Source organism: Streptomyces sp. NPDC030183 (assembly GCF_055573455.1).
The window spans coordinates 1-49,365 of record NZ_JBVIBK010000037.1; the positions used below are offsets into that span (position 1 = coordinate 1).

Consider the following 49,365-nt stretch of genomic DNA (forward strand, 5'->3'; position numbering starts at 1 on the left):
CCCTACACCAGCAACACCGAACGCACCGCAGCCCTCGACACCTTCCTGCACACCTACAACTACCATCGCTGCCACACCGCCCTCGGAGGCCAGCCACCCATCAGCCGCGTCAACAACCCTGCGGGTCAATACACCTAGGTCGTGCACGAACCTCGGGTGCGGGTGGCCGTGATGCGTGAGAATCGGGTCATGCTGAGCATCGGATCCGTGGTGATGGGAGCGTCCGACGTGCGGCGGGCCGCCGCGTTCTGGATGGAGGCCCTCGGGTACGTACCGCGCGAGGAGCCGGAGGACGACTGGGTGGTGCTGGTGCACCCCGACGGCCGTTGGCCCCAGATGTCGCTCGGGCTGAGCGAGACCCCGGTGCAGGAACGGCCGCGGGTGCATCTGGACCTGTACGCCGGGGACGCGGCGGACCAGACGGCGGAGGTCGAGCGGCTGGTGGGCCTCGGGGCGCGCCGCGTCGACTGGGAGTGGTACGACGAGGACTCCGACTTCGTCGTCCTGGAGGACACCGAGGGCAACCGGTTCTGTGTGATCGACACCGGCCGGGGCTGACCCCCGGCCGGGGCCGGCCCGGGGTCACACCGGCAGCAACCGCGTCACCAGTTCCCCGAGCCGTCGCGCGTTGCGGCAGGCGTGCATGTCGACGACCTCGGCGTAGACGTGCGCGGCGGAGTCGCCCGTGGACCACACCTCGGGTGATTCCGGGTTGAGCCAGTGGACGCGGCGGGCACGGCCGGCGATGCGGCGCAGGGCGGCCGTGTTGGGGTCGAACCCGTTCGTACGGGCGTCCCCCAGGACGATCACCGAGGTGCGCGGCCCCACGGCGTCGAGATGGAACTCGGCGAACTCCCCGAGCGCGGTCCCGTAGTCGCTGCTGCCGTGCCAGCCGCTGATCGTGGCCTCGTCGGCGATCCGCCGGCCGAGTTCCGCCGGATCGGCCTCACCGGTGGTGACGAGGTGGGTGACCTCGTCGACCTTGTTGACGAAGGCGAAGACCCGCACCTTGCTGAACTGGTCCCGCATGGCCTGCACCAGCAGCATCGTGAAGTTGGCGAATCCGGCGACCGACCCGGACACATCGCACAGCAGCACGATCTCCGGACGGGCGGGCCGGTGCCGCCGGTAGGCGGGGCGCAGCGGCACTCCCCCGGTGGACAGCGAGCGGCGCAGCGTGCGCCGGATGTCGATCTGCCCCCGGGCCGCCCTGCGCCGCCGGGCGGCAAGGCGGGTCGCGAGTTTGCGGGCCAACGGCTGGACGGTGCGGCGGAGTTCGACGAGTTGTTCGCGGTTGGCGATGAGGAAGTCGACCTGGTCGGCGCTGCGGGCGATGCCGCGCTGGGCGATCAGCGCCGCGCCCCGCCGCTCGGCGACCCGCCGCCGTGCCTCGCGGCGGACCCGGTCGCGGAAGTCCTCGATACGCCGCCGGATCTCATCGGCGTCCAGCCGGTCGGTGAACCCGCCGGAACCGGAACCGCCCGACCCCGACCCCGGCCCCGATCCCGCCCCGGAGCCCGATGCCCACCCCACCCCCGCGCCGCCCGCCCCGGTACCGGCCCCCGGTCCGAAGCCGGAACCGGCGCCGCCCCCGCCGCCTCCGCCCGCCCGCTGCGCCGCGAGGATCCCCGCGAGCAGCGTCTGGGGCCGCAGGCGGTCCAGTGTCTGGTGGGCCGACCAGCCGTCCGACTCGGGCGACGCGCCGTACCGGCCGAGCAGTTCGACCGCCTCGCCGGCGAGCCGGTCGAGGGCGGCGACGTCACCGGCGGCGAGCGCGGCGGCGATCCGTTCGCGCAACTCGTCGCGGTTCGCGGCCGGCGCCTCCCGGGCCCCGGTCAACTCGCCCACGCCGAGCGGGAAGTACAGCTCGAAGGCGGCGTCGAACACGCCCCGCTGACGGTCGGCGCGCAGCAGCGCCGCCGCCAGGCCCTCGCGGACCCGCTCCCGGTCGGCGAGGCCCAGGACCTCCAGGACGGCCGCCGCGTCCACGGTCTCGCCGGGGCCGATCCGGATGCCGTGGCCGCGCAACGCCCGCACGAACCCCGTGAGCCGCTCGGAGAGCGGCGCGCGCGAGGCGGCCGGGAGGTGGTCCACGGCGGTCATGCCAGGGTCAGCTTCCGTGTGGCCTTCTCGATGTCGTCCCGGTGCTTGAGGATCACGCCCAGGCTGTCCCGGACGACGGTCTCGTCGAGGGTGCCCGCGCCGAGCGCCAGCAGGGTGCGGGCCCAGTCGATCGTCTCGGCCACCGAGGGCGCCTTGCGCAGGTCCATCTCCCGCAGCGCTCCGACGACGCGGACCAGGGAGTCGGCGAGCACGGCGTCCAGGCCGGGCACCTTGAGCCGGACGATCCGCTGCTCCAGCTCGGCGTCGGGGAAGTCGAGGTGGAGGAAGAGGCAGCGGCGGCGGAGGGCCTCGGAGAGTTCGCGGGTGGCGTTGGAGGTGAGGACCGTGAAGGGGCGCCGGGTGGCGGCGATGGTGCCCAGTTCGGGGACGGTGACCTGGAAGTCGCTGAGCACTTCGAGGAGCAGCCCCTCGACCTCGACGTCGGCCTTGTCGGTCTCGTCGATGAGCAGCACGGTCGGCTCGTCGCCCCGGATGGCGGTCAGCAGGGGCCGGGTGAGCAGGAACTCGTCGCTGAAGATGTCGTTGCGGGTGTCGTCCCATGCCTCGTCGCGTCCGGCGCTGATGCGCAGGAGCTGTTTGGCGTGGTTCCACTCGTACAGGGCGCGGGACTCGTCGATGCCCTCGTAGCACTGGAGCCGTACCAGGCGGGCGGCGCCGACCCGTGCGACGGCCTTGGCCAGCTCGGTCTTGCCGACGCCCGCGGGGCCCTCGACGAGGAGCGGCTTGCCCAGCCGGTCGGCTAGGAAGACCGTGGTGGCGACGGCCGTGGAGGCCAGGTAGCCCGCTTCGGCGAGCTGGGCGAGGACGTCGTCCACGGAGGAGAAGAACCCCGTCCCCGCGACCTCGGGCCGGGACCCGTTCGTGTCGGCCATCCGCCACTCCCCCTCGCACCGTACGCGATGCCGCGACCGGCACCGCCCTCAAGCTACCAAGCGGTCGCTTTGTCTGCACAGAGGGGACGCGGCCGCGGCACCCACCGCGGCCCACCGGCCGCACACGGCCCGCGCGGACCACCCCAGGGGCCTCACGTCGCCCGCACGAACCGCTCCACCGCGTCCGCCCACCCCATCTCCAGCCGCTCCAGCGGCATCCCCCGCCGGGTGACCAGGTGGTCGACCAGGTGGATGTCCAGAGAGCCGAGGAGGGTCTGCGCCATCAGCTCCACGTCCCCCTTGACCTCGGCCCGGCGCAGCAGCATGCACAGGTGGCCGAGCCGCAGCTGGTTGGCGGGGCTGCTGAAGCGGCGGGAGGCGTCCGCACCGGCGGCGAGGTAGAGGTCGCGGTGGGCGTACTCGTGCCGCAGGACGGCCGCGCCGAACGCCCGGAGCCGCTCCACGGGCGGCGCGTCCGGCCCGAGGGGCGGCGGCCCGGTCAGGAACGCGGCCTGGAGCTCCCGCTCATGGTGGTCGAGGAGGGCGACCAGCAGTCCCGTCCGGTCGCCGAAGCGCCGGAAGACGGTGCCCTTGCCGACCTCCGCGGCGGTCGCCACGGCCTCCATGGTCAGGTTGCCCGCTCCGCACTCCCCGGCCAGACGGGCGGCGACCTCCAGCAGCCGGGCGCGGTTGCGTGCGGCGTCCGCCCGCAGTCGCGGCTGGTCACCGGCGGGCGAAACGAAGTCGATCAACCCGTCGAGGGGTTCGTCGCCCGAGGGCCTGACCAACGACGGCAGCGGCTCGTTCATGAAAAGAGCGTAACGCTCACCACAGAGAAGTGGACCGCGGTCCGGATAGCTGATACAAATTTGAACGGACCCCGGTCCGTTTATCCCGGATCCCTGTCCCTTCAGCTTCCGCCTTGCTAGGAGTCAGCTCATGTCCGTACGCATCCTCGCGCTCGTCGGCAGCCTTCGCGCCGGTTCGCACAACCGTCAGCTCGCCGAGGCGGCGGTGAAGCACGCCCCGGAGGGCGTCGAGATCGAGCTGTACGAAGGTCTGGCCGACGTCCCGTTCTACAACGAGGACATCGACAACGCGGAGGCCCTCCCGGCCACCGCCGCGCGCCTGCGTGAGGCGGCCGGCCAGGCCGACGGCTTCCTGCTCTTCTCCCCCGAGTACAACGGCACCATCCCGGCCGTCCTGAAGAACGCCATCGACTGGCTGTCCCGCCCGTACGGCGCCGGTTCGTTCACGGGCAAGCCGGTCGCCGTGGTCGGCACGGCCTTCGGCCAGTTCGGCGGCGTGTGGGCGCAGGACGAGACCCGCAAGGCGGTCGGCATCGCCGGCGCCACGGTCCTGGAGGACGCCAAGCTCTCCATCCCCGGCTCGGTCGTCCGCTTCGCCGAGACCCACCCGGCCGACGACGCCGAGGTCGTCACCGGTCTGACCGCCGTCATCGAGCAGCTGACCGCCCGGGCGGGCACCGCGGCCGCCTGAGCCGCACACGGTCGCACGCCGCCGGGTTCCGGGCCGCGAGGCCCGGGGCCCGGCGCCGGTCGTTCCCCGATCCGCGCGGGTCCCCCCAGGGCGCGGTCACGCCGCTCGACGGGCCACCGCGCCCGATGCCGCTCGACGGACCACCGCCCGATCCACACAGGCCGTCAGGCGACGCCCAGCCCTTCCAGGACGACCGCGCCGGGCAGCTCGGCGAACGCCTTGCCGGGCACCAGCAGCTTGCCGCGCCGCCGGCCGCTGCCGACCAGGACGTACGGCAGGTCGACCACGGCCGAGTCCACCAGGACGGGCCACCCGTTCGGCAGCCCCACGGGCGTGATGCCGCCGTACTCCATCCCCGTCTCCCCGGTGGCGGTCTCCATCGGCGCGAACGACGCCTTGCGGGCACCCATCTGCCGCCGGACCACGCCGTTGACGTCGACGCGGGTCGTGGAGAGCACCACACAGGCCGCGAGGCTCGACTCGCCGCCCCGCCTGCCCGCGACGACCACGCAGTTCGCGGACCGCTCCAGCAGGTCCCGCCCGTAGTGCTCGACGAACACGGCTGTGTCGGCCCACCGCGGGTCGGTGTCCACGTACAGGATCTGCTCGGCGGGGCACGCCTCCCGCCCAGTCGCGTACGGCGTCGGCGACCGGCCCGACCAGTTCGTCGAGGCATGCGGGGGCGGGGGTGGCGTGGTCGAACTCTCCGATGGGTGCGCGCATGACCGGCACGCTAACAAAGCGCCGGCGCGGGGAAGTCGACGTCTCAGCGGACGGCCGGCACCGACACCGTCAGCACCATCTCCGTCGGTACGTCGCCCTCGTTGGCGTACCGGTGCGTCGCGTTGGCCTCGAAGGTGACGCTCGCCCCGGCCGGCACGCGGTACTCGGTGCCCTCGACGGTGAGCGTCAACTCGCCCGCGGTGACGTGCGCGATCTCGACGGTGCCGGCGGGGTGCGGGTCCGATCCGCTGCCCTCGCCCGGCATCAGCCGCCAGTCCCACATCTCCAGGGGGCCGGGCGCCTCCGTGCCGGCGAGGAGCCTGCTGTAGCTGCCCGCGTCGGTGTGCCACAGCCGGACCACCTGCTCGGCGGGGACGACCCGGACCTTGGGGCCCTGCTCGTAGTCGAGCAGGGTGGTGATGCTGATGCCCAGGGCGTCGCCGATCTTGACGACGGTGCCGAGGCTGGGGTTGGTGCGGGCCTGCTCTATCTGGATGAGCATGCCCCGGCTGACTCCGGCACGGGCGGCGAGGGCGTCCAGGGTGAAGCCGCGTTCGGTACGCCAGCGTTTGACGTTCCGGGCCAGGGACTGGGTCAGCAGGTCGAGGTCCGACACATTCCGTCCAATATTTTGAATGGCAGAGTCCAGTGAAATGAACTACGGTGGAGTGAACTCTTCGTTCACCGAACTGTACTGCGAGGCCGCTCGATGACCGCACTGTTCGCCCTGGCCACCAGCCTGCTCTGGGGCCTGGCCGACTTCGGCGGCGGGCTGCTGAGCCGACGCGTCCCGGCGCTCACGGTGGTCGTCGTCTCCCAGACGATCGCGGCCGTCGTGCTGGGCGCGATCGTGGTCGCGACCGGCGGCTGGAGCGAGGCCGGCCCGCGGCTGTGGTTCGCCGTGGCCGCCGGTGTGGTGGGCCCGGTCGCCATGCTCGCCTTCTACAAGGCGCTCGCCCTCGGCCCGATGGGTGTCGTCTCACCGCTCGGTTCACTGAGCGTGGCCGTCCCGGTGGGCGTCGGGCTCTTCCTCGGCGAGCGCCCCGCACTGCTGCAGGCCGCCGGCATCCTGGTGGCCGTCGTGGGGGTCGTCCTCGCGGGCGGCCCGCAGCTCAAGGGAGCCCCCGTCCAGCGCCAGGCCATCCTTCTCACCCTGGTCGCGGCGTTCGGCTTCGGCGCGGTGATGGCCCTGATCGCGGAGGCGTCGACGACGCTCACCGGCCTGTTCCTGGCCCTGTTCGTCCAACGCGTCACCAACGCCGTCGCGGGCGGCGCCGCCCTCTGCGTCTCGGTGCGGCGCGGCACCCCGGCCCTTCCGCCGGAGGGCTTCCCCTACGCCTCGCTCCCGGCCCTCGCCTTCGTCGGCCTCGCGGACGTGGCCGCCAACGGCACCTACGCGCTCGCCGCCCAGCACGGCCCGGTCACCATCGCCGCCGTCCTGGCCTCGCTGTACCCCGTGATCACCGCCCTGGCCGCCCGCATCCTGCTCGGCGAACGCCTCCGCGCCATCCAGGCGGCCGGCGCGGGCCTGGCCCTGGCAGGCACCCTCCTCCTGGCGACGGGCTGAGCACTCCACCACCGGCGCTCAAGGGGCGCGGGGAACTGCGCGACCAGCCACCACGAACCCGCAGCCGCCGACGCACCCGAATGGACCGAGCCCTCAGGCGGACTCCCCCGCCCCTTCCGCCTCCCACTCGGCCAACGCCAGCAACTGCTCCGGTGTGACCCCGTCGGGAATCGGCACGGGCGCGGGCGTCCGGATCGGCGGCTGCCATCCCTCCACCGGATCCCACCGCCGTACGACCTTCGCGGGCGCCCCCGCCACCACCGAGCGGTCCGGCACCTCGCCCCGCACGACCGCCCCGGCCGCCACCACCACGTTCCGCCCTATGCGCGCCCCCGGCAGGATCACCGCACCGGTGCCGATCCAGCAGCCGGGGCCGATCGACACCGGGTCCATCCGCGGCCACTGCCTGCCGATCGGCTCGTGGGGGTCGTCGTACGAGTGGTTCGTGGACGTCACGTACACATACGGCCCGAAGTAGCAGTCGCTGCCGATGGTCACGCTGGTGTCGGCGATGACATGGCTGCCCCGGCCGAGGACGACGCCGTCACCGATGCGGAGGATCGGGTCCGCGCCGAGGTCGAGGTCGGGCATCAGCCCGGCGGTCAGGGTGACCTGCTCGCCGATGATGCAGTGGGAACCCAGATGGATCCACGGCTCGCCGAACACCGTGCCGAGCGGGAAGGCCAGTCTGGTACCGGTTCCCATCGCGCCGAACCGGAAGCGGCCGGGACGCTCGGCCGTCACCGCACCCGTGCGCTGCACCCACTCCCAGCCCGCGTGGACGGCGCGCTGCACGGCGCGTCGCCGCCATGACGAGAACGTGTTCCTGCTTCTGGGCACCCGCTCACCGTACTCACCGGTCGCCTTCCGGACGGTGCCGTCGGGCTGTGATCTTCACCCCACGCGACGCCGTGCCCATGGCTTACGGTGCCAAGGCAGACTGATCCACCACCAGGAGGCGGCAATGAATCGGCAGCGGGCCCTGATCACGGTGTTCGGCGGCAGGAAGCCGGATGTGGAGGATGCCGCGTTCGTCTCCCCCACGTCGACGGTGATCGGCGACGTGACGCTGCGCCCCGGGTCCAGCGTCTGGTACGGCGCGGTGCTGCGCGCCGAGTTCGAGCCGATCGTGGTGGGGGCCGGGAGCAATGTGCAGGACAACTGCACGCTCCACGTCGACCCCGGTTTCCCGATCTCCATCGGCGAGCGCGTCTCGATCGGGCACAACGCGGTCGTGCACGGGGCGACCATCGAGGACGACTGCCTGATCGGGATGGGCGCCACGGTGCTGAACGGCGCGGTGATCGGGGCCGGCTCCCTGGTGGCGGCGCAGGCGCTGGTGCCGCAGGGGATGCGGGTGCCGCCCGGTTCGCTGGTCGCGGGCGTCCCCGCGAAGGTGAAGCGCCCCCTGACCGACGAGGAGCGCGAGGGCGTCACCCTGAACGGCACCCACTACACCGAGCTGGCGCAGGCCCACCGGGCGGCGCAGGAGGAGTACGGCGCTTGAGACGACCGACGGGGGCCTGAGACGACCGGCGGGACTGAGACGACCGGCGGGACCGGAAAGGGGCACCGGAGACGACCGGCGGGACCGGAAAGGGGCACCGGAGACGACCGAGAGGCCGCGCCGCCGGTCGGCGGCGCGGCCTCTGTGGCGGTGGGGGTTTCAGTCCGCGGCCGGGACCAGCGCCGCGTCGCCCTCGGCCTCGGCCTTCTCCGCGGCCTTCTTCGCCTTGCGCTTGACCACCAGCATCGACGTCGCGCCGATCACCACCGCCAGCACCAGGCCCAGCCACGAGAAGCGCTTGAGCCACGCCTCGGCCACCACGCCGACGTAGTAGATGACGGCGGTGGTGCCGCCGGCCCAGAGGATGCCGCCGAGGACGTTTGCGGTGAGGAAGCGCCAGTACGGCATCTGCAGCACGCCGGCGAGGGGGCCGGCGAAGATCCGCAGCAGGGCGATGAAACGGCCGAAGAAGACCGCCCACATGCCCCAGCGGTCGAAGGACCGCTCGGCGACCGCGATGTTGCTCTCGCTGAAGTGCTTGGGGAATCTCCGGCCCAGCTTGGCCAGCAACGGACGTCCGCCCTTGCGGCCGATGGCGTAGCCGATCGAGTCGCCGATGATCGCGCCGGCCGTGGCGCAGGCGCCGAGGACGACCGGGTTGATCTCACCGTGCTGGGAGGCGAGCAGCGCGGAGGAGACCAGGATGATCTCGCCCGGCAGCGGGATGCCCAGGCTCTCCAGACCGATGACCAGCCCCACCAGCAGATAGATGCTGAGCGGTGGCACCGTTTCGAGCCACTCCTGGACGTGCAAAGCCGCTTCCTCCCATGCGTCCGGTTCTCGGCCCCCGGCGCGCGCTCAGGTGGAGCACGCGCCGGGGCAGCCTACCCGCTTACTCTGACGGCGGCGGAGCCCCGCAGGTTGCCCCAGAGGTCGCACGCGTGCTCCCCGTACACGGTCCCGCTCAGCCCGTTCCCGCCCTGCGCGGCGACCCTGAGGGTCAGCACCTGCTCGCCCCCGGCCGGGACGGCGGGCTGACCGGCGGCCCTCGGCACCCCGTCGCGGATGAAGGAGCCCCAGTAGTCGGTCATCTGGCGCGCCAGGGCCCGCTGCCCGGCGTCCAGCGGGCTGTCCAGACCGAAGTGCCGGAAGAGGTACTGCACCTCGTTGACGTGCGTCGCGCCGAAGTCGAAGTCGGTGCCGAGGTCGCGCAGCGAGGCGAAGGGCGGGGAGGTGCGGTCGGCGAACTCGTACGCGTACACCGGGCCGCGCCCGGCGAGGACCTCGGTCAGCCGCAGCGCGGGGCAGGCGAAGCCCTGGTCGCCCTGTGCGGTCGCGTAGGCGATGGTCGGCGAGGGGTGGTCCGTGAGCGGGTAGCGGGCGAGGACACGGTCGCCGAAGGCGGCGCGCATCACGGTCGGGTACCGCTCCGCTGTGAGCGGGGTGCCGGCCCCGTCGAAGCGGGCGAACGCGAACAGGCGGCCCTCGTCCTGGTTGGCGCCGTTGAGGACGGGCACACGGGCGGCCGCCCCCTTCCGGAACGCCTCGAAGGGCTGGACGGGCAGGAAGGCGCCGCCGGTCACGGGCCCCCAGTCCAGTCCGGCCTGGGCGGCGAGGACCTCGGCGGCGGTCTTCCCGCGCAGGCACGCCGTGTCCGCGCAACCGAGTCTCGTCATGAAGGTCCGGCCCTGGGCCACCGCCGACTGGTGCGTCCGGGCCGAGCAGTCGCCGTACGCGCCGCTCTGGACGATCCCGGCGCGGAACAGGCCCCGGGAGGTCGGCGAGGCGAGCTGGGTGCAGACGGAGCGGCCCCCGGCGGACTCGCCCGCGATGGTGACCCGGCCCGGATCGCCGCCGAAGCGGCCGATGTTGGCCCGTACCCAGCGGAGCGCGGCCTGCTGGTCGAGCATGCCGAAGTTGCCCGAGACGCCGTCGCGCACCTCCTTGTCGAGGTCGTCGGCGGCGAGGAAGCCCATGGCGCCGAGGCGGTAGTTGACGGTCACGACGACCGTGCCCGTGCGCCGTGCGAAGGCGTCCGGTACGACGTCCTCGCCGGCGCCCGCGGTGAGGCCGCCGCCGTGGAGCCAGACCATGACCGGGCGGCGGGTGGTGCCGGGCGGCGTGTACACGTTGAGGTCCAGGCAGTCCTCGGTGTGACTGGGCCGTTCGTAGCCGGGGTCCCAACTGGACGTCTGCACGCATCTGTTGCCGAACCCGTCGGCCTCCCGCACCCCTTGCCAGGGGCGGACCGGCCGGGGTTCGGTCCAGCGGAGGTCCCCCACGGGCTGCCGGGCGTAGGGGATGCCGAGGAACTGCCGTCCCTCGGCGGTGGTCTGCCCGCGTACCCAGCCGGCGTCGGTGCGGACGAGGGCCGGCTGTCCGGGCGCCGCGGCCTGGGCCGGGGCGGGTGCCAGCAGGGTGGCGGCGAGGGCGGTCGCTCCCACCGCCAGCCGCCGTAAGCGGGTGGAACTCCGGGACACGGTGCCTTTCATGAGCCTCACTCCTTCGTGCAGGCGTCGTGGTGGACCACGTGTGCGCGTGTCGGCGGGGAACCTAGGGGCGCCGGTGACTCGTGTCAATGAGCTGCGCGAAGGAGCCCTCGCCGGTCGGCCGGGACGGCGGACGGCGAGGGTGACGGAAGCGGACCGGGTCAGCCGTTGGGGCGCAGGGTCCAGACGACGGTCATCTCGCCGGTGACGGCGCCGTCCGCACGCCGGATGGCGACGGAGACGGGGAACTCGGGACGCTGCCCGGCGTCGAGCTCGGCGACGACCTCGGCGGCGGGGCGGCCGAGGGTGGCGGTGGCCGTGACCTCGCCCATCGCGAGCTTCTTGTACGCGATCTCGGCGCTGACCGCGAGGGGCACGGCCCGCGAGAGCTGGTCGCCGAAGGCGGCGAGCACGATCGCCCCGCTCGCCGACTCGCCCAGCGTGAACATCGCTCCCGCGTGCGGCCCGCCGACGTGGTTGTGGAAGTCGCTCCGGTCGGGCAGCGCCACCACGGCCTTCTCCGGCGTGGTCTCCAGGAATTCCAGGTTCAGCGTCCTGGCCATCGGCACCGTGGCGGCGAGCATCTCGCCGATCGACATCTGGTCTGCGCTCATGCCGCGATGTTACCCACGAGTAGGAACGCCTGACCAGGGGTACCGCCGTGTGGTCAGCGCAACAGCGGGGGTCCGGGTGGGCGGCCGCCGGGCGGACAGCAGGCGCGCGCCGGAGTCCCTCACGAACTCTCCACCTGACCAGTACATGCCTGAGGGCGCACGGTGACGGAACCGTGGCACGCGCTCACTACTGTTGACCGGCATGTGGCCAGGACAGCAGCAGCCGCCCGGGGGCGAGCCGAATCCGCAGCACAACCCGTACCAGCAGCCGGGTTACCAGCAGCCGAACCCCTATCAGCAGCCCGGCTACCAGCAGCCGGCGCCGCAGGGACCGTACGGGCGGCAGTGGGGTGCGCCGGCGCCCGCGGGCGCGCCGGAACCGCCACCCGGGAAGAGCGGCGGCGCCCGGACCAGGCTGATCGCGATCGTGACGGCAGCGGCCGTCGTCGTGGCGGCCGGGGTGACCGGGTTCCTCGTCCTCGGCGGCGACAAGGACGAGGAGGCGAAGGGCGGCGAGGGCACGAAGGCGTCGGCGAGCGCGTCGCAGGATCCGAGCGCCTCGGCCTCGGCCGACGAGGGCCGCGGCGCGGACGGCCCGAAGCCGACCGTCGAGGGCTGGAAGGTCGTCGTCAACCCCAAGTGGGGCACGGCCTTCGACGTCCCCGCCGACTGGGAGGTCGCCTCACCGACCACCATCACCGGTTTCGAGGACGTCAAGGGCGAGGTCGGCGACCCGCCCCTCATCACCATGTCGGCCCCGGCGTTCTACAAGTCCGAGTGGTGCACCTCGGACGACGACAAGGACGGCCGCAAGGACGACACCGAGTTGGCCGGGGCGGGCACGAAGGGCGCGAGCGGCGCCAAGAACACCGACGAGGTCGCCCTCAACCAGGTGCCCTGGTACGTGTACGGCGGCTACACCCAGCCCGACCGCAAGAGCCTCGTCGTCGACGAGAAGGCGCGGCCGTACAGGACGGCCTCCGGAGTGGAGGGCAGTGTCGCCTGGGCCCGCTCCAAGGACACTCCGCAGAAGGGCAAGTGCGCCACCGACGGCAAGGCCGTGACGTTCGGTTTCAAGAACTCCGCGGGCGACTTCGTGGCGTGGAGCCTGTACGGGGCGACCGGCGTCGACGACGAGGTCCCGGACGCGACCATCGAGAAGATCCTGAGCACGGTACGGCTGTACGGCGAACCGACGGGCGGCTGACGACCCTACGGCGGGGGCTCCGTGGCACCCCCGCCCGCCGCACATCTATGGTTACGAGCCATGTGGCCAGGACAGCAGCAGCCGCCCGGGGGCGAGCAGAACCCGCAGCAGCCCAACCCGTACCAGCAACCCGGGTACGGCCGGCCGGGACAGACGGGACACCACCAGCCGGGGTACCAGCAGCCGAACCCGTACCAGCAGCCCGGGTACCAGTCGACGGGGCAGCAACCGCAGTACGGGCACCAGCCCCAGTGGGGTGCCCCGGCTCCCGTGGGCGCGCCGGAACCGCCGGGCGGAGGCGGCGGCAACCGGACCAGGCTCATCGCGATCGTGGCGGCCACAGCGGTCGTCGTCGCTGCCGGTGTGACCGGGTTCCTGGTCCTCGGCGGTGACGGGGACGGCAAGGTGGAGGCGAAGGACGACCCCAAGCCGTCGGTGTCGCCCACGCCGACCGCCTCGGAGAGCCAGGACAACCCGCGCGGTGAGGACGCCGGCGCGCAGCCGACCGTCGAGGGCTGGAAGGTCGTCGTCAACCCCAAGTGGGGTACGGCCTTCGACGTGCCCCCGGACTGGGACGTCAAGACGCCCGGCACCTTCATCGGCTTCGACGACAACTCGAAGGACGACACCTCCGTCATCATCGGCATGTCGGCGCCCGCCATCCTCAAGGAGAAGTGGTGCGTCTCCGACGCCGACAAGGACGGCTACAAGGAGGAGACCTCCCTCGCCGCCGCCGGCACCAAGGGGCAGCAGGGCGCGAAGGACACCGACGACATCGCCCGCAACGACTCGGCGTGGTGGGTCTTCGGCGGTTACACCGACCAGAAGGACTCCTCGAAGAAGCTGATGAAGGTCGGCAAGCCGGAGCCGTACACGACGGCGTCGGGCGTCGAGGGAAGTGTCGCGACCACCTCCTCGACCGGTGTCCCCAAGAAGGGCAAGTGCGACACCGACGGCAAGGCGACCACCTTCGCCTTCAAGAACTCCAAGGGCGACTTCGTCTCCTGGACGTTCCACGGTGCGAAGGGCGTCGACGACGAGGTCCCGGACACGACAGTGCAGAAGATCCTCAGCACGGTACGGCTGTACGGCGATCCCACCGGCGGCTGAGCACGACATCGGTACGGGGGCCGGCGGGTGCCGGCCCCCGAGACGGCCGAATCACCCTCCTCGGTGGCCTGATCTGGCCATACGCCATGCGGAAACGGTTTGGCAAGCGCTGCCGGCGGCAGCGATAGTCGGCCGGTGACCACTCCCGCCGCCTCCCGCCGCCGCCCCGCCTGGGCCGGCCGCAACTACACGATGCTGACGGCCGCCGCGGTCGTCACCAACCTGGGCAGCCACGGCGCCCTCATCGCGGCCGCCTTCGCGGTCCTGGAGTCGGGCGGTGACGGCGGGGACGTGGGTCTCGTCGCCGCGGCGCGCACGCTGCCGCTCGTGCTGTTCCTGCTGATCGGCGGCGCGGTCGCGGACCGGCTGCCCCGGCACCGGGTGATGGTCGCCGCGAACACCCTCAACTGCCTCTCCCAGGCCGTGTTCGCGGTGCTGGTGCTCACCGGCGAGGCGCGGCTGTGGCAGATGATGCTGCTGTCCGCCCTCGGCGGCACCGGACAGGCGTTCTTCAACCCGGCGGCCGAGGGCATGCTGCTGTCCTCGGTCACCCCAGAGCAGGCGGGGCGGGCCTTCGCGTTGTTCCGGTTCGCCTCACAGGGCGCGACCATGACCGGCGCGGCCCTCGGCGGCGCGCTCGTCGCGGTGATCGGCCCCGGCTGGGTGCTCGCCCTCGACGCGGTCGCGTTCGCGGTCGCCGGTGCGATGCGCGCCTTCCTCGACGTCAGTCACATACCGGAGCGCGAGCCGGGCCACGGCATGCTCGCCGATCTGCGCGACGGCTGGCGGGAGTTCACCGGCCGGCCCTGGCTGTGGGCGATCGTCGTCCAGTTCTCCCTCGTCAACGCGGTCATCGTCGCCGCCGACGCGGTCTACGGGCCCCAAGTGGCCCGTGAGCACCTGGGAGGAGCGGGCCCCTGGGGTCTGGCACTGGCGCTGTTCGGGGCCGGCAACGCCGTGGGGGCCCTGCTGATGACCCGTTGGAAGCCGCGTCGGCTGCTCCTGGTGGGCGTGCTGTGCGTCTTCCCGTTCGCCCTGCCGTCCGCGGCGCTCGCCGTGCCGACGCCGGTCGCGGTGCTGTGCGTGGCGATGTTCGTCAGCGGTCTGGCGATCGAGGTGTTCGGCGTCTCCTGGATGACGGCGCTGCACCAGGAGATCCCCGAGGAGAAGCTGTCGCGCGTCTCGGCGTACGACTGGTTCGGCTCGGTCTCGATCGTGCCGCTGGCCGCCGCGCTGGCGGGGCCCGCGGAGAGCGCCTTCGGACGTCCGGCGGCCCTGTGGGGCTGCGCGGGGCTGTGTGTCGTGGCCACGGCGGCCGTGCTCTGCATCCGGGACGTGCGGACCCTCACCCGGCGCGACGGCAAGCCGGTCGCCGTGGGCGGGCCGGACGCCGAGACCGGCTCAGCCGATGCCGAAGGCCCCGTCGGGCGGCTCGGGTGACGGAACCGCGTCCTCCTCGCCGACGGGCGCCGCACGGCCGATGAAGTCACGCAGCGCCGCCCCGTGTTCGACCCGCGCGGGGAAGGCGTCACCGGCGGTGCGCCGGGCGAGGGCGGCGACGTCGAGCGGCCGGTGGGCGGCGAGCAGCACGGCGTTGCCGAACCGCCGGCCCCGCAGCACCCCCGGCTCGGCGATCAGCACCAGTTCCTCGAACGCCGTGCCCAGGGTCGCCAGTTGGGACCGCAGGAAGGCGAACGGCGCGGCGTCGGCCAGGTTCGCGAGATAGACGCCGTCGGCCCGCAGCACCCGTGCGGCGGCCCGCGCGTACCCCTCGGTCGTCAGGTGCGCCGGCACCCGCGAGCCGCCGAACACATCCGCGACGAGCACGTCGGCGGAGTCGGCGGGAGCGCCTTCGAGCCATTCCCGGGCGTCCGCGCCGTGCAGCGCGATCCCCGCGTCCGGCGGCAGCGGCAGCCACTCCACGACGAGGTCCAGCAGCCCACGGTCGTACTCGACGACCTCCTGCCGTGACCCCGGACGGGTGGCGGCCACGTACCGGGGCAGCGTGAGCGCGCCCCCGCCGAGGTGCAGCACGTCGAGCGCCCGCCCCGGCTCCGCCACCGTGTCCAGCGCGTGCCCGAGCCGCCGCGCGTACTCGAACTCCAGGTGCGTGGGCTCGTCCAGGTCGACGTACGACTGCGGGGCCCCGTCCACCGTCAACAGCCAGGCCCGCTCACGGTCGACGTCGGGCATGAGCTTGGCGGTGCCCCGGTCGACGGCCCGGGAGACGGGTATGGCTTCGTTCACGGCACCCATTCTGCCGGGCGCGAGGCCGCCCCGCGGACCGTCGGAGCGCCGCCGGACACGGGTGCGGGAACCGCGCGACCGGCCACGACGGCCCCACGGTCCCCCCACGCTCCGTGCCTGACTAGCGGACCGCTGTGACGGTGCCCGCGCCCACCGTCCGACCGCCCTCGCGGATCGCGAAGCCGAGACCCGGCTCCAACGGAACCTCCCGTCCCAGTTCCACGCTCATCGTGACCCGGTCGCCCGGCCGGGCGACGGCCGCCTCCCCGAGGTCGACGTCACCGACCACGTCCGCCGTGCGGATGTAGAACTGCGGGCGGTAACCGCTGGAGACCGGTGTCGTACGGCCACCCTCCTTCGCCGACAGCACGTACACCTGCGCGGTGAAGTGCCGGCTCGGCACGACACTCCCCGGTGCGGCCACCACGTGTCCGCGCCGGACGGTGTCCCGCGCCACTCCGCGCAGCAGCAGCGCCACGTTGTCCCCGGCCTGCGCCTCCGCCATGGGCCTGCCGAAGGTCTCCAGCCCGGTGACGACCGTCTCGACGTCCGCGCCGAGCACCTCGACGCGGTCCCCCACCCGGATCGTGCCGCGCTCGACGGCGCCGGTGACGACGGTCCCCCGACCGGTGATGGTCAGGACGTTCTCCACGGACAGCAGGAACGGCGCGTCCAGATACCGCTCGGGCATCGGGACGTAGGTGTCCACCGCGTCCAGCAGCGCCTCGATCGACGCCGTCCAGCGCGGGTCCCCTTCGAGGGCCTTGAGCCCGGAGACCCGTACGACGGGTACGGCGTCGCCGCCGTAGCCGTGGGCGGTGAGCAGTTCGCGGACCTCCAGCTCGACGAGGTCCGTCAGTTCCTCGTCACCCGCGTCGGCCTTGTTGAGCGCCACCACGATGTGGTTGACGCCCACCTGCCGGGCGAGCAGGACGTGCTCGGCGGTCTGGGGCATGATCCCGTCGAGCGCGGAGACGACGAGGATCGCCCCGTCGAGCTGTGCGGCGCCGGTGACCATGTTCTTGACGTAGTCGGCGTGGCCGGGCATGTCGACGTGCGCGTAGTGCCGGGTGTCGGTCTCGTACTCGACGTGCGCGATGTTGATGGTGATGCCGCGCGCCGCCTCCTCGGGGGCGCGGTCGATGCGGTCGAACGGCACGAACGTGCCGGCCCCGCGCTCGGCGAGGGCCTTGGTGATGGCGGCGGTCAGGGTGGTCTTGCCGTGGTCGACGTGGCCCATCGTGCCGATGTTGAGGTGCGGTTTCGTGCGGACGTAAGCGGTCTTGGACATGGCGGTACCTCGAAGCCTGTTCAGTGGTACTGAGTGATGGCCCCGGCGCCGCGCGGGCGTGGCCGGGACGGGGACCCCGAGGTTCGGCCGACCCTCCCCCTGCGGGGTCCGCCGGAATCTCCGGGAAGGGTCAGCTTCGGGCGCCGTCTGCGGCGGCCACGACGATCGGAAGGGCAGCCTTCGGCGCATCCGCGACGACCGCGGATGCTGCGAGAACGAAGGCGTACCGGAACATGGGGTCGATCCTCGCCGACGCGTCGGCCCGCGTCGAATGGTTTTCCACGCGGGCGAGTTCGGGCGGGGGCGAGTCCGGGCGGGGGCGAGTCCGGGCGAGTTCGGGCGCGGGCGAGTTCGGGCGCGGGCGAGTTCGGGCGCGGGCGAGTTCGGGCGCGGGCGAGTTCGGGCGGGGCGGAAGAGAGATGCTTCACAGGCCGGTGTGCGGCTGAACGGTGGCCCGGCGGTGTGCGTGTTCCCGAAGGCGCAGGCCGCGCGGTGTGCGGTGCCCGGCCGGATGCCCGGTGGCGGATGCCCGAGGGGGCTGTCGTTCAGGTTCCTGTGACGGCGGTGAGACGTTCCGTAGGGCATACACACACATCGGTCGGTTACCGTCGACGAATGCTCGATGCCACCACCCGCTCTGGGGGCACCGCCTCGGTCCTTCCCCGGACCGCCGCCACGGAGCTCGCCGTCGCCGCACCCGCAACCGTCCCTGCCGCTCCCCCGAACGGCGCCGCCCGCTGGGGCAGAGCGCTGCTCTCGCCGTGGGCGCGGTTCTCGCTGCTGGTCGCGCTGCTCGCGGGCGCCGTGGTGACGGTGCTGCTCTTCGAACCGCAGCGGCTGCTGGCCGACGGCTGGCCGCCCCAGTTGAGCGGCGGCGCCGCGGCCGTGGTGTTCGCGGTGGCGTACGGGTTGTGCACGGTGGCGTTCGTGCCCCGGCCGATCCTCAACATCGCCGCTGGCGCGCTCTTCGGCTCGCAGCTGGGGCTGGCCTCCGCGCTCGCGGGGACGGTCCTCGGGGCGGGCATCGCGTTCGCCCTGGGCCGGATGCTCGGGCAGGACGCCCTGCGGCCGCTGCTGCGGCACCGCTGGCTGAAGTCGGCGGACGGTCAGCTCAGCCGCCACGGTTTCCGTTCGATGCTGGCGGCCCGGCTCTTCCCCGGGGTGCCGTTCTGGGCGGCGAACTACTGCGCCTCCGTCTCCCGCATGGGCTGTCTGCCGTTCCTCCTCGCGACGGCCCTGGGTTCCATCCCCAACACGGCCGCCTACGCCGTGGCCGGCGCCCGCGCCTCGACCCCCACCTCACCGGCGTTCCTGCTCGCTATGGCGTGCATCGCGATCCCGGCCCTGATCGGCGCGGCCGTGGCCTGGCGCAAGCGCCACCACCTGCGGGCCCGCTGAGCGCTGACGGTTCAGGGGCGGCGCGGGGAACTGCGCGAACAGCCCCCCACCCACCCGAACCCGACCACGAACCTCCCCGGCCCCCTCACACCGCTTCGAGCACCATCGCGTTGGCCAGCCCCCCCGCCTCGCACATGGTCTGCAGCCCGAAGCGAGCGCCGCGCTGCCGCATGGCGTGCACCAGCGTGGTGGTGAGCCGGGTGCCGCTCGCGCCGAGCGGGTGTCCGAGGGCTATGGCCCCGCCGTGGACGTTCACCTTGGCGAGGTCGGCCCCGGTCTCCTGCTGCCAGGCGAGCACGACACTGGCGAACGCCTCGTTGACCTCGAAGAGGTCGATGTCGTCGATCGTCAGCCCGGCCCTGCGCAGCACCTTCTCGGTGGCCGGGACGACGCCGGTGAGCATGAGCAGCGGATCGGAGCCGGTGACCGCGAAGCTGTGCAGCCGGGCGAGCGGGCGCAGCCCCAGCCGGTCCGCCGTCTCACCGGAGGTGATGAGCACGGCCGAGGCACCGTCGTTGATCGGGCTCGCGTTGCCCGCCGTGACGTTCCACTCGATCTGCGGGAAGCGCTCCGCGAAGGCGGGGTCGTGGTAGGCGGGCCTGAGCCCGGCGAGGATCTCTGGAGTGCTGCCGGGCCGTACGCACTCGTCGCGCGTCACACCGTCCAGGGGCACGACCTCGGCGTCGAAGAGGCCGGCTTCCCAGGCGCTTGCGGCCTTGTGGTGGGAGGAGACGGCGAAGGCGTCCATCCGGTCGCGCGAGAGGGACCACTTGGCGGCGATCAGCTCGGCGCTGATGCCCTGCGGGACGAGCCCCTCGGGGTAGCGGGCGGCGACGCCGGGGCCGAACGGGTCCGCGCCGGGCGGCACGTTGGACCACATCGGGACGCGGCTCATCGACTCGACGCCGCAGGCGACGACCATGTCGTACGCCCCCGACATGACGCCCTGGGCGGCGAAGTGCACGGCCTGCTGGGAGGAACCGCACTGTCGGTCGACCGTGGTCGCGGGCACGGTCTCCGGGAAACCCGCCGAGAGGACGGCGTAGCGGGTGGTGTTCATGGCCTGCTCGCCGACCTGGTCGACGGTGCCGCCGATGACGTCGTCGACGAGCGCGGGGTCGACGCCGGCGCGGTCCACGAGGGCGCGCAGGGTGTGGGCGAGGAGTTCGACGGGGTGCACATGGGCCAGGGTTCCGTTCGGCTTGCCCTTGCCGATCGGTGTGCGTACGGCTTCGACGATCACGGCGTCACGCATGGACGGGCCTCCGCTACCAGTGAGTAGGAAATCCGAACTCACCATAGCTCTGTGAGTTGGAAAAACAAACCCTCCCCTAGACTGGGCGCATGCCCGCTTCCGGAGATCCACGCCCCTGCTCCATCGCCGACGCCCTGGCGATCGTCGGCGAGAAGTACTCCCTGCTGGTCCTGCGCGAGGTCTGCCTCGGCAACGGCCGCTTCGACCAGCTCGTCCGGAACATCGGAGCCCCGCGTGATGTGCTGGCGACGCGTCTGCGGCGCCTCGTGGACGCGGGCGTCCTGCGCAAGGACGCCTACAGCGAGCGCCCGCAGCGCTTCGAGTACCGGCCGACACAGGCGGGCCTCGAACTGGAGCCGGTCCTGGTGACGCTCATGGCGTGGGGCGACCGCCATCTCCGCAAGGACGACGATCGCCCCATGGTGATCGAGCACATCTGCGGCCACGAGCTGGTCCCGGCGGTCACCTGCACGGCCTGCGGCACGGAGGTCCACCACGAGGACCTCACGGCGCATCCCCAGACCCCGGGCTGGGCGGTGACAGGACCCAAGGCCCCGTAGGCCCGTAGGCCCCGTAGGCCCCGGGCACCGTCGCACCGTGGGCCCCCGGCGGGTCAGGTCCCCTGGTAGACGTCCAGCCGTCCGCACATCCCGAACCTGCCGTGCTCCGAGGGCTCCTGGGCCCGCACCACGGCGTCGGCCAGGTGGGACACGTCCCCCCGCTCCAGCCGGTCCAGTTGCTCTCCCGTGGCCGCGGCGGCAGCTCGCGCGCCCCGCTCCCAGCGGGCCCGCCACTCGGCGAGGCGGGGCCGGACCAGCGCGGCGGCGGCCCGGTGGAAGGCGGCGAGCGGCTCGGGGCCGTCCGCGTCACGCAGCGCCCGGTAGCCCTCCAGGGCGAGGTCGCGGCGGGCCCGGGCGGCGCGTTCCCGCTCCTCCTCCGGCGCGTCCACCGGGATACGGGTCGCGGCGGCGTACGTCTCCGGGTCGGTCAGGTACTGGGGCGGCAGGGTGAGCACGGCGTCGCCCGCCTCCGGCAGGCCGCTGTTCTGCATCAGGACGGTGATGCGCAGCCCGTCCTGGTTGACCAGCCGGTGGATGGTGCCGGGTGTGAACCAGGCGACCGTCCCCGGTGCCAGCGGGGTGACCTCGTACCCGGAAGCCGTCAGCGTCTGCACGGCGCCGCGTCCGCCGGTGACGACGTACCCCTCCGAACAGGTCAGGTGCATATGGGGCGTTCCGCCGCACACCCCGTCCGGCGCGGGCCAGTCGTAGACGGACAGGTGCGAGACGGCGACCCCGCCGGGCAGTCCTTCGTAGCCGTTCACCACGGGTGTGCCTCCAGGTACTTGGCGATCTCCTCCCGCTCCCAGGCCCCGTCCGCCACCACGACCCGGTAGCGACGGGTGAGCGTGTCGCCGGGGGCCAGCTCCAGTTCGTCGAAGAACGCCCAGGAGGGCGCGACGGCCGCGAACGGCTCGTTGCGGACGAACCAGTGGGCGGGGTGGGCGCCCTCGGCACCCGAGTGGTCGTTCTCGGGGGCGTGGACGAAGACGAGCGTGGCGTGCCCGTCGGTGCCGTCGTGCTCACCCGAGTACGCCAGCCACGGCGCCTGCCCGCCCATCAGCTCCGGCCCCTCGGAGTCGGGGCCGATGATCCGCCCCTCCCGGAAGGCGCGCGGGCCGCGCCAGAACAGGCCGGTGTAGCCGGCCAGCTCGCGCCCGGCGGTGGTGGGGCTGCCGAACAGCAGCGGCTCGTCACGGCGGTTGGTGATCGCGCTGGTCCAGGTGAGCGCCCACGACCCGGCCTCGGTGTCGACGTCGTGCACCTCGATCCGGCGCTCCTCGTCGGCCCATAGTTCGCCCGTGTACGGATGCCAGGTCAGCCGTTCGGCGATCACCACCCGGTCGCCGTGCGAGACGACCTCGTCGAAGCCGGCGTGCGCCATCGAACCGACCCGCTCCGGGATCGGCAGGTACCCCTCGCCGTGGACGTAGGAGTTGCCGCCCCACAGGTTCTGCCCCGACAGGTGCGAGGCCGTCAGCTGGAGGCCCTTGTGCCAGCGGTGGTCGTTCGGCCGGTAGTCGGTGACGACGTCGCCCGCGAGGGTCCGGACCGGGTGCAGATACGGCTTGGGAGCCTCCCAGGCCGCCTCCGGCCGGTACACGTAGCTGAACAGCTCGACGCCGGTGGCCGGCTCGGTGACCGTGACGCGGTCACCGTGGGCGTGGACGACGCGCAGCCCGTCGTGGAAGGTCATGCGGGGATCTCCTCACTCGTGGCGGGCTCCAGGGCGGGCGCGGGCGCCCAGCCGGGGGCTCCGCCGTGCATGGCCGTGTAGTACGGGTCCCCCGGGCCGATCTCGCCACGCCGTACGGTCGTGTCGGTGAACGCCGACTTGTACAGCGCGGTGATCAGCTCCAGGCTCGCGCGCCCGTCGGCGCCGCTGCTGCGCGGCCGCTCACCGGCCCGCATGCTCGCGACGAGCGCGCGCAGCTGGGCCAGGTGGGAGCTGGGCACGTCCGCGCCGAAGTCCCGCCAGGCCGCCACGTCCGCCTCGGGGACGCCGGGGGCGGGGGTGATGGACCAGTCGGCGTTGGAGTAGCCGTACAGATGGGTCAGTTCGATCGTGGCGCGCTCGCAGTCGACGCGGATCCGGCTGACCTCGTCGGGGCTGAGGACGCTGTTGACGACGGTGGCCAGGGCGCCGTTCTCGAAGCGCACCAGGGCGGTCGAGACGTCCTCGGTCTCCACGTCGTGGACCAGGCGCCCGGCCATGGCGCGGACCTCGCTCCACGGGCCGAGCAGGTCGAGCAGCAGGTCCATCTGGTGGATGCCGTGGCCCATGGACGGGCCGCCGCCCTCGGACGCCCAGCGGCCGCGCCAGGGCACGGCGTAGTAGGCGGTGTTCCGGTACCAGGTGGTCTGGCAGTGCGCGACGAGGGGGCGCCCGACCGCCTGCTCGGCGATCAGTCTCCGGACGTGCCGCGCGCCCGAGCCGAAGCGGTGCTGGAAGACGATCGAGGCGAAGGGGCCGCCGGTGTCCGCGCCCTCCTCCGCCTCCACGGCGTCGAAGTCGGCGAGTGTCGGCACCGGCGGCTTCTCGCACCACACCCAGGCGCCGGCCCGCAGCGCCGCCACGGTCTGGTCGCGGTGCAGGGTCGGCGGGGTGCACACGGAGACCAGGTCGGGGCGCTGTTCGGCGAGCATCCGGTCCAGATCCGTGTAGCCGTGCGGAATGCCGTGCTCCGCGCAGAACCTCCGCACCGCCTCGGCATCGATGTCGACGGCCGCGACGACCTCGGCCTCGCCCTCCTCGGCGAGCCGCTGGAGCGCGGGCAGATGGGAGCCGCCGCCGATGGCGCCGATACCGATGATCGCGGCGCGGACACGGCGGTGTCCGAGCGGGGCGGGCGACCGGTGTGGAGTCGGGCTCGGGTCGTTGCTGGGTGTGGGCATGGACGTGATCAGCACTCCATCGAACGGGACGTCGGACGGTGGCCAACGCCTGGTGGCCAGGGCTCCGGGGGAACGGCGACCCTCGCAACGGCAAGCGCTTTCTCCAGCCAGCAACGTATGTGCGGACATAGTGACCGGTCAACACCACGGATCCGGCCGTTCCACCCCTCGGAGCACCGGCTCCGGCTGCTCCCCCGCACGGCCCGGCCAAACCCCTGTGGCAGCCCTGTCACCGAGGGGCGCTAGGCTGCCCCCCGTACCTGTGATCACCCGCCCCGCTCGGCCGCCCGGCGGCCGGGTCGGCGGTATGTCACGTCTCCCGTCGGCCCCTCACGATCAGCGCTTGGACCACGTAACTTCATGTCTTGGTTTGAATCCCTCATCCTCGGACTCGTCCAGGGGCTGACCGAGTTCCTCCCCATCTCCTCCAGCGCGCATCTGCGCCTGACGGCGGCCTTCTCCGGCTGGGAGGACCCGGGAGCGGCCTTCACGGCGATCACCCAGATCGGCACCGAGGCCGCGGTGCTGATCTACTTCCGCAAGGACATCGTCAACATCATCTCGGCGTGGTCGCGCTCCCTGTTCGACAAGGAGATGCGCAGTGACCGCGACGCCCAGATGGGCTGGCTGGTCATCGTCGGGTCCATCCCGATCGGTGTCCTCGGCGTGACCCTCAAGGACCAGATCGAGGGCCCGTTCCGTGATCTGCGCATCACCGCGACCATGCTGATCGTCATGGGCATCGTCCTCGGCGTCGCGGACCGCCTCGCCGCCCGTGACGAGACGGGCGGCAAGCACCGGGCCATCAAGGAACGGAAGACCCTGGAGCAGTTGAGCGTCAAGGACGGCCTCATCTTCGGCCTCTGCCAGGCCATGGCCCTCGTCCCGGGCGTCTCCCGCTCCGGCGCCACCATCAGCGGTGGCCTCCTCATGGGGTACAAGCGCGAGGCCGCGGCCCGCTACTCCTTCCTCCTCGCCATCCCGGCGGTCCTCGCCTCCGGCGGCTACGAACTGAAGGACGCCCTTGAGGGCGGTCATGTCTCCTGGGGCCCGACGATCTTCGCCACGGTCATCGCGTTCGTGGTCGGCTACGCCGTGATCGCGTGGTTCATGAAGTTCATCTCCACCAAGAGCTTCATGCCCTTCGTCTGGTACCGCATCGCCCTCGGCATCGTCATCATCGTCCTCGTCTCGATGGGCACGCTCAGCCCGCACGCCGGCGAGTCGGGGGGCTGACGGCGGGGCATCCTCGGCGGCCGGTCACGGGCCGCCACGACACGTCAGTTGGGGCGTCCGCGGTGGAGCGGGCGCCCCAACTCCCTTCAGTGACCAAGTACATACGTGATCCGTAGCCGGGCTGTAGCGCACTGTCAGCTCTTGCGCCTACGCTTGTCCGCATGTCCCCCGATTCCCTTGCCTGTGGTTCCGTGCGGTCCGCTGCCGATGTGAACGACCAGATCCGCGCCCTGTGGCGGCGTGCTGGAGGCTCGTTGTCGGCCCAGGAGCGCGCCGAGTACGAGCTGTTGGTGGTGGAGTGGGCCGCGGCGATACGCGGAGAGGTCATCGAGGCCGCGTGAGAGCCACGGAGCAGAGCGCCGCCGAGTTGGACGGCGGCGGCCCGGGCGGGCTGATCATCTTCCTGAACGGCACGTCCAGTTCGGGCAAGTCGAGCATCGCCGCCGAACTCCTGCGCATCCTGGACGAGCCGTTCTTCCACATGCCGGTCGACGCGTTCCACGCCATGCGGACCCGCCAGGAGATGGACTCCGAGCGGCTGACCACCGTCCTCCACCGCACCTGGCGGGGCTACCACCGCGCGGTCGCGGGCATGGCCGCCGCCGGCAACAACGTCGTGGTCGACCATGTCCTCAGCGAGGAGTGGCGGCTGCGGGACTGCCTCGACCTGTTCGTGCCGCAGGACGTCGTATTCGTCGGCGTCCACTGCGCCCGGGCCGAACTCGAACGACGGGAGCGCGCACGGGGCGACCGGCCCCCGGGCCTCGCGGCACGGCAGTTGGCGCAGGTGCACACCCACGGCATCTACGACGTCGAGTGCGACACGTCCATGGCGGACCCGCTGCTCTGTGCGCAGCGCGTCAAGGAGTTCCTGCCCCACCGCCCCGCCCCGACCGCCTTCCAGCGACTGCGCGAGAAGCGGGGCGGCCGGTAGCGCGGTGGCGGTCGCGGGGCGCGGCCCCGGCCGCCTTCAGGGGCGCGGGGACTGCGTGACCAACCCCCACCCACCCGCACCCGCACCCGCCAACACCCCCACGGGCTCCACATGCCCCGCGGTCGGCGCCCGCCCCCTCAGCGTCCGCCCGCCACCCTCAGTACCGCGCCCGTCGTGTACGAGGCATCCGGTGACATGAGCCAGGCGATGGCGGACGCGATCTCGTCGGCGCGGCCCGGGCGCCGTAGCGGGATGGACGCGGCGATCCGCTCGGGCCGCTCCGGATCACCGTTCCTGGCGTGGATCTCGGTGTCGATCACGCCCGGGGCCACCGCGTTGACCCGGATGTTGTCGGGTCCGAGTTCCTTCGCCAGCCCGGTCGTGAGCGCGTCGACCGCGGCCTTGGTCGCCGCGTAGTGGACGTACTCACCGGGGCTGCCGAGCGTGGCCGCCGCCGACGACACGTTCACGATGGCCCCACCGCCCCTGGCGGTCATGGCGCGCGCGGCCCTGCGTGAGCAGAGCAGCACACCCAGGAGGTTGACCTCCACGACCTGGCGCAGCACAGCCGGGTCGGTGTCGGCCAGCCTGCCGAACGGGCCCGTCACACCGGCGTTGTTGACCAGCCCGGTGACAGGACCGAGCCGTTCCGCCGCCGTATCGAAGAGCCGCTCGACATCGGCCTCGACGGAGGTGTCCGCCTTGACGGTGACGCACCGGGCGCCGTTCGCCCGCACCCCCGTCGCGATCCACTCGGCGGCGGCGCCGTCGTTCACGTAGCCGACGACGACGTCATGGCCGTCCGCCGCGAGCCGCAGACAGGTCGCGGCGCCGATGCCGCGGCTTCCTCCCGTGACCACCGTGACCGGACGTGACATTGGGACCTCCCTGTACCGGCGGCTCCGCGGCTCCGCTTCTCTGCGGCTCCGCCCTTCCCGCCCGATGATCGATCATCCTATGAACGCCGGTCCGTGACCAGGGCATACGCCGTTTCGATCGTTCCCGCCCCCGGCGTTCCGCAGCGCTGCGAAAGTGACGGCAACCTTTCCGCACCCGGCGGCCACTGATGAGGTGTGCGCTCCACCAACAGGAGCCCCACACGCACCATTCGTTCGCCCCAGCCAGGCAAGGACTCATCCGTGGCATCCCGTTCACACCGCTCACCGCGCCGCTCCGGCCGCCCCCGCCGACGCGCCACCCTCGTCTCCGCGGTCGCCGTGGCCGCTGTCGCGCTCGTCGCGTCCCTCGTCGTGGCGTTCGGCTCCGGCGGCGGGGCCGACGGCGGTCAGGCCAGGAAGGTCACCGCCACGGCCGCCGCCGACGCCCCGTTGCGTGAGCGGCCGACGCCCTCCGGGCGGACCTCCTCTCCGTCGCCGTCCCCGAGCCCGTCGGCCTCGACGAGCGCGTCCTCCAGCCCCTCGTCCACCCCGACCGCGAAGTCCCCCAAGCCCAAGGCCACGAGTGCCCGGCAGCCGGGGTCGGGGTCGGCGACCCTGGCGGGACGCATCCGCCCCCACGCCACCTACCAGGGGATCGGCACCCTCTACGACGCCGCGGACGGCAACGGCGCCTGCTCCTTCGGCCCGAGCCCCGACATGATGATCGCGGCGATGAACACCACCGACTACGAGACGTCGAAGGCGTGCGGGGCGTACGTCCTGGTCCGTTCGGGCAGCGCCTCCGTCACGGTCCGGATCACCAACGAGTGCCCCTCCCCGTGCAAGCCCGGTCAGATCGACCTCAGCACCCAGGCATTCGCCAAGCTCGCCGATCCCAAGCGCGGCCAGATACCGATCACCTGGAGCCTGCTGAGCCCCGCCTCGCCCGACACCCTCTCCATCCGGTACAAGACCGGCTCCAGCCGCTACTGGTGCGGCATCCAGGCCCTCGGCCACCGCAACCCTGTGGCCCGGCTGGAAGTGCGCACCGGCGCCGGCTGGACCGCGCTGCCCCGCACCGACTACAACTACTTCCTCTCCGAGCACGGCGCCGGCTGCGGCGGCTCGATCCGGATCACCGACATCTACGGAGAACGGCTCACCGTCGACGGGATCGCCCTGCGGCCCAACACCGTCCAGCCGACCCGGGTCCAGTTCGCCCGGCACTGACACACCCCGGCGGGCCCCCTCGACGGGGACAGGGGCCCGCCGATCCGCCGGACAGAGCAAGCTCGCGCGCGCACGCCGCCGGTCCTGCGCATGCTGAGGGGGTCCACCCCCTACGTTCCCGGGACCACCATGCCGCTCACACCCCGCCCCCGCCCCCGCGTCCGTGTCCGTCTGGCACTCGTCGCCCTGCTCGGCTCCTCCTGCCTAGGCGGCCTCCTCGCCGCTCCGGCGGCGGACGCCGCTCCCGGCGGTGGGGACGAACGCGCCCTGCGCCGGCAACTCGAACAGCTGGTGCACGCGCCTGGAGGGCCGCCCGGCGTCATCGTCGTCCTCCAGCGCGAGGACAGGGCCCAGGTCCTGCGGGCCGGTGTCGCCGACCTGGCGACCGACCGCCCGATCCAGCCCACCGACCACATGCGCATCGCCAGTACGGCCAAGGCGTTCAGCGGTGCTGTCGCCCTCCGCCTGGTGCAGCAGGGCGCCCTCGGCCTCGACGACACGATCGGCCGCCGGCTGCCGCGACTCCCCCGCGCATGGCACAAGGTGACCCTGCGCCAGTTGCTCCACCACACCAGCGGCCTGCCCGACTACAGCGAGGACCCGGAGTTCCTGGAACTGCTCCTCGCGGATCCACGCCGCACCTTCGACCCCCGACGGCTGCTGGACTTCGTCGCCGACGAACCGCTGCGCTTCCGCCCGGGCTCCCGGTACCAGTACTCCAACTCCGACAACATCGCCGTGGCGCTCATGGCGGAGGCGGCAACCCGGAGGACGTACGAGGATCTGCTGCACCGCCTGGTCATCCGGCCGCTCGGCCTGCGCGACACGAGTCTCCCGCTGGGCTACGAGCTGCCGGAGCCGTACATGCACGGCTACGACGTGCGCCCGCCGGGGCCGCCGGAGGACGTCAGCGAGCTGCTCAGCGCCTCAGGGGTGTGGGCCTCGGGCGGCATCGTCTCCACCCCGCGCGACCTCACGCGGTTCATCCGTGCCTACGCCGCCGGAGAACTGACGTCCCCGGCCGTACGGGACGAGCAGCGCCGCTGGATCGAGGGCTCCTCCGAACCGGCCGGGCCCGGCCGCAACTCGGCGGGCCTGGCCATCTTCCGCTACAGCACCCGCTGCGGGGTGGTGCTCGGGCACACCGGGAACTTCCCCGGCTACACGCAGCTGATGGCCGCTACGCCCGACGGGCGGAAATCGATCACCTTCTCGATCACGACGCAGGTGAACAGGACCTCGGACCCCGCCCTGCTGGAGCGGCTCCGCACGGTCCAGGAGAACGCGGTCTGCGTCCTCCTCGGGCGGCGCCAGCGCTGACCCCGCCTCGCTCATCCGCGCAGGTGGGCCGGCATGGTGTCGTCGAGCGGGTACGGCCGTTCCTCGGGCAGCAGCCCCGCCGCCCGCCCCAGCTCACCGGCCCGGACGAAGCCGTGCACCTGCCGGGCGAGCGGGGTCACGTCCTCGATCCCGACGATCCACTCGTCGGCGTACCGGGCCGCCGCCTCACCGGCCAGCCCCAGCTGCAACGAGCGGTACGGCAGCGGGTTCAGCCGCAGATCGCGCTCGGGGTCCCACTGCACCCGGGCGGGCGACCCGCGCAGCGCCCGCCGCCAGACCTCCGGGCTCTCGTGCAGATCCTGGACGTAGTGCGACAGGCAGGAGCGGCGCAGCGCCCACTCGAAGCCGTCGCGGCTGATCTCGACGGCCAAAACCGTCTCCTGACCCTCCTTCAGGCCCCAGCCGCAGCGGTACATCATCCAGAGGAACGAGGGCTTGATCCACGTCATGCGGTCCCGCTTCCAGGCGGCCGGGAACCGGCCGTCGCGGGCTGCCGGGCCACCGATCTCTGGTCGGTAGGCCTGGTACACCGTGATCGTGTCGGCCGTATGGCGGGCCCGGACACGGTAGCGGGGCTCGTCCGTGCGTTCTGTGCGTTCTCGTGCTCTTTCCGTCATGGGGCCAAGATTCGATCAAGGCGGGGTTTTCGAGCCACCGAATATCGGCCGGTGGTATGTCGTCACCGCATGCCCCTTGGCGTGTCGCGCCCCCTGCCCCAAGACTGAACCGATGACGCAGCGTGTGGAGCTCGCGACCGTGATGGACCGGCTCGCCGTCGACGGCCTGATCACCGAGTACGCGGTGGCGGTGGACGACGGCGACTGGACGGCGTACCGGGGGCTGTTCGCTCCGGGCGGCCGCGCCGACTACCGCTCGGCGGGCGGTATCGAGGGGGACGCCGCGCAGGTCGCCGGGTGGCTGGCCCGCAGCATGGAGCTGTTCCCCATGCGCCAGCACCTGATCGTGAACCGGCGGGTGCGGTTCGGGTACCTGGAGCACGACACCGGTGACACCGCCGAGGTGCAGGCGGACTACATCAACCCCATGCGGTTCGCCGGCCACGACGGGCAGTCCACCGCCCCCGACTTCGTCTGCGGGGGCCGCTACGCGTTCGGCCTGCTCCGCACGGACGACGGCTGGCGGCTCCGCGAGGTCGTGGTCCGGGAGAAATGGCGCCGCGCCCCCGAGGGCCTCCCCACCGACCAGCACCCCCATCCGGTCTGACCCCACGCCACGCACCGCCCCCACCCGGCCTGCCCCTGCGCCCCCTCAACCGGCCTGTCCCCGCGCCACGCACCGCCCCCACTCGACCTGCCCCCGCCCTACCGACGCCCCGCCACGGCCCCGGCCCCGGCGTCCCCCTCGCCCGCCCCGTCACCGCTCCGCCACCGCCCCCACCGCCCCCACCGCCCCCACCGCCCCCACCGCCCCGGCGTACCCTCGCGCCACCTCCGTCCCTCCCCATGCCCTCTGTCGGAGATCGTCTGGGAGGAGCACACTGGAAGTCAGCCATCACCGGGGAGGGAGGCGCTGGATGACGACGCCCGAATGGCCGGCCTCCCCATGGCGGCGCGGTCTCAGCGCCGCGGCGGCCGGTGCGCTGCCCGTGCTGGCGTTCCCCGGACCGGCCCTGTGGTGGTTCGCGTACGTGGCCCTGGTGCCCTGGCTCCTGCTGGTCCGCGCGGCCCCGACCGGGCGGCGGGCGGCGTACGACGGCTGGCTCGGCGGCTTCGGGTACATGCTGGCCCTGCACCACTGGCTCCTGCCGAACCTGCATGTCTTCACCTTCGTCATAGCGGCCCTGCTCGGCGCGCTCTGGGCGCCCTGGGGCCTGCTGGTGCACCACCTCCTGGCGGGCGCACCGCCGCCCCGCCGGGTCGCGGCCGCGCTGCTGGTGGTGCCGTCGGGCTGGCTGATGATCGAACTCGTCCGTTCCTGGCAGGGGCTCGGCGGGCCCTGGGGGATGCTGGGCTCCAGCCAGTGGCAGGTGGAGGCCGCTCTGCGGCTGGCCTCGGTCGGCGGGGTCTGGCTGCTCAGCTTCCTGGTGGTGGCCGTGAACGTGGCGGTCGCCGTCCTCGTCGCGGTACGGCGGGCCCGGGTCCCCGCTGTCGCCGGCCTCGTCGCGACGGCCACCGCGACCTCCGCCGCATGGATGTGGTCACCCCGCCCGGACATGGACGGCACGGTACGGATCGCTGTCGTCCAGCCCGGTGTCACCGAGGGCCCCGACGCCCGGTTCGCGAGGGAGGAGGCGCTGACCCGCCGTCTCGCGGATCAGGACCTCGATCTCGTCGTGTGGGGCGAGAGCAGTGTCGGCTACGACCTCGTCGAGCGCCCCGACCTCGCCGACCGCATCGCCGCGCTGTCCCGTGAGACCGGCGCGGACATCCTGGTCAACGTGGACGCCCGCCGCTCGGACCGCCCCGGCATCTACAAGAGTTCGGTGCTCGTCGGCCCCGACGGCCCGACCGGCGACCGCTACGACAAGATGCGCCTGGTGCCCTTCGGCGAGTACGTCCCGGCGCGCTCCCTGCTCGGCTGGGCGACCTCCGTCGGCGACGCCGCCGGCGAGGACCGCAGGCGCGGCACGGAGCAGGTGGTGATGGACGTCGGCAAGGGGCTGCGTGTCGGGCCGATGGTCTGCTTCGAGAGCGCGTTCCCCGACATGAGCCGCCATCTCGTCGAGGACGGAGCCCAGTTGCTGCTCGCCCAGTCGGCCACCTCCACGTTCCAGGAGAGCTGGGCCCCGGAGCAGCACGCCTCGCTGGCCGCGCTGCGGGCCGCCGAGACGGGCCGCCCGATGGCGCACGCGACCCTCACCGGCGTGTCCGCCGTCTACGGCCCGAGCGGCGAGCGCGTCGGCTCCTGGCTCGGCACGGACGAGAGCACCTCGGCGGTGTACGACGTGCCGACGGCGAGCGGTACGACACCGTACGTCCGCTTCGGCGACTGGCCGGTGCACGCGGCGCTGCTGGTCCTGGTGGTGTGGGGCGCCCTCGGGGGCGTGCGGACCGTGCGGCTCAGGAACGGCCGGGACGGGAGCGGTCCTCCACCTCTCGTACGACCCGCTCGCACAACTCGTGGGTCGCCAGCGCGTCCCGTGCGCTGAGCACCTTGCCCGCGCGCACCGCGTCGAGGAAGGCGAGCACCGCCTGTTCGATGCCGCGCTGCCGGGCCACGGGCACCCAGTCCCCGCGCCGCCGCAGGGACGGCTGGCCCTTGTGGTCGATGACCTCGGCGAGGTTCAGCACCTGGCGCTTGGTGTCCTGCCCGGAGACCTCCAGGATCTCCTCGGCGGAGCCGCTGAGCCGGTTCATGACGCCGAGCGCGGTGAAGCCGTCCCCGGAGAGCTGAAGGACGACGTGGTGCAGCAGCCCGTTCTCGGTCCGGGCGCGCACGGTCGTGTCCTCGACGGCCCCCGGGACCAGGAACCGCAGGGTGTCCACGACATGGATGAAGTCGTCCAGGATCATCGTGCGGGGCTGCTCGGGCAGGCCGATGCGGTTCTTCTGCATGAGGATCAGCTCGCGCGGATGGTCCGCGCACTGGGTGTATCCGGGCGCGTACCGCCGGTTGAAGCCGACGGCGAGACCCACGTTCCGCTCTTCCGCGAGCCGCACCAGCCGCTCGGACTCGCCGAGTTCGTAGGCGAGGGGTTTGTCGACGTACGTGGGGACGCCCGCTTCCAGCAGCCGGGTCACGATCTCGGGGTGGGCGCCGGTCGGTGCGTGCACGAAGGCGGCGTCGAGATCCTGGGCGAGCAGTGCGTCGAGGTCGGCATGGCGTTGTCCCGGCGGGAGATGGAGGCTGTCGGCGACACGGGTGAGCGTGGCGGGCGTCCGCGTCTGCAGATGCAGTTCGACACCCGGCTGGGTGCCGAGCACCGGCAGATACGCCTTCCGCGCGATGTCTCCCAGCCCGATGCAGCCGACCTTCACAGGGGTCTCCCGTCCACGGTGTGCCGAGGCCCCAGCATATGGCGTGGCCGAGCGGGGCCCGGGTGGGCAAGGATGCGGGCATGACATCACAGCGCACCGAACCCTCCGTCACCGCCGGCGAACGGGCGATGCTGGAAGGGTGGCTCGACCACCACCGGGAGACGCTTGCGTTCAAGTGCCAGGGCCTGGACGACGCCCAGTTGCGAACCGCCTCCGTGCCGCCCTCCGAGCTGTCCCTCATGGGGCTCGTCCGCCACATGGCGGAGGTGGAGCGCATCTGGTTCCGCAAGGTGTTCGCCGGTGACGACCAGGGGCCGATCTACTTCAGCGACGACGACCCGGACGGCGAGTTCCACCTCACCGAGCGTGACACCTGGGAGGAGGCGTACCGGGTGTGGCAGGACGAGATCGCGGTCGCCCGCCGCAACGCCGGCCGGGCTGCCCTGGACGACATCGCCGAGTCGACGCACGGGCGCAGGGGCGAGGCGCCGAGCCTGCGGTGGATCTACACCCACATGATCGAGGAGTACGCCCGGCACAACGGCCACGCCGACCTCCTCCGGGAGCGGATCGACGGGGCGACGGGGCACTGAGGGGTCGGGCGGCCCGTACGTACCGGGGCGGGCGGGGAGCGTCCCGGGAGCCCGGCGGTCCCCCGCACAAGGGAGGCAGGCGTCGCACGTGGGCCCGGGGGTCACCCGTGTGGGGCATCCTCTGCCTGCTCCCTCCCCAAAGGGGCGCGGACACAGCAGAGTTGCGGCGTGCATCGACCGACCACCACCGCAACGCTCCTGGTCACCGTGGCCGTCTCGGCTCTGTCCGGCTGCGTGACCGCGCACCGCCCGCCCCAGCCCGCACCACCGCCCACTCCGTCCCAGTCCTCGGAGCCCCGGCCCGACGGCACCACCGCGACCCGGATCGTCCAGGCCCCGGCGCGCGAGGCGCTGGAACTGATCGGCCCCCCGCGCCGCTCCACACCGAGCGCGTCCTCGGCGCCGCCCCAGCCCGCCGTCTCCTCGGCGTCCGCCGCCGCGTCCACGCCCACCGCGCCGGCTCCCCGCCGGGAACGGCCCGATCCGCCACGGCGGCCCGGCCCACCGCCGCAGTCCCGGCCGCGTGTCGAGGTGCCGCCGATCCCCGAGACGATCCCGACGGATCCCCCGAGGAACGGGGATGTGTGCGCCCTGGGCCACAAGTACGGCGGCTGGGGCAAGGACACCCCGCAGGCCGTCATCTGCAAGGACGTCTACGGTCGTTGACAGGGCCCCGGGGCAGCCGTCCCGGCGTCACCGCGTGCGCGGACGCGCCGGCAACGTCACCGGCGCCCCGGCCGGCCCCTAGGGCCGCTGCCTCGGTGGCCCGGGGGTCTCCCCTCGGGAGGACGGGGCCTCCTCGTCGAGGCGGGACTCCAGCCGTGCGAGGGCGGCCCGGATGCCGTCGCCGTAGCCGTCGTCCGCCAGCGCGCCGAGGGTGCCCTTGGCGAGGGCCAGATGGCTGCGGGCGGCCTCGTGACGGCCGAGCTTGGCGTAGTCGGCGGCGAGGTTCAGGTGCAGCGAGGGGTAGAAGCCGCGCACCGCGAGGCCCTCGTGGTGCTCCGCCACCCGCTCGTCGGTCAGCTCGTCCGCCGCCGACAGGGCCCTGAGGTCCCACGCGAGTTCGTCGACCGGATCGTCCTGGGCGTCCGCCATGTAGTGCGCCAGTGTGCAGCGGTGGAAGGGATCGCCGTCCTCACCGATCTCCTCCCACAGCTTCTGGAAACGGTCCCGGGCCTCCTCGCGGTCCCCGGCGTGGTGCAGCATCACCGTCTGCCCGATGCGGGTCATCATGGCGTCCGGCGCCGCCTGCTCCTGTCGCTCCACCGCGTCCTCCACGCTCCTCGCCCCGGTCCCGCCTGTCCCCGCCGACGCTAACGGCAGGCACTGACAATCCCCGTCAGGCGGCTCCGTACGGCCGAGGGGGCGCTCCGACGGCCGTACGGAGGAGGCGCGGGCGGCCACCGGGGCGGGCGGCCACCGGGTCGGCCACCACGGGTCAGCCGAGGTTCGGGATGGTCCAGTCGATCGGCTCGTGGCCCTGTCGGGCGATGGCCTCGTTGATCTGGGTGAACGGGCGGGAGCCGAAGAACTTCCTGGCCGAGAGCGGTGAGGGGTGCGCGCCCTTCACCACGATGTGCCGCTCCTCGTCGATCAGCGGGAGCTTCTTCTGGGCGTAGGCGCCCCAGAGGACGAAGACGGCCGGGTCGGGCCGGTCGGCGACGGCGCGGATCACGGCGTCGGTGAACTTCTCCCAGCCCTTGCCCTTGTGGGAGTTCGCCTCACCGGCGCGGACCGTGAGCACCGCGTTGAGCAGGAGCACGCCCTGCTCGGCCCACGGCATCAGATAGCCGTTGTCCGGGATCGGGGTGCCCAGTTCGGCCTGCATCTCCTTGTAGATGTTCCGCAGGGAGGGCGGGGTCTTCACCCCGGGCCGCACGGAGAAGCACAGGCCGTGGCCCTGGCCCTCGCCGTGGTAGGGGTCCTGACCGAGGACGAGCACCTTCACCCGCTCGTAAGGGGTGGCGTCGAGGGCGGCGAAGACCTCCTCGCGCGGGGGGTAGACGGGACCCTTGGCTCGCTCCTCCTCGACGAACTCGGTGAGTTCCTTGAAGTAGGGCTGCTGCAGCTCGTCCCCCAGGACCCCGCGCCAGGACTCGGGCAGCATGGCGATGTCGGTCACGTCAACTTCCTCCGGTGTGCGCTCACTTCACGACCGCGATACGCGCGGCCATGGACGGCCGCGCGAGGCGCGGCCGCCGTCAGAGCACAGAACCTACAGGCGCCCACTGACAATCGGGTCCGCCCACCGGAAGTACCGGCCGGGCCCCCGGAAGGACTCGCACCGGTCGACGGGCCCGCCTCAGGCGGGCCAGGCCCGGTCCGGGGGTCTACCAGCTGGTCTTCCAGGAGAGTTCCCACATGGTCATCATCGTCGCCGGGTCGATGAGCTTCTCCAGACCGGCGATCTCCTCATCCGCGGCCACGTACAGCTTGCCCTGCCACAGGGGGATCAGCCGGGCGTCGTCGAGGAGGATCTGCTGGGCCTCCTCGAACTCCTCGCCGACGGCTCCGCGGTCGCTCTCCGCGCGGGACTCGGGCAGCAGCTCGTCGGTGATCTCCGGCGACTCGTAGGGCGTGCCGAGCGCGTTCTGCCGGCCCACGAAGGGCGCGATGAAGTTGTCGGCGTCGTTGAAGTCGGGGTTCCAGCCGCGGCCGAAGACCGGGTACTCGCCCTTCTGGTACCCCTGGACGTAGTCCTTCCAGGGGCGGCTCTTCAGCGTGACCTCGAAAAGGCCCGAGTCTTCGAGCTGGCGCTTGAGCTCCTCGAAGGCGGGCTTGGTCTGGGAGCCGTAGCGGTCGGTGGTGTACCACAGCGTCAGCGGGACGCGCTCGGTGATGCCCGCGTCCTGGAGCATCTTCCTGGCCTTGGCGGGGCTGGGGGTGCCGTAGTCGTCGAAGAAGCCCGTGGTGTGGCCGACCAGACCCCTCGGGATCATGGAGTACAGCGGCTCGACGGTGTCCTTGTAGATGTTGTGCGCCAGCGCCGGCCGGTCCAGGACCTGGGCGACCGCCTTGCGGACGGCCGGGTTCTTGGCCCAGGGGTCCTTGGGGTTGAACACCAGGTAGCTGATCTCGGTGGTGGCGTTCTCGACGATCTGCAGGCCCTCGGTCTCGTGGTTGGCCTGGATGTCCACGACGTCGCCGGCGCTGAGACCCCGGTAGACGACGCCGATCTTCTTGTCCTTGAGGGCCTTGACCAGTTCGTCCGACTGCTGGAAGTACCGGATGGTGACCGCCGAGTTCTTGCGGTCGGCGATGCCCTTGTAGTGGGAGTTGCTGACCAGCTCGGCCGTCTTGCCCTCGTCGTAGGACTCCAGGTTGTACGGCCCGGAACCGGTGATCTCGCCGTCCTCGCGGAGCTTGTCCGCGGGGTACTCCGCGGGGTCCACGATCGACATGGCGGGCGTGGTGAGCACGAGCGGGAAGGTCGCGTCGGGCTGGTTCAGGTGGAAGACGACCTCGCGGTCGCCCTTGGTCTGCACCCGGGACAGGGTGGTCAGCAGACCCGCGGGGCCGCCGTTGACGTTGATCTTCTTGATCCGGTCGAAGGAGTACTTGACCGCCTTGGCGTCCAGGGTGTTCCCGTTGGAGAACTTCAGGCCCTCGCGCAGCGTGCAGGCGTACACCGTGCTGGAGCTGTCGGTGAACTCGCAGCTCTCGGCGGCGTCCGGCTCGGGCTCGGACCCGCCGGGGGTGTAGTTCAGCAGGGGCTGGAAGACGTTGCGCATCAGCTCCCAGGAGCTGTCCCAGGCGGCCGCGGGGTCCAGCGTGCTCGGCGCGCTGGTCGTGCCCACGATGATGGGCGCCTGCTCCTCCGAGGCGTCCGAGGAGAACACACCACACCCGGCCACCATGGATATGGACGCGACCGCCGCGAGGGGCGGCAAGTATCGGTTCCGGTTGAACACGTGCATGCTCCTCGAAATGCCGTACCAAGAGTGGCCGAACGATACCGCAGGCCCCGCCGACCGCCACCGCCCGGCTGGCAGAACCCTTGATCAGCTCCCTGTGACGGCTTCGCCGAGGTCCTGTGAAGGCCCGCGGCGGGCACCGGGGACGTTCGGCGAAGGCTCGACGGGAGCCCTCCGAACGCCACCGGTGCCCGCCCGCGGAGCACGGCCCGGTCCCGGGTCAGCCGACCCCGGCGTTGAGGAAGATCCCGCCGTCGACCACGAGCGTCTGGCCGGTGATCCAGTCCGACTGCTCGGACGTGAGGAACGCGGCGGCGCCGCCGATGTCCGAGGGCACACCGAGCCGGCCGAGCGGGTAGGCGGAGGCGGCCTCGGCCTCCCGGCCCTCGTACAGGGCCTGGGCGAACTTGGTCTTCACCACGGCGGGCGCGATCGCGTTGGCCCGTACCTTCGGCGAGAACTCGTGCGCCAGCTGGAGGGTCAGGTTGATCATGGCGGCCTTGCTGATGCCGTACGCGCCGATGAACGGCGAGGCGGAGACGCCGGCGACGGAGGCGATGTTCACGATCGCGCCGCCGTTGTCCTTCTGCCAGGCGTGCCAGGTCCGCTGGGCGAAGCCGAGCGCCGAGACGACATTGGTCTCGAACACCTTGCGCGCCACGTTCAGGTCGAGGTCGGCGATCGGCCCGAACACCGGGTTCGTACCGGCGTTGTTGACCAGGAAGTCGACGCGCCCGAACGCCTCCATCGTGCGCTCGACGGCCTGGGCCTGGTGGGCCTCGTCGTGGGCCTTGCCCGCGACGCCGATGACGCGGTCGGCGCCGAGCGTGTCGACCGCCTCCTTGAGGGCGTCCTCGTTGCGGCCCGTGATGCACACCCGGTCGCCGCGCGCCACAAGGGCCTCGGCGATGCCGTAGCCGATGCCGCGGCTGCCGCCGGTGATGAGGGCGACCTTGCCCGAAAGCTCGGGGAGTTCCACCGAAGTCATGTTCCCGGTCCTCTAGTTGAGCGGTCCGCCGGCGACGTACAGCACCTGGCCGGAGACGAAGCCGGCGTCCTCGCCCGTGAAGTAGGCGATGGCGCCCGCGATGTCCTCCGGCCTGCCGACGCGCTGGACCGGGATCTGGGTGGCGGCCGCGGCCTGGAACTCCTCGAAGCCCATGCCGACACGGGCGGCGGTGGCGGCGGTCATGTCGGTGACGATGAAGCCGGGCGCGACGGCGTTGGCGGTGACGCCGAACTTGCCGAGCTCGATGGCGAGGGTCTTGGTGAAGCCCTGGAGACCGGCCTTGGCGGCGGAGTAGTTGGCCTGGCCGCGGTTGCCGAGCGCGGAGGACGAGGACAGGTTGACGATCCGCCCGAACTTGGCCTCGACCATGTACTTCTGAACGGCCTTCGCCATCAGGAAGGCGCCGCGCAGGTGCACGTTCATGACCGTGTCCCAGTCGGAGGCGCTCATCTTGAACAGCAGGTTGTCGCGGAGCACGCCCGCGTTGTTCACCAGGATCGTCGGGGCGCCCAGCTCCTCGGCGATGCGGGTGACGGCGGCCTCGACCTGGGCCTCGTCGGAGACGTCGCAGCCGACCGCGAGCGCCTTGCCGCCGGCGGCGGTGATCTTCTCCACGGTGTCCTTGCACGCGGCCTCGTCGAGGTCGATCACCGCGACGGCCCGGCCCTCGGCGGCCAGTCGTACGGCGGTCGCGGCGCCGATGCCGCGCGCGCCACCCGTGACCACGGCGACACGCTGCTCAATGGTGGACATTGCTGGTTCTCCTCGCCCTTGGATGCGGCTCCTGCGGCTCGCCCAACCCGGTGAGCGACCGCTTAGTACCTTCAGCACACGTGACGCTAGAAGTCCTGGCACCCGGTGTCAACGCCCCACCAGGTGTGATCCCTTACGCCCGGCCGATCGGCGGTGCGTCACCGCCCGGCCGCCGGGGTGCCGTCCGCCCCGGCCGCCGGGGTGTCATCTGACCAGGAGGTCCAGCAGCCGCGCGGCCTCGGCCACCGGGTCCGAGGTGAGTCCCGTGTGCACGGGTCCGGCCTGCACGACCGTGGAACGCGGCGCGACCAGCCACCGGAACCGCCGTCCGGCGTCGTCGCGAGCGGCCTGGCCCGCCGCCTCCCCGCCGGCGCAGACACCCTCCACGGCACGCAGCGCGGCCCGTACGCCCGCGACGTCCGCCTCGGGGTCCAGGGCGAGCAGCTTGGCCTCGTCCAGATGGGTGCGGGCGGCGACGACGGCCCGGGAGCGGCTGTAGACGAGGACACCGGCGTTGAAGCACTCGCCGCGCTCGATCCGCGGGACGACGCGCAGCAACGCGTACTCGTAGACGTCCTGCCCGGTCGCCCCGGTGGCCAGGAAGCGGTCGCTCACGTGATCCCCTCGATGCGTTCGTGGATGCCGGCGGCCCGGGCGAGCAGCGGTTCCGCGTACGCCCTCCGGAGCGCGTCCGGTGTGTCGAAGCCGGGTTCGTCCGCGAGCCACACGTCCGGGATCTCGGCGGTCACCTCGGCGAGCAGTTCCTCGGTGATCAGGGGCGCGAGGGCGGCGGCGGCCTTGGCGACATCGGGGCCGAAGCGCGCGAGGGCGTGGTCGGAGGCGTCGTACGGCTTGGCCGCGGAGGCGCGGGCGCCGGGCCAGTGGTGGTGCCAGATCATGGTGGCGCCGTGGTCGATGAGCCATGGTTCGCCGTGCCACATGAGCATGTTCGGGTTGCGCCAGGACCGGTCGACGTTGTTGATCAGCGCGTCGAACCAGACGATTTGCCCGGCCTCCTCGGGGCTCACCTCGAACGCGAGCGGGTCGAAGCCGATCGCCCGGGTCAGGAAGTCCATGCCGAGGTTGGTGCCGCCGCTGGACTTCAGCAGCTCCTGCACCTGCTCGTCCGGCTCGCCGAGCCCGAGCACGGGGTCTAGATCGACGGCCACCAGCCCGGGGACGCGCAGTCCGAGCCGCCGGGCCAGTTCACCGCAGACGACCTCCGCGACAAGGGTCTTGCGGCCCTGCCCGGCACCGGTGAACTTCAGGACGTACATCCCCCGGTCGTCGGCCTCGACGAGACCGGGCAGCGAGCCCCCCTCACGGAGGGCTGCGACATAGCGGGTTGCAGCGACCTTCCTCAGCATTCCCTCAGGCCACCCACTTCGTCCGCCTCGCGATCGGTCCGCCCCTGGCCGTGCGCCCTTGCTCCCGGGCTCCGGCTTCCGGCCTCCGGCATGAAGTGAGCATAGTAACCAAGGGTGATCACCGACGAAGGCGCGTCGACGCGCTGCCGGTTCCACGGCCGACGCGGGCTCTGACCACCGACGGCCGGGGCACCGTTCCCGGCCTCGTTCGATGCCCGGCCCTGCCCTCGGCCGGCCTCCGTCGACGCCCGGCCCCCTGCTCGGCCGGCCTCCGTCCCGTGCTCGGCCGGCCTCCGTCCCGTGCGCGGCCGGCCTCCGTCCCGTGCGCGGCAGGAGCCGCCGCTTCCTGGGCCCTTCAGGTCGCCCTGCGAACGGTGACGACGGGGCAGTGCGCGCGGGTCATCACGTCCTGACTGACCGAGCCCAGGAGCAGTCCGGCGAGGTTGCCGCGCCCGCGGGCCCCGACCACCACCAGCTGAGCCCCCTTGCTCGCCTCGATGAGGGCCTCACTCGCCTTTCCGCTTACCGCGTCGCGCCGGACGGTGACATCCGGATACGTCTCCCCGGGCCCGACGAGCACCCGGCCCAGCAACCGCTCAGCGGACTCAGCGGCCGTGTTGACCGGGGTCTTGTCCGGCTGCCACGCATGCAGGGCCACGAGCTCGGCCCGACGTCGCGCGGCTTCGGCGAAGGCGACGTCGACGGCCGCCTCGCCGTCCGGGGAGCCGTCGACCCCCAGAACCACGGGCCCCCCGGCAGCGGTCGCCCCGTGTTCCTCGCGGACCGTCATCACCGGACAGTGGCCGCGGGCCGCCAACGACACCGGTGTGGATCCCAGCAACCTGCCCGCGATGCTCCCCGTACCGCTGGATCCGACCACGATCAGGCTCGCGACTAGGGACTCGGCCTCCAGCACGTGCACCATGTCCCCCATCACCACGGCCGAGGTCACCTCGACCTCGGGCGCCGCGTGCGGGGCGTGAGCCATCGCCTGGAGGACCAGCGGCCTCACGGCCGGGTCCGGCACCACCAGGCGGGGCTTGATCGCACCTCGGCATGCACCACACGCAGCGCCGCCCCGCGCCGCACCGCGGCCGAGGCGGCTGCTTCCACGGCGGCCGGAGCCGTTGCCGAGCCGTCCACCCCGACAACGACCGGATCGCCCATGATCAGCTGCTCCACTTCAGGCTGTGGACTCTCAGCGTCACCCCGCCGCCAGGTCACCGCAATCCACCCGCCACCGTGTTGTCCGCCCAGGAGCAGGTGGACAGGTTCTCGACAGCTTCGCTTGACGCGATCGTGATGTCGGGCAGGCCAAGATGTGCCCCTGTCTGAACGTTCAAGCAGCCCGTCGCCGTATCCATGGGCGAAAGTGCAAAGCGATCTCGGAGGGATTCGTCCGCATGAGCAGCGAAACGATCAAACCCGCTTCGGAACCGGCCCGTCGCACGATGATGGCGGCGGCCGGTGTGGCGGGGCTCGCCGTCGCGCTGACCGCGTGCGGGTCGGGCGACGACTCGTCCGGCTCGTCGGGCTCCGGCGGCGACGCGAGCGGTGGCGCGAGTGGCGGCAGCACGAGCGGCGGCGACACCGGCGGCGACGCGGGATCGGGTGGCGCCGAGCTGGCCAAGACCACCGACATCCCGGAGGGCGGCGGCAAGATTTTCGAGGACAAGAACGTCGTCGTCACACAGCCGGAGGCGGGCACCTACAAGGCGTTCTCCTCCACCTGCACCCACCGTGGCTGCGCCGTGAAGACGGTCGCCGACGGACTGATCAACTGTCCCTGCCACCAGAGCAACTTCTCGATCGTCGACGGCAGCGTGAAGAGCGGCCCGGCGACGGAGGCCCTTCCGGCGAAGGAGATCAAGGTCAGCGGGACGTCGATCACCCTGGCCTGACGTCCGGCGCCCGGCCCGTCCGCCGGACGGGCAGGTCCGCCGGATGCTCACGTCCGCGGCCCGGCCCGCTCGACGCAGGCCAGCACCTCGTCCGTGGTGGCGACCGTGGCGACCAACGCGAGGGTGTGGCGGATCATCGCGGGGGTGTAGTCGGCAGGCACCCCCGCGATGGCGTCCCCGGGCACGACGACGCGGTACCCGAGGTTCACCGCGTCGAAGACGGCGTTGGGCACGGCCACGTTGGCCGAGACGCCGGTGACGATCAGGGTGCGGCAGCCGAGGTTGCGCAGCAGCGCGTCGACGTCGGTGCCGGCCAGCGGGGACAGCCCGTGCAGCCGCCGGACGACCAGGTCCTCCCGGGCGACCTCGATGGGCGGTGCGACCTGCACGGCCCCGGTTCCCGTGAGCTGCTGTACGGGAAGCCGCGCGGCGGCGTGGAAGAGACGGGCGTTGTGGCTGGCGCCCCGCCCGTCGGGCCGCCGCTCGGCGACGGCGTGCAGGACCTGGATCCCGCTCGCGTGCGCGGCGGCGACCAGCCGGGCCACGTTGGCGAGCGCCCCCGAGCAACGGGCCGCCTCGGCGAGCTCGGGCAGCGCGCTGTCCGGCCCCACGACGCCCTGCTGGCATTCGACGGTGAGCAGGGCGGTGGAGGCGGGAGCGAGGAGTCCCCCCAGCTCCCGCTGTCTCTTCGACTCACTCGCGTACGACGGCATGACGCCCCCTGAAGTCTGTGCGGTCCGGAGCACGCCGGCCCGGGGGCGGCGTGTCGGGCTGCCGGTGAGCGGGGCGGGCGAGCGTAACGCCTCTTGCGTGGGGACGGAAGACGACCGATGCTCATCTGACGTCACGTCAGCGGAGGGGTGGACCATGGCTGTCACTCAGCGCCGGGGCCGGAAGATCATGATGGAGCCCGGCGAGTTGGACGAGTTCCTGGGCGCGCAGCGGACCTGCCGGGTCGCGACGGTCTCGGCCGACGGCGCGCCGCACGTCAGCCCGCTCTGGTTCGTCTGGGACGGCACCTCACTCTGGCTGTACTCGATCACCCGCAGCCGACGCTGGGCGGAGCTGCGCCGCGAACCGCGCGTCGCCGTCGTCGTCGACGCGGGCGAGGACTACGGCGAGTTGCGGGGCGTCGAGTTGTCCGGCACCGTCGAGGTGGTCGGCGAGGTACCGCGCACCGGTGAGCCGCTCGCCGAACTCGTCGAGGTGGAGCGCCTGTTCGCCCGCAAGAACTTCGGCATCGACGACATGCCGCACGACGGCAGACACGCCTGGCTGCGCCTGACCCCGGCCGCGATCACTTCCTGGGACTTCCGCAAACTGGGTTCCCCGTGACCGGAACACGAGCGGCCGACCGACTGTCGCTCGGCAGCACGCGCATACGGCGTCCCCGCGCACCCGGCCCTACGCCACCCCTCCCCCGGCCCCGGCTGTCCTCAGCGCCTCCACCGCCGCCCTGATCGACGGCCTGCGGTCCGCGTCGGCGCGCCACACCGCGTAGACGCTGCGATGGACCCGGTGCCGTACGGGCACGGTCCGTACCCCGGCCGGCATCGGGTCGCGTCCCAGCCGGGGCGCGATGCACACCCCCAACCCCGCTGCCACCAGGGCGAGTTGGGTGTGGTGTTCACCGGCCCGGTGGGCGATGTGGGGCTCGATCCCGTTCGCCCGCAGCGTGTAGAGCAGCCATTCGTGGCAGAACTCGCCCTCGGGCCACGCCACCCACGCCTCGTCCGCCAGTTCCTCCAGGTCGATGTCGTCCCGCCCGGCGAGCGCGTGGTCCTCGGGCAGCGCGACCTCCACGGGGTCGTCGAGGATCGACGCCCGGGCGAGCCCCTCGGGCACGGGCAGCGGCTTGTTGTACCAGTCGAGGACGACGGCGAGGTCGACGTCCCCCCGCATCACCGCGTTGATCGCGAGCTCCGGCTCCAGCTCCCGCGACCGCACCCGCAGCGCCGGATGGTCGGCCTTGAGCGTGCGGAAGACGGCGGGAAACAGCCCCCGTACGGCCGTCGGGAACGCGGCGAGCCGCAGCTCCCCGACGACCTGCCCCCGCTGGGCCTCCAGGTCGGACTGGGCCAGTTCGACCTGGGAGAGGATCCGCGCGGCGTGGTCGGCGAGGAGCCGTCCCGCGTCGGTGAGCCGCACCCCGCGCCCGTTCTTGGCGAGCAGTTGCTGCCCCACTTCCCGCTCCAGCTTCGCCATCTGCTGGGAGACGGCCGATGTGGTCACGTGCAGGCCGTCCGCCGCGCCGCTGACCGAGCCGTGCCGGGCCAGGGCGTCGAGCGTGCGCAGGCGCTCCAGATTCAACATGTAAGAGATACTACGAGAATCGACTCACTAAATCTCGCTTGTGCTACGAGATCATGGCGGAGCATCGTGTCAGGCATGACCACGGCCACGCCCACCAGAGCCCCTGCCCCCACGTCCGCCCGGCGCCGACCCACCGTCGACTGGCGACTGCGTTTCGGCTTCCTCTCCCTCATCTGGGGCTTCAGCTTCCTGCTGATCAAGGTGGGCACGGAGTCCTACGCCCCGTTCCAGGTGACCTTCGGGCGGCTGGTCTTCGGCACGCTGGTCCTGGCGGCGGCGATGGCCGTGAAGCGTGAGCGGCTGCCGCGCGGCGCCCGCACCTGGGGGCATCTGGCGGTGGCGGCGCTCCTCCTCAACGCGCTGCCGTTCTCGCTCTTCGCGTACGCGGAGCTGACCATCCCCTCCACGCTGGCCGGCATCTGCAACGCGACCTCACCCCTGTGGGGGATGGCCCTCTCCCTGGTCGCGCTCTCCGAGGACCGGCCGACCCGGGTCCGGGTCGCCGGTCTCGGCCTCGGCTTCCTCGGTGTGCTCACCGTCCTCGGCGCCTGGCAGGGCTTCGACGGCCTCGACCCGAGGGGCACCGCGATGGCCCTGCTGGCCTCCCTCAGCTACCCGATCGGCTGGATCTACGTCCGCCGCACCCTGGCCGGCACGGACCACTCCCCGCTGTCGCTCACCGGCGCCCAGCTCCTCCTGGCGACCGCCCAACTGGCCTTTGTCACACCGCTGTTCACCACGGTGCCGGACCACTTCCCGATTGTTCCCCTGCTGGCCGTGATCGCCCTCGGCGCCCTCGGCACGGGGGTCGCCATGCTCGTCCAGTACGGCCTCGTCTCCGAGGTCGGCCCGACCACCGCCCAGATGGTCACCTACTTCATCCCGGTCATCGCCACGGCCGCGGGCGTGGCGCTCCTGGGCGAATCCCTGACCTGGTCGACTCCGGTGGGCGCCGCGATAGTCCTGGCGGGCGCGGCCCTGACCCAGGCGAAGCCACGCGGCTGACGGGTCACCCCCGAACCGACCCAGCCTCACCCGGACCCACCCGGCCTCACCCGACCCTCCTGACCGACCCCCACCCCGCCCCGCCCCGCCCCGCCCCGCGCAGACGCGGTGCCACGGAAGGCCGTCATACGACCCCGTCCACGCCCCCCGGCCCGATCGCCGCCGCCACGGCCTCGGCCACGTGCTCGATCTCCTCCTCCGCGAGCGTGGAGACGGTGATCCTGATCCCTTGCGGGGCGCTCATCCGGAAGCGCGCGCCGGGCGCCACGGCCCAGCCGGCGTGCAGCAGACGGGCGACCGCGCCGGTCTCGTCCGGGACGCGGATCCACACGTTCATCCCGCTGACGCCCCGCGCCTGCACCCCACGCCCGGCCAGCGCACGGATCAGCGCGTTCCGCCGTCGCCCGTACGACGCCGCGACGGCCGTCGCGTCCACCGCGCCGTCGGCCCACAGCCGCACGACGGCCCGCTGCACCAACCGGCTCACCCACCCGGGCCCGAGCCGCTGGCGGCCCCGCACCCGGTCGACGGTGACGGCGTCGCCGGTGAGGACCGCGAGCCGCAGGTCGGGGCCGTACGCCTTGGCGACCGACCGCACGAAGGCCCAGTGGTGCGTGACCCCGGCCAGCGGGCGCAGCGGCAAGTCGACGATCCGGTGGCCGTGGTCGTCCTCGACGAGCAGGGTCTCCGGGTACTCCTCCAGCACGGTTCGCAGGGCACGCGCGCGTGCGGCGCTCACCGCCGCCCCGGTCGGGTTCTGCGCCCGGTCGGTGACGATGAGGGCACGCGCTCCGGCCTCCAGCACCTGCCGTACGTCGTCGGGGAGCGGCCCCTCGTCGTCGACGCCGACCGGCGCGATCCGCAGCCCCAGCGCCGGAACCAGATCGAGGACGCTCCCCCACCCGGGGTCCTCGACGGCGACGGTGTCCCCGGGTTTGAGATGCACGGCGAGCACCCGCTCGATGGCGTCCAGCGAACCGGAGGTCACGGCGACGGGCCCGTCCGGGACCCCGTCGGCGTCCAGGTCGGCCCGGGCGATCCGGGCCAGCTCGGGCTCCACCGGCCCGGCCCCGTAGAGGACGGGCTCGCGGTCGCTCTGCTCGGCGGCCGCCGCGAACGCCCCCGCCAGGCGCGGCAGCAGCGCGGGGTCGGGATTGCCGTCGGCGAGGTCCCGCACCCCTTCCGGCACCTCGACCCGGATGCACTCACGCCCGGTGGTGGCGGGCCTGGGCCGCACCCGGCTCCCGCGCCGCCCGGCGGTCTCGATGACCCCCCGCTCGCGCAGGGTGCGGTAGGCCGCCGCGACCGTATTCGGATTCACCCCGAGTCGGACCGCCAACTCACGCATCGGAGGCAGGAGTTGGCCCGGCTCCAGCTCCCCGGCCGCCACCGCGCGCTCCACGCTGGCCGCGATCTCGGCTGCGCGCCGACCGGTGACTGTGTATTCTCCTAGCACAAAGCAAAGTATGCACTAGTGCAATGGAGAGCGCAATGACGGGGACCCCGCAGTCGACGACACCGACACCGGCCGCCTACGCCGCCACGGACCGCACCGTCCCCACCCGGTCCTCGGACCGGGCCTCGTACGACAAGGACGCGGTGCACGCGATACTCGACGAGGGGTACGTCTGCCACCTGGGCTTCGTCCGCGACGGCGCCCCGGTGGTGCTGCCGACGCTGTACGGCCGGGTCGGCGAGACGCTGTACGTGCACGGTTCGACCGGGTCGCGTCCGCTGCGGATGACGGGGCAGGCCGACCCGGGTCTCCCGGTGTGCCTGACGGTCACGCACGTGGACGCGCTGATCCTGGCCCGCTCCGGCTTCCACCACTCGATCAACTACCGCTCCGTGGTCGTGCACGGCATCGCCCACCAGGTCACCGACCCCGAGGAGCGGCGGATCGCCCTGGACGCCCTCGTGGACCACGTCGTCCCCGGTCGCTCGCGGGACTCCCGGCCCGCCAACGCCAAGGAGTTCGCCGCCACCGCCGTGATCAGGCTGGACCTGAACGAGGTCTCCGCCAAGGCGCGCACCGGCGGCGTCAACGACGAGCCCGAGGACCTCACGCTCCCCCACTGGGCCGGCGTGGTCCCCCTCCGGAAGGGCTACGAGGCCCCGATCCCGTCGCCCGACCTGGCGCCCGGCATCGAACTCCCCGAGTACCTCAAGGGCCTGTGATGCTGATCCACCCCTGGGACGCCCCACGCGACGACAGCGAATGGCGCCAGTGGCTCGCCGCCCACGACTTCGGCCAGCTCGCCGTCAACGGCCTGCCCGGCGACCCGCCCCACGTCCAGCCGATGCACTTCTCCTACGACCCCGACGAGGGCGAACACGGTGTCGCCCTCGCCCACCTGGCCCGCCCGAACCCCCTGTGGCCGGCTCTGGAGGCCCACCCCGATGTGCTCCTGAGCGTCGTGGACGACTACGTCTACGTCCCCGGCCCCTGGCAGGCCCCACCGGGCGCCCCGTCGGAACACGGCACGCCGACCAGCTTCTACGCGGCCGTCCAGCTCCGCTGCACGGCGCACATCATCGACGGCCCGGCGGCGAAGGCCGCTCTCCTCAACCGCCAGTTGGCCCACTTCCAGCCGGAGGGCGGCTCCGCCACCGCGACCCCCGACGGGGCGCCCTACGGCCGCCTCCTCCCCGGCATCCGCGGCCTGCGCCTCGAGGTGACCGCCGTACGTGCCAAGTTCAAGTACGCGGCCCACCGCCCGGAGGAGGTCCAGGACCGCATCGTCGAGGGCCTCACGACCCGGGGCGGTCCCGGCGACGCGGCTGCCCGCCGCCATCAGCTGAACCGCAGAGGCATCTGGCCACCGGCCGGCTGACCGCCCCGCCCTCCACCGTCAACGGCGTCGTCCGGCGGCCACCTCACGCCGGTCGGCACCCTCATCGCCGGACGCCACCACGTCGGCCGCCGCGGCCGCCTTGCCCGGAGTGGACCGCTGTGCGACGAACGCCCCCACCAGCACGACCGCCCCGCCGACGCCCTGCGGTGCCGACAGGTGCTCGCCGAGCAGCACCCAGGCCAGCACGGTGGCGACGACCGCCTCCAGGCACGCGACAACGCCCGCCACCTGCGGGGACAGCCGACGTACGGCCACCACCCCGGTGACATAGGCGAGAACCGTGGCGATCAGCACGACCCACCCGAGCAGCAGCCAGGCCGGCACGGGCGTGCCGTCCATCCGCGCGGTGCCCGCGAGCACCGCCCAGTCCATGCCCCAGGGCCGGGCCACGACGGTGAGCACCGCCGCGCCGACGAGCAGCCCGTAGGCGATGACGCCGAGGGGATCCGGCGCCTCGTCCCCCGCGTCGCTCCCCTGGTCGGAGAGGACGAAGTACCCGACCTGACAGCAGGCGGCCCCGAGCGCGAGCAGCAGGCCCAGCGCGTCGAAACTCAGCCCCGCCCACACCTCGACGACGCAGGCGAGTCCCCCGACCGCGAGGACGACCCCCGCGGCGGGGGGGGGGGGGGGGGGGGGGGGGGGGGAGGAAATGACACAGCACCAGACAAGGGGGTGAGAAAGGGGGGGGGGAGGGGGGGGGGGACGCAAGGGGGGGGGGGGGGGGGGAGTGGGGGGGGAA

General features: G+C 72.6%; 52 protein-coding genes and 3 pseudogenes. 24 read left to right on the top strand and 31 right to left on the bottom strand.

The window, feature by feature from the left end; translation table 11 throughout:
• Both ACZ4Z2_RS33275 and ACZ4Z2_RS33280 read left to right on the top strand, forming a co-directional pair.
• Positions 1-138, top strand: a pseudogene (locus tag ACZ4Z2_RS33275) (IS481 family transposase); the annotation flags it as partial.
• Positions 139-189: 51 nt separating this feature from the next.
• On the top strand, positions 190-558 hold the full coding sequence (locus ACZ4Z2_RS33280; protein ID WP_468081154.1) for a VOC family protein: 369 nt from the start codon (positions 190-192) through the stop codon (positions 556-558).
• 24 nt (positions 559-582) lie between these two features.
• Here ACZ4Z2_RS33280 and ACZ4Z2_RS33285 read toward each other — a convergent pair whose 3' ends face one another.
• The 3 genes from ACZ4Z2_RS33285 to ACZ4Z2_RS33295 all read right to left on the bottom strand — a co-directional run bounded on the left by ACZ4Z2_RS33285 (position 583) and on the right by ACZ4Z2_RS33295 (position 3,805).
• Positions 583-2,103 carry a VWA domain-containing protein gene (locus ACZ4Z2_RS33285; protein WP_468081156.1) on the bottom strand — a complete coding sequence of 507 codons (1,521 nt, stop codon included), beginning with the start codon at positions 2,101-2,103 and terminating at the stop codon, positions 583-585.
• Positions 2,100-2,996 carry an AAA family ATPase gene (locus tag ACZ4Z2_RS33290; protein ID WP_468081157.1) on the bottom strand — a complete coding sequence of 299 codons (897 nt, stop codon included), beginning with the start codon at positions 2,994-2,996 and terminating at the stop codon, positions 2,100-2,102. The genes ACZ4Z2_RS33285 and ACZ4Z2_RS33290 overlap by 4 nt, the downstream gene beginning before the upstream one ends.
• Before the next feature lie 152 nt (positions 2,997-3,148).
• Positions 3,149-3,805 carry a TetR/AcrR family transcriptional regulator gene (locus tag ACZ4Z2_RS33295; protein WP_468081158.1) on the bottom strand — a complete coding sequence of 219 codons (657 nt, stop codon included), beginning with the start codon at positions 3,803-3,805 and terminating at the stop codon, positions 3,149-3,151.
• Between the two features lie 130 nt (positions 3,806-3,935).
• Here ACZ4Z2_RS33295 and ACZ4Z2_RS33300 point away from each other — a divergent pair, with 130 nt between their 5' ends.
• Positions 3,936-4,496: an NAD(P)H-dependent oxidoreductase gene (locus ACZ4Z2_RS33300; RefSeq protein ID WP_468081159.1), complete on the top strand. Its 561-nt coding sequence runs from the start codon at positions 3,936-3,938 to the stop codon at positions 4,494-4,496.
• 164 nt (positions 4,497-4,660) lie between these two features.
• Here the strand turns inward: ACZ4Z2_RS33300 and ACZ4Z2_RS33305 are convergent.
• Positions 4,661-5,219 (bottom strand): annotated as a pseudogene (locus ACZ4Z2_RS33305) (YbaK/EbsC family protein).
• Between the two features lie 43 nt (positions 5,220-5,262).
• The gene (locus tag ACZ4Z2_RS33310) at positions 5,263-5,835 is read right to left on the bottom strand and encodes a helix-turn-helix domain-containing protein (protein WP_468081160.1); all 573 of its coding nucleotides are present in this window, start codon (positions 5,833-5,835) and stop codon (positions 5,263-5,265) included.
• A gap of 93 nt (positions 5,836-5,928) precedes the next feature.
• Between ACZ4Z2_RS33310 and ACZ4Z2_RS33315 the strand changes: the two genes are divergently transcribed.
• Positions 5,929-6,786 carry an EamA family transporter gene (locus ACZ4Z2_RS33315; RefSeq protein WP_468081162.1) on the top strand — a complete coding sequence of 286 codons (858 nt, stop codon included), beginning with the start codon at positions 5,929-5,931 and terminating at the stop codon, positions 6,784-6,786.
• Between the two features lie 93 nt (positions 6,787-6,879).
• On the opposite strand, the gene ACZ4Z2_RS33320 is transcribed toward ACZ4Z2_RS33315, so the two are convergent.
• On the bottom strand, positions 6,880-7,626 hold the full coding sequence (locus ACZ4Z2_RS33320) for an acyltransferase (protein ID WP_468081164.1): 747 nt from the start codon (positions 7,624-7,626) through the stop codon (positions 6,880-6,882).
• A gap of 124 nt (positions 7,627-7,750) precedes the next feature.
• Here ACZ4Z2_RS33320 and ACZ4Z2_RS33325 point away from each other — a divergent pair, with 124 nt between their 5' ends.
• Positions 7,751-8,293 (top strand): gamma carbonic anhydrase family protein, encoded by a 543-nt coding sequence (locus ACZ4Z2_RS33325; protein WP_468081166.1) that lies wholly within the window; start codon positions 7,751-7,753, stop codon positions 8,291-8,293.
• A 159-nt stretch (positions 8,294-8,452) separates the two neighbouring features.
• Here the strand turns inward: ACZ4Z2_RS33325 and ACZ4Z2_RS33330 are convergent, their stop codons facing one another.
• From ACZ4Z2_RS33330 to ACZ4Z2_RS33340, 3 genes are all read right to left on the bottom strand, one after another.
• Positions 8,453-9,106 carry a DedA family protein gene (locus ACZ4Z2_RS33330; protein WP_468081168.1) on the bottom strand — a complete coding sequence of 218 codons (654 nt, stop codon included), beginning with the start codon at positions 9,104-9,106 and terminating at the stop codon, positions 8,453-8,455.
• A 71-nt stretch (positions 9,107-9,177) separates the two neighbouring features.
• Positions 9,178-10,785: a carboxylesterase/lipase family protein gene (locus ACZ4Z2_RS33335; protein ID WP_468081169.1), complete on the bottom strand. Its 1,608-nt coding sequence runs from the start codon at positions 10,783-10,785 to the stop codon at positions 9,178-9,180.
• 158 nt (positions 10,786-10,943) lie between these two features.
• Positions 10,944-11,396, bottom strand: coding sequence for a DUF4442 domain-containing protein (locus ACZ4Z2_RS33340; protein ID WP_468081170.1), 453 nt, complete (start codon positions 11,394-11,396; stop codon positions 10,944-10,946).
• Between the two features lie 202 nt (positions 11,397-11,598).
• On the opposite strand from ACZ4Z2_RS33340, the gene ACZ4Z2_RS33345 reads away from it, so the two are divergent.
• The 3 genes from ACZ4Z2_RS33345 to ACZ4Z2_RS33355 all read left to right on the top strand — a co-directional run bounded on the left by ACZ4Z2_RS33345 (position 11,599) and on the right by ACZ4Z2_RS33355 (position 15,153).
• Positions 11,599-12,603, top strand: coding sequence for a DUF8017 domain-containing protein (locus ACZ4Z2_RS33345; RefSeq protein WP_468081172.1), 1,005 nt, complete (start codon positions 11,599-11,601; stop codon positions 12,601-12,603).
• Between the two features lie 60 nt (positions 12,604-12,663).
• Positions 12,664-13,713 (top strand): DUF8017 domain-containing protein, encoded by a 1,050-nt coding sequence (locus ACZ4Z2_RS33350; protein ID WP_468081174.1) that lies wholly within the window; start codon positions 12,664-12,666, stop codon positions 13,711-13,713.
• 135 nt (positions 13,714-13,848) lie between these two features.
• Positions 13,849-15,153, top strand: coding sequence for an MFS transporter (locus ACZ4Z2_RS33355; RefSeq protein ID WP_468081175.1), 1,305 nt, complete (start codon positions 13,849-13,851; stop codon positions 15,151-15,153).
• Here ACZ4Z2_RS33355 and ACZ4Z2_RS33360 read toward each other — a convergent pair.
• The gene (locus tag ACZ4Z2_RS33360; protein ID WP_468081177.1) at positions 15,115-15,960 is read right to left on the bottom strand and encodes a spermidine synthase; all 846 of its coding nucleotides are present in this window, start codon (positions 15,958-15,960) and stop codon (positions 15,115-15,117) included. The two genes, ACZ4Z2_RS33355 and ACZ4Z2_RS33360, sit on opposite strands and share 39 nt — an antisense overlap.
• 121 nt (positions 15,961-16,081) lie before the next feature.
• Positions 16,082-17,251, bottom strand: coding sequence for an elongation factor Tu (gene tuf, locus ACZ4Z2_RS33365; RefSeq protein ID WP_468081178.1), 1,170 nt, complete (start codon positions 17,249-17,251; stop codon positions 16,082-16,084).
• A 615-nt stretch (positions 17,252-17,866) separates the two neighbouring features.
• On the opposite strand from tuf, the gene ACZ4Z2_RS33370 reads away from it, so the two are divergent.
• Positions 17,867-18,649 carry a TVP38/TMEM64 family protein gene (locus ACZ4Z2_RS33370; protein WP_468081180.1) on the top strand — a complete coding sequence of 261 codons (783 nt, stop codon included), beginning with the start codon at positions 17,867-17,869 and terminating at the stop codon, positions 18,647-18,649.
• 85 nt (positions 18,650-18,734) lie between these two features.
• On the opposite strand, the gene ACZ4Z2_RS33375 is transcribed toward ACZ4Z2_RS33370, so the two are convergent.
• Complete coding sequence (locus tag ACZ4Z2_RS33375) at positions 18,735-19,904, bottom strand: thiolase family protein (RefSeq protein ID WP_468081182.1); 1,170 nt, start codon at positions 19,902-19,904, stop codon at positions 18,735-18,737.
• A gap of 89 nt (positions 19,905-19,993) precedes the next feature.
• Between ACZ4Z2_RS33375 and ACZ4Z2_RS33380 the strand changes: the two genes are divergently transcribed.
• Positions 19,994-20,464 carry a winged helix-turn-helix transcriptional regulator gene (locus tag ACZ4Z2_RS33380; RefSeq protein WP_468081183.1) on the top strand — a complete coding sequence of 157 codons (471 nt, stop codon included), beginning with the start codon at positions 19,994-19,996 and terminating at the stop codon, positions 20,462-20,464.
• 53 nt (positions 20,465-20,517) lie between these two features.
• Here the strand turns inward: ACZ4Z2_RS33380 and ACZ4Z2_RS33385 are convergent, their stop codons facing one another.
• From ACZ4Z2_RS33385 to ACZ4Z2_RS33395, 3 genes are read right to left on the bottom strand one after another with little or no spacing between them, the layout of a single operon-like run.
• Complete coding sequence (locus tag ACZ4Z2_RS33385) at positions 20,518-21,231, bottom strand: cupin domain-containing protein (protein ID WP_468081185.1); 714 nt, start codon at positions 21,229-21,231, stop codon at positions 20,518-20,520.
• Positions 21,225-22,160, bottom strand: a complete 936-nt coding sequence (locus ACZ4Z2_RS33390) for a DUF6807 domain-containing protein (RefSeq protein ID WP_468081187.1) — start codon at positions 22,158-22,160, stop codon at positions 21,225-21,227. The genes ACZ4Z2_RS33385 and ACZ4Z2_RS33390 overlap by 7 nt, the downstream gene beginning before the upstream one ends.
• Entirely contained in the window at positions 22,157-23,359 is a 1,203-nt protein-coding gene (locus ACZ4Z2_RS33395) for a Gfo/Idh/MocA family protein (RefSeq protein ID WP_468081188.1), read from the bottom strand. Before ACZ4Z2_RS33395 ends, ACZ4Z2_RS33390 begins: the two co-directional genes overlap by 4 nt.
• 360 nt (positions 23,360-23,719) lie before the next feature.
• Between ACZ4Z2_RS33395 and ACZ4Z2_RS33400 the strand changes: the two genes are divergently transcribed.
• The 3 genes from ACZ4Z2_RS33400 to ACZ4Z2_RS33410 all read left to right on the top strand — a co-directional run bounded on the left by ACZ4Z2_RS33400 (position 23,720) and on the right by ACZ4Z2_RS33410 (position 25,529).
• Positions 23,720-24,595: an undecaprenyl-diphosphate phosphatase gene (locus ACZ4Z2_RS33400; RefSeq protein WP_468081189.1), complete on the top strand. Its 876-nt coding sequence runs from the start codon at positions 23,720-23,722 to the stop codon at positions 24,593-24,595.
• 161 nt (positions 24,596-24,756) lie between these two features.
• Positions 24,757-24,936: a hypothetical protein gene (locus tag ACZ4Z2_RS33405; RefSeq protein ID WP_079054655.1), complete on the top strand. Its 180-nt coding sequence runs from the start codon at positions 24,757-24,759 to the stop codon at positions 24,934-24,936.
• A complete protein-coding gene (locus ACZ4Z2_RS33410) occupies positions 24,933-25,529 on the top strand; it encodes a chloramphenicol phosphotransferase CPT family protein (RefSeq protein WP_468081191.1) in 597 nt (198 codons plus the stop codon). Before ACZ4Z2_RS33405 ends, ACZ4Z2_RS33410 begins: the two co-directional genes overlap by 4 nt.
• Before the next feature lie 137 nt (positions 25,530-25,666).
• On the opposite strand, the gene ACZ4Z2_RS33415 is transcribed toward ACZ4Z2_RS33410, so the two are convergent.
• Positions 25,667-26,407: an SDR family NAD(P)-dependent oxidoreductase gene (locus tag ACZ4Z2_RS33415; RefSeq protein WP_468081192.1), complete on the bottom strand. Its 741-nt coding sequence runs from the start codon at positions 26,405-26,407 to the stop codon at positions 25,667-25,669.
• Positions 26,408-26,668: 261 nt separating this feature from the next.
• On the opposite strand from ACZ4Z2_RS33415, the gene ACZ4Z2_RS33420 reads away from it, so the two are divergent.
• The gene (locus ACZ4Z2_RS33420; protein ID WP_468081193.1) at positions 26,669-27,637 is read left to right on the top strand and encodes an expansin EXLX1 family cellulose-binding protein; all 969 of its coding nucleotides are present in this window, start codon (positions 26,669-26,671) and stop codon (positions 27,635-27,637) included.
• Between the two features lie 129 nt (positions 27,638-27,766).
• Entirely contained in the window at positions 27,767-28,957 is a 1,191-nt protein-coding gene (locus ACZ4Z2_RS33425) for a serine hydrolase domain-containing protein (RefSeq protein ID WP_468081194.1), read from the top strand.
• A gap of 11 nt (positions 28,958-28,968) precedes the next feature.
• Here ACZ4Z2_RS33425 and ACZ4Z2_RS33430 read toward each other — a convergent pair whose 3' ends face one another.
• Positions 28,969-29,595 carry a DUF4291 domain-containing protein gene (locus ACZ4Z2_RS33430; protein ID WP_468081196.1) on the bottom strand — a complete coding sequence of 209 codons (627 nt, stop codon included), beginning with the start codon at positions 29,593-29,595 and terminating at the stop codon, positions 28,969-28,971.
• 112 nt (positions 29,596-29,707) lie between these two features.
• Here ACZ4Z2_RS33430 and ACZ4Z2_RS33435 point away from each other — a divergent pair, with 112 nt between their 5' ends.
• Both ACZ4Z2_RS33435 and lnt read left to right on the top strand, forming a co-directional pair.
• Positions 29,708-30,202 carry a nuclear transport factor 2 family protein gene (locus ACZ4Z2_RS33435; protein ID WP_468081198.1) on the top strand — a complete coding sequence of 165 codons (495 nt, stop codon included), beginning with the start codon at positions 29,708-29,710 and terminating at the stop codon, positions 30,200-30,202.
• A gap of 310 nt (positions 30,203-30,512) precedes the next feature.
• Positions 30,513-32,087, top strand: coding sequence for an apolipoprotein N-acyltransferase (gene lnt, locus ACZ4Z2_RS33440; protein ID WP_468081200.1), 1,575 nt, complete (start codon positions 30,513-30,515; stop codon positions 32,085-32,087).
• Here the strand turns inward: lnt and ACZ4Z2_RS33445 are convergent.
• The gene (locus tag ACZ4Z2_RS33445) at positions 31,999-32,916 is read right to left on the bottom strand and encodes a Gfo/Idh/MocA family protein (RefSeq protein ID WP_468081201.1); all 918 of its coding nucleotides are present in this window, start codon (positions 32,914-32,916) and stop codon (positions 31,999-32,001) included. The genes lnt and ACZ4Z2_RS33445 overlap by 89 nt on opposite strands.
• An 80-nt stretch (positions 32,917-32,996) precedes the next feature.
• Between ACZ4Z2_RS33445 and ACZ4Z2_RS33450 the strand changes: the two genes are divergently transcribed.
• Together ACZ4Z2_RS33450 and ACZ4Z2_RS33455 are read left to right on the top strand one after the other, a co-directional pair.
• A complete protein-coding gene (locus ACZ4Z2_RS33450) occupies positions 32,997-33,509 on the top strand; it encodes a DinB family protein (protein WP_468081203.1) in 513 nt (170 codons plus the stop codon).
• 168 nt (positions 33,510-33,677) lie between these two features.
• A complete protein-coding gene (locus ACZ4Z2_RS33455; RefSeq protein WP_468081205.1) occupies positions 33,678-34,175 on the top strand; it encodes a hypothetical protein in 498 nt (165 codons plus the stop codon).
• Between the two features lie 78 nt (positions 34,176-34,253).
• Here ACZ4Z2_RS33455 and ACZ4Z2_RS33460 read toward each other — a convergent pair whose 3' ends face one another.
• The 9 genes from ACZ4Z2_RS33460 to ACZ4Z2_RS33500 all read right to left on the bottom strand — a co-directional run bounded on the left by ACZ4Z2_RS33460 (position 34,254) and on the right by ACZ4Z2_RS33500 (position 41,734).
• Entirely contained in the window at positions 34,254-34,742 is a 489-nt protein-coding gene (locus ACZ4Z2_RS33460) for a hypothetical protein (protein WP_468081247.1), read from the bottom strand.
• Between the two features lie 205 nt (positions 34,743-34,947).
• Positions 34,948-35,631: a uracil-DNA glycosylase gene (ung, locus tag ACZ4Z2_RS33465; RefSeq protein ID WP_468081206.1), complete on the bottom strand. Its 684-nt coding sequence runs from the start codon at positions 35,629-35,631 to the stop codon at positions 34,948-34,950.
• A 208-nt stretch (positions 35,632-35,839) separates the two neighbouring features.
• Complete coding sequence (locus tag ACZ4Z2_RS33470) at positions 35,840-37,420, bottom strand: ABC transporter substrate-binding protein (RefSeq protein WP_468081249.1); 1,581 nt, start codon at positions 37,418-37,420, stop codon at positions 35,840-35,842.
• A 223-nt stretch (positions 37,421-37,643) separates the two neighbouring features.
• Positions 37,644-38,411 carry an SDR family oxidoreductase gene (locus ACZ4Z2_RS33475; RefSeq protein ID WP_468081207.1) on the bottom strand — a complete coding sequence of 256 codons (768 nt, stop codon included), beginning with the start codon at positions 38,409-38,411 and terminating at the stop codon, positions 37,644-37,646.
• 12 nt (positions 38,412-38,423) lie between these two features.
• Positions 38,424-39,185, bottom strand: a complete 762-nt coding sequence (fabG, locus tag ACZ4Z2_RS33480) for a 3-oxoacyl-ACP reductase FabG (RefSeq protein ID WP_468081208.1) — start codon at positions 39,183-39,185, stop codon at positions 38,424-38,426.
• Positions 39,186-39,389: 204 nt separating this feature from the next.
• Positions 39,390-39,800, bottom strand: coding sequence for a DUF3037 domain-containing protein (locus tag ACZ4Z2_RS33485; RefSeq protein WP_468081210.1), 411 nt, complete (start codon positions 39,798-39,800; stop codon positions 39,390-39,392).
• Positions 39,797-40,552 carry a HipA family kinase gene (locus ACZ4Z2_RS33490; protein ID WP_468081211.1) on the bottom strand — a complete coding sequence of 252 codons (756 nt, stop codon included), beginning with the start codon at positions 40,550-40,552 and terminating at the stop codon, positions 39,797-39,799. Before ACZ4Z2_RS33490 ends, ACZ4Z2_RS33485 begins: the two co-directional genes overlap by 4 nt.
• Positions 40,553-40,907: 355 nt before the next feature.
• Complete coding sequence (locus tag ACZ4Z2_RS33495) at positions 40,908-41,540, bottom strand: universal stress protein (protein ID WP_468081212.1); 633 nt, start codon at positions 41,538-41,540, stop codon at positions 40,908-40,910.
• A gap of 20 nt (positions 41,541-41,560) precedes the next feature.
• Positions 41,561-41,734 carry a universal stress protein gene (locus ACZ4Z2_RS33500; protein ID WP_468081214.1) on the bottom strand — a complete coding sequence of 58 codons (174 nt, stop codon included), beginning with the start codon at positions 41,732-41,734 and terminating at the stop codon, positions 41,561-41,563.
• Positions 41,735-41,955: 221 nt separating this feature from the next.
• On the opposite strand from ACZ4Z2_RS33500, the gene ACZ4Z2_RS33505 reads away from it, so the two are divergent.
• Positions 41,956-42,453 (top strand): Rieske (2Fe-2S) protein, encoded by a 498-nt coding sequence (locus tag ACZ4Z2_RS33505; RefSeq protein ID WP_468081216.1) that lies wholly within the window; start codon positions 41,956-41,958, stop codon positions 42,451-42,453.
• A gap of 47 nt (positions 42,454-42,500) precedes the next feature.
• On the opposite strand, the gene ACZ4Z2_RS33510 is transcribed toward ACZ4Z2_RS33505, so the two are convergent.
• Positions 42,501-43,166 (bottom strand): cysteine hydrolase family protein, encoded by a 666-nt coding sequence (locus tag ACZ4Z2_RS33510; protein WP_468081217.1) that lies wholly within the window; start codon positions 43,164-43,166, stop codon positions 42,501-42,503.
• Positions 43,167-43,320: 154 nt separating this feature from the next.
• Here ACZ4Z2_RS33510 and ACZ4Z2_RS33515 point away from each other — a divergent pair, with 154 nt between their 5' ends.
• The gene (locus ACZ4Z2_RS33515) at positions 43,321-43,788 is read left to right on the top strand and encodes a pyridoxamine 5'-phosphate oxidase family protein (RefSeq protein WP_468081218.1); all 468 of its coding nucleotides are present in this window, start codon (positions 43,321-43,323) and stop codon (positions 43,786-43,788) included.
• A gap of 69 nt (positions 43,789-43,857) precedes the next feature.
• Here the strand turns inward: ACZ4Z2_RS33515 and ACZ4Z2_RS33520 are convergent, their stop codons facing one another.
• On the bottom strand, positions 43,858-44,766 hold the full coding sequence (locus ACZ4Z2_RS33520; RefSeq protein WP_468081220.1) for a LysR family transcriptional regulator: 909 nt from the start codon (positions 44,764-44,766) through the stop codon (positions 43,858-43,860).
• 75 nt (positions 44,767-44,841) lie between these two features.
• On the opposite strand from ACZ4Z2_RS33520, the gene ACZ4Z2_RS33525 reads away from it, so the two are divergent.
• Entirely contained in the window at positions 44,842-45,771 is a 930-nt protein-coding gene (locus ACZ4Z2_RS33525; RefSeq protein WP_468081221.1) for a DMT family transporter, read from the top strand.
• A 124-nt stretch (positions 45,772-45,895) separates the two neighbouring features.
• Here the strand turns inward: ACZ4Z2_RS33525 and ACZ4Z2_RS33530 are convergent, their stop codons facing one another.
• On the bottom strand, positions 45,896-47,227 hold the full coding sequence (locus ACZ4Z2_RS33530; protein ID WP_468081222.1) for an aminotransferase class I/II-fold pyridoxal phosphate-dependent enzyme: 1,332 nt from the start codon (positions 47,225-47,227) through the stop codon (positions 45,896-45,898).
• Positions 47,228-47,262: 35 nt separating this feature from the next.
• Between ACZ4Z2_RS33530 and ACZ4Z2_RS33535 the strand changes: the two genes are divergently transcribed.
• Both ACZ4Z2_RS33535 and ACZ4Z2_RS33540 read left to right on the top strand, forming a co-directional pair.
• Entirely contained in the window at positions 47,263-47,949 is a 687-nt protein-coding gene (locus ACZ4Z2_RS33535) for a pyridoxamine 5'-phosphate oxidase family protein (protein WP_468081223.1), read from the top strand.
• On the top strand, positions 47,949-48,605 hold the full coding sequence (locus tag ACZ4Z2_RS33540) for an FMN-binding negative transcriptional regulator (RefSeq protein WP_468081225.1): 657 nt from the start codon (positions 47,949-47,951) through the stop codon (positions 48,603-48,605). The genes ACZ4Z2_RS33535 and ACZ4Z2_RS33540 overlap by 1 nt, the downstream gene beginning before the upstream one ends.
• Positions 48,606-48,623: 18 nt before the next feature.
• On the opposite strand, the pseudogene ACZ4Z2_RS33545 reads toward ACZ4Z2_RS33540, so the two are convergent.
• A pseudogene (locus ACZ4Z2_RS33545) lies at positions 48,624-49,241 on the bottom strand (EamA family transporter); the annotation flags it as partial.
• Positions 49,242-49,365 lie beyond the last annotated feature (124 nt).

Bases quoted from the DNA above. Each gene is read 5' to 3' on its own strand.
- ACZ4Z2_RS33280 (WP_468081154.1), top strand. From the start codon at position 190: ATGCTGAGCATCGGATCCGTGGTGATGGGAGCGTCCGACGTGCGGCGG.
- ACZ4Z2_RS33285 (WP_468081156.1), bottom strand. From the start codon at position 2,103: ATGACCGCCGTGGACCACCTCCCGGCCGCCTCGCGCGCGCCGCTCTCC.
- ACZ4Z2_RS33290 (WP_468081157.1), bottom strand. From the start codon at position 2,996: ATGGCCGACACGAACGGGTCCCGGCCCGAGGTCGCGGGGACGGGGTTC.
- ACZ4Z2_RS33295 (WP_468081158.1), bottom strand. From the start codon at position 3,805: ATGAACGAGCCGCTGCCGTCGTTGGTCAGGCCCTCGGGCGACGAACCC.
- ACZ4Z2_RS33300 (WP_468081159.1), top strand. From the start codon at position 3,936: ATGTCCGTACGCATCCTCGCGCTCGTCGGCAGCCTTCGCGCCGGTTCG.
- ACZ4Z2_RS33315 (WP_468081162.1), top strand. From the start codon at position 5,929: ATGACCGCACTGTTCGCCCTGGCCACCAGCCTGCTCTGGGGCCTGGCC.
- ACZ4Z2_RS33325 (WP_468081166.1), top strand. From the start codon at position 7,751: ATGAATCGGCAGCGGGCCCTGATCACGGTGTTCGGCGGCAGGAAGCCG.
- ACZ4Z2_RS33335 (WP_468081169.1), bottom strand. From the start codon at position 10,785: ATGAAAGGCACCGTGTCCCGGAGTTCCACCCGCTTACGGCGGCTGGCG.
- ACZ4Z2_RS33340 (WP_468081170.1), bottom strand. From the start codon at position 11,396: ATGAGCGCAGACCAGATGTCGATCGGCGAGATGCTCGCCGCCACGGTG.
- ACZ4Z2_RS33345 (WP_468081172.1), top strand. From the start codon at position 11,599: ATGTGGCCAGGACAGCAGCAGCCGCCCGGGGGCGAGCCGAATCCGCAG.
- ACZ4Z2_RS33350 (WP_468081174.1), top strand. From the start codon at position 12,664: ATGTGGCCAGGACAGCAGCAGCCGCCCGGGGGCGAGCAGAACCCGCAG.
- tuf (WP_468081178.1), bottom strand. From the start codon at position 17,251: ATGTCCAAGACCGCTTACGTCCGCACGAAACCGCACCTCAACATCGGC.
- ACZ4Z2_RS33370 (WP_468081180.1), top strand. From the start codon at position 17,867: ATGCTCGATGCCACCACCCGCTCTGGGGGCACCGCCTCGGTCCTTCCC.
- ACZ4Z2_RS33375 (WP_468081182.1), bottom strand. From the start codon at position 19,904: ATGCGTGACGCCGTGATCGTCGAAGCCGTACGCACACCGATCGGCAAG.
- ACZ4Z2_RS33380 (WP_468081183.1), top strand. From the start codon at position 19,994: ATGCCCGCTTCCGGAGATCCACGCCCCTGCTCCATCGCCGACGCCCTG.
- ACZ4Z2_RS33390 (WP_468081187.1), bottom strand. From the start codon at position 22,160: ATGACCTTCCACGACGGGCTGCGCGTCGTCCACGCCCACGGTGACCGC.
- ACZ4Z2_RS33395 (WP_468081188.1), bottom strand. From the start codon at position 23,359: ATGCCCACACCCAGCAACGACCCGAGCCCGACTCCACACCGGTCGCCC.
- ACZ4Z2_RS33400 (WP_468081189.1), top strand. From the start codon at position 23,720: ATGTCTTGGTTTGAATCCCTCATCCTCGGACTCGTCCAGGGGCTGACC.
- ACZ4Z2_RS33405 (WP_079054655.1), top strand. From the start codon at position 24,757: ATGTCCCCCGATTCCCTTGCCTGTGGTTCCGTGCGGTCCGCTGCCGAT.
- ACZ4Z2_RS33415 (WP_468081192.1), bottom strand. From the start codon at position 26,407: ATGTCACGTCCGGTCACGGTGGTCACGGGAGGAAGCCGCGGCATCGGC.
- ACZ4Z2_RS33425 (WP_468081194.1), top strand. From the start codon at position 27,767: ATGCCGCTCACACCCCGCCCCCGCCCCCGCGTCCGTGTCCGTCTGGCA.
- ACZ4Z2_RS33430 (WP_468081196.1), bottom strand. From the start codon at position 29,595: ATGACGGAAAGAGCACGAGAACGCACAGAACGCACGGACGAGCCCCGC.
- ACZ4Z2_RS33435 (WP_468081198.1), top strand. From the start codon at position 29,708: ATGACGCAGCGTGTGGAGCTCGCGACCGTGATGGACCGGCTCGCCGTC.
- lnt (WP_468081200.1), top strand. From the start codon at position 30,513: ATGACGACGCCCGAATGGCCGGCCTCCCCATGGCGGCGCGGTCTCAGC.
- ACZ4Z2_RS33450 (WP_468081203.1), top strand. From the start codon at position 32,997: ATGACATCACAGCGCACCGAACCCTCCGTCACCGCCGGCGAACGGGCG.
- ACZ4Z2_RS33460 (WP_468081247.1), bottom strand. From the start codon at position 34,742: ATGATGACCCGCATCGGGCAGACGGTGATGCTGCACCACGCCGGGGAC.
- ACZ4Z2_RS33475 (WP_468081207.1), bottom strand. From the start codon at position 38,411: ATGACTTCGGTGGAACTCCCCGAGCTTTCGGGCAAGGTCGCCCTCATC.
- fabG (WP_468081208.1), bottom strand. From the start codon at position 39,185: ATGTCCACCATTGAGCAGCGTGTCGCCGTGGTCACGGGTGGCGCGCGC.
- ACZ4Z2_RS33490 (WP_468081211.1), bottom strand. From the start codon at position 40,552: ATGCTGAGGAAGGTCGCTGCAACCCGCTATGTCGCAGCCCTCCGTGAG.
- ACZ4Z2_RS33495 (WP_468081212.1), bottom strand. From the start codon at position 41,540: ATGGCTCACGCCCCGCACGCGGCGCCCGAGGTCGAGGTGACCTCGGCC.
- ACZ4Z2_RS33505 (WP_468081216.1), top strand. From the start codon at position 41,956: ATGAGCAGCGAAACGATCAAACCCGCTTCGGAACCGGCCCGTCGCACG.
- ACZ4Z2_RS33510 (WP_468081217.1), bottom strand. From the start codon at position 43,166: ATGCCGTCGTACGCGAGTGAGTCGAAGAGACAGCGGGAGCTGGGGGGA.
- ACZ4Z2_RS33515 (WP_468081218.1), top strand. From the start codon at position 43,321: ATGGCTGTCACTCAGCGCCGGGGCCGGAAGATCATGATGGAGCCCGGC.
- ACZ4Z2_RS33520 (WP_468081220.1), bottom strand. From the start codon at position 44,766: ATGTTGAATCTGGAGCGCCTGCGCACGCTCGACGCCCTGGCCCGGCAC.
- ACZ4Z2_RS33525 (WP_468081221.1), top strand. From the start codon at position 44,842: ATGACCACGGCCACGCCCACCAGAGCCCCTGCCCCCACGTCCGCCCGG.
- ACZ4Z2_RS33535 (WP_468081223.1), top strand. From the start codon at position 47,263: ATGACGGGGACCCCGCAGTCGACGACACCGACACCGGCCGCCTACGCC.
- ACZ4Z2_RS33540 (WP_468081225.1), top strand. From the start codon at position 47,949: ATGCTGATCCACCCCTGGGACGCCCCACGCGACGACAGCGAATGGCGC.